64 protein-coding genes and 1 pseudogene (2 of these 65 cut by a window edge) are annotated in these 54,726 nt (G+C 62.1%); 15 read left to right on the top strand and 50 right to left on the bottom strand.

From position 1 onward, the window contains the following. Positions 1–285, top strand: the 3' end of a protein-coding gene (locus NKJ57_RS09765) for an aq_1923 C-terminal domain (RefSeq protein WP_023705086.1). It extends 906 nt beyond the left edge of the window; 285 of the gene's 1,191 nt are visible here — the last part of the coding sequence; its start codon lies off the left edge, out of view; the stop codon is at positions 283–285. Between the two features lie 230 nt (positions 286–515). Here NKJ57_RS09765 and aspS read toward each other — a convergent pair whose 3' ends face one another. Together aspS and NKJ57_RS09755 are read right to left on the bottom strand one after the other, a co-directional pair. Further along, a complete protein-coding gene (gene aspS, locus NKJ57_RS09760; RefSeq protein WP_023682421.1) occupies positions 516–2,303 on the bottom strand; it encodes an aspartate--tRNA ligase in 1,788 nt (595 codons plus the stop codon). Between the two features lie 130 nt (positions 2,304–2,433). Then, entirely contained in the window at positions 2,434–3,192 is a 759-nt protein-coding gene (locus NKJ57_RS09755) for a DeoR/GlpR family DNA-binding transcription regulator (protein WP_352513184.1), read from the bottom strand. 112 nt (positions 3,193–3,304) lie between these two features. Between NKJ57_RS09755 and NKJ57_RS09750 the strand changes: the two genes are divergently transcribed. The 3 genes from NKJ57_RS09750 to rnd all read left to right on the top strand — a co-directional run bounded on the left by NKJ57_RS09750 (position 3,305) and on the right by rnd (position 7,186). Beyond that, positions 3,305–4,510: an MFS transporter gene (locus NKJ57_RS09750; RefSeq protein ID WP_352513185.1), complete on the top strand. Its 1,206-nt coding sequence runs from the start codon at positions 3,305–3,307 to the stop codon at positions 4,508–4,510. 204 nt (positions 4,511–4,714) lie between these two features. Further along, positions 4,715–5,959, top strand: coding sequence for an MFS transporter (locus NKJ57_RS09745; protein WP_352513186.1), 1,245 nt, complete (start codon positions 4,715–4,717; stop codon positions 5,957–5,959). Positions 5,960–6,034: 75 nt separating this feature from the next. Next, on the top strand, positions 6,035–7,186 hold the full coding sequence (gene rnd / locus NKJ57_RS09740) for a ribonuclease D (RefSeq protein ID WP_023708785.1): 1,152 nt from the start codon (positions 6,035–6,037) through the stop codon (positions 7,184–7,186). Positions 7,187–7,249: 63 nt separating this feature from the next. Here the strand turns inward: rnd and NKJ57_RS09735 are convergent, their stop codons facing one another. The 5 genes from NKJ57_RS09735 to NKJ57_RS09715 all read right to left on the bottom strand — a co-directional run bounded on the left by NKJ57_RS09735 (position 7,250) and on the right by NKJ57_RS09715 (position 10,623). Beyond that, positions 7,250–7,669, bottom strand: a complete 420-nt coding sequence (locus NKJ57_RS09735) for an MAPEG family protein (RefSeq protein ID WP_023673032.1) — start codon at positions 7,667–7,669, stop codon at positions 7,250–7,252. 22 nt (positions 7,670–7,691) lie between these two features. Then, entirely contained in the window at positions 7,692–8,261 is a 570-nt protein-coding gene (locus tag NKJ57_RS09730; RefSeq protein WP_352513188.1) for a hypothetical protein, read from the bottom strand. 19 nt (positions 8,262–8,280) lie between these two features. After that, positions 8,281–9,783: an IMP dehydrogenase gene (guaB, locus tag NKJ57_RS09725; protein WP_023734161.1), complete on the bottom strand. Its 1,503-nt coding sequence runs from the start codon at positions 9,781–9,783 to the stop codon at positions 8,281–8,283. 142 nt (positions 9,784–9,925) lie between these two features. Beyond that, the gene (locus NKJ57_RS09720) at positions 9,926–10,381 is read right to left on the bottom strand and encodes a PIN domain-containing protein (RefSeq protein WP_023673035.1); all 456 of its coding nucleotides are present in this window, start codon (positions 10,379–10,381) and stop codon (positions 9,926–9,928) included. Beyond that, positions 10,378–10,623, bottom strand: coding sequence for a type II toxin-antitoxin system Phd/YefM family antitoxin (locus NKJ57_RS09715; RefSeq protein WP_023673036.1), 246 nt, complete (start codon positions 10,621–10,623; stop codon positions 10,378–10,380). The genes NKJ57_RS09720 and NKJ57_RS09715 overlap by 4 nt, the downstream gene beginning before the upstream one ends. Before the next feature lie 243 nt (positions 10,624–10,866). On the opposite strand from NKJ57_RS09715, the gene NKJ57_RS09710 reads away from it, so the two are divergent. Continuing rightward, positions 10,867–12,288 (top strand): MFS transporter, encoded by a 1,422-nt coding sequence (locus tag NKJ57_RS09710; protein WP_352513189.1) that lies wholly within the window; start codon positions 10,867–10,869, stop codon positions 12,286–12,288. A gap of 217 nt (positions 12,289–12,505) precedes the next feature. Here the strand turns inward: NKJ57_RS09710 and NKJ57_RS09705 are convergent, their stop codons facing one another. Then, a complete protein-coding gene (locus NKJ57_RS09705; RefSeq protein WP_352463589.1) occupies positions 12,506–13,216 on the bottom strand; it encodes an RlmE family RNA methyltransferase in 711 nt (236 codons plus the stop codon). Then, on the bottom strand, positions 13,213–14,556 hold the full coding sequence (locus NKJ57_RS09700) for a Ppx/GppA phosphatase family protein (protein ID WP_352513191.1): 1,344 nt from the start codon (positions 14,554–14,556) through the stop codon (positions 13,213–13,215). Before NKJ57_RS09700 ends, NKJ57_RS09705 begins: the two co-directional genes overlap by 4 nt. A 349-nt stretch (positions 14,557–14,905) precedes the next feature. On the opposite strand from NKJ57_RS09700, the gene NKJ57_RS09695 reads away from it, so the two are divergent. After that, positions 14,906–15,853 (top strand): lysylphosphatidylglycerol synthase domain-containing protein, encoded by a 948-nt coding sequence (locus NKJ57_RS09695; RefSeq protein ID WP_352513192.1) that lies wholly within the window; start codon positions 14,906–14,908, stop codon positions 15,851–15,853. A 742-nt stretch (positions 15,854–16,595) separates the two neighbouring features. Further along, on the top strand, positions 16,596–17,036 hold the full coding sequence (locus NKJ57_RS09690; protein WP_352513193.1) for a Ros/MucR family transcriptional regulator: 441 nt from the start codon (positions 16,596–16,598) through the stop codon (positions 17,034–17,036). 62 nt (positions 17,037–17,098) lie between these two features. Here the strand turns inward: NKJ57_RS09690 and NKJ57_RS09685 are convergent, their stop codons facing one another. Both NKJ57_RS09685 and NKJ57_RS09680 read right to left on the bottom strand, forming a co-directional pair. Continuing rightward, a complete protein-coding gene (locus NKJ57_RS09685; RefSeq protein ID WP_352513194.1) occupies positions 17,099–17,515 on the bottom strand; it encodes a hypothetical protein in 417 nt (138 codons plus the stop codon). Beyond that, the gene (locus NKJ57_RS09680) at positions 17,512–17,805 is read right to left on the bottom strand and encodes a hypothetical protein (RefSeq protein ID WP_352513196.1); all 294 of its coding nucleotides are present in this window, start codon (positions 17,803–17,805) and stop codon (positions 17,512–17,514) included. The genes NKJ57_RS09685 and NKJ57_RS09680 overlap by 4 nt, the downstream gene beginning before the upstream one ends. A 134-nt stretch (positions 17,806–17,939) precedes the next feature. Between NKJ57_RS09680 and NKJ57_RS09675 the strand changes: the two genes are divergently transcribed. From NKJ57_RS09675 to NKJ57_RS09665, 3 genes and pseudogenes are all read left to right on the top strand, one after another. Continuing rightward, complete coding sequence (locus NKJ57_RS09675; RefSeq protein WP_352513198.1) at positions 17,940–18,155, top strand: hypothetical protein; 216 nt, start codon at positions 17,940–17,942, stop codon at positions 18,153–18,155. 8 nt (positions 18,156–18,163) lie between these two features. After that, entirely contained in the window at positions 18,164–18,856 is a 693-nt protein-coding gene (locus NKJ57_RS09670; RefSeq protein WP_352513200.1) for an SOS response-associated peptidase, read from the top strand. Between the two features lie 194 nt (positions 18,857–19,050). After that, positions 19,051–19,311 (top strand): annotated as a pseudogene (locus NKJ57_RS09665) (hypothetical protein); the annotation flags it as partial. 671 nt (positions 19,312–19,982) lie between these two features. Here NKJ57_RS09665 and NKJ57_RS09660 read toward each other — a convergent pair. Next, the gene (locus NKJ57_RS09660; RefSeq protein ID WP_352513202.1) at positions 19,983–20,228 is read right to left on the bottom strand and encodes a hypothetical protein; all 246 of its coding nucleotides are present in this window, start codon (positions 20,226–20,228) and stop codon (positions 19,983–19,985) included. Continuing rightward, positions 20,215–21,093 carry an ATP-dependent DNA ligase gene (locus tag NKJ57_RS09655; protein WP_352513204.1) on the bottom strand — a complete coding sequence of 293 codons (879 nt, stop codon included), beginning with the start codon at positions 21,091–21,093 and terminating at the stop codon, positions 20,215–20,217. The genes NKJ57_RS09660 and NKJ57_RS09655 overlap by 14 nt, the downstream gene beginning before the upstream one ends. A 122-nt stretch (positions 21,094–21,215) precedes the next feature. Here NKJ57_RS09655 and NKJ57_RS09650 point away from each other — a divergent pair, with 122 nt between their 5' ends. Continuing rightward, on the top strand, positions 21,216–21,407 hold the full coding sequence (locus NKJ57_RS09650) for a DUF3606 domain-containing protein (RefSeq protein WP_352513206.1): 192 nt from the start codon (positions 21,216–21,218) through the stop codon (positions 21,405–21,407). 231 nt (positions 21,408–21,638) lie between these two features. Beyond that, complete coding sequence (locus tag NKJ57_RS09645) at positions 21,639–21,812, top strand: hypothetical protein (RefSeq protein WP_352513208.1); 174 nt, start codon at positions 21,639–21,641, stop codon at positions 21,810–21,812. An 869-nt stretch (positions 21,813–22,681) separates the two neighbouring features. Here NKJ57_RS09645 and NKJ57_RS09640 read toward each other — a convergent pair. From NKJ57_RS09640 to NKJ57_RS09620, 5 genes are all read right to left on the bottom strand, one after another. Further along, complete coding sequence (locus tag NKJ57_RS09640) at positions 22,682–23,008, bottom strand: DNA methyltransferase (protein ID WP_352513210.1); 327 nt, start codon at positions 23,006–23,008, stop codon at positions 22,682–22,684. Continuing rightward, a complete protein-coding gene (locus NKJ57_RS09635; protein ID WP_352513212.1) occupies positions 23,005–23,499 on the bottom strand; it encodes a hypothetical protein in 495 nt (164 codons plus the stop codon). Before NKJ57_RS09635 ends, NKJ57_RS09640 begins: the two co-directional genes overlap by 4 nt. 94 nt (positions 23,500–23,593) lie before the next feature. Continuing rightward, positions 23,594–23,755 carry a hypothetical protein gene (locus NKJ57_RS09630; protein WP_352513214.1) on the bottom strand — a complete coding sequence of 54 codons (162 nt, stop codon included), beginning with the start codon at positions 23,753–23,755 and terminating at the stop codon, positions 23,594–23,596. Positions 23,756–23,855: 100 nt separating this feature from the next. Further along, complete coding sequence (locus tag NKJ57_RS09625; RefSeq protein WP_352513216.1) at positions 23,856–24,155, bottom strand: hypothetical protein; 300 nt, start codon at positions 24,153–24,155, stop codon at positions 23,856–23,858. A 61-nt stretch (positions 24,156–24,216) separates the two neighbouring features. Then, positions 24,217–24,408, bottom strand: a complete 192-nt coding sequence (locus NKJ57_RS09620) for a hypothetical protein (protein ID WP_352513217.1) — start codon at positions 24,406–24,408, stop codon at positions 24,217–24,219. 717 nt (positions 24,409–25,125) lie between these two features. Here NKJ57_RS09620 and NKJ57_RS09615 point away from each other — a divergent pair. Together NKJ57_RS09615 and NKJ57_RS09610 are read left to right on the top strand one after the other, a co-directional pair. Continuing rightward, positions 25,126–25,326 carry a hypothetical protein gene (locus NKJ57_RS09615; RefSeq protein ID WP_352513219.1) on the top strand — a complete coding sequence of 67 codons (201 nt, stop codon included), beginning with the start codon at positions 25,126–25,128 and terminating at the stop codon, positions 25,324–25,326. 203 nt (positions 25,327–25,529) lie between these two features. Further along, positions 25,530–26,141 carry a class I SAM-dependent methyltransferase gene (locus NKJ57_RS09610; RefSeq protein WP_352513221.1) on the top strand — a complete coding sequence of 204 codons (612 nt, stop codon included), beginning with the start codon at positions 25,530–25,532 and terminating at the stop codon, positions 26,139–26,141. 125 nt (positions 26,142–26,266) lie between these two features. On the opposite strand, the gene NKJ57_RS09605 is transcribed toward NKJ57_RS09610, so the two are convergent. Further along, on the bottom strand, positions 26,267–26,551 hold the full coding sequence (locus NKJ57_RS09605) for a hypothetical protein (RefSeq protein ID WP_023673895.1): 285 nt from the start codon (positions 26,549–26,551) through the stop codon (positions 26,267–26,269). 312 nt (positions 26,552–26,863) lie between these two features. Between NKJ57_RS09605 and NKJ57_RS09600 the strand changes: the two genes are divergently transcribed. Then, complete coding sequence (locus NKJ57_RS09600; RefSeq protein WP_352513223.1) at positions 26,864–27,088, top strand: hypothetical protein; 225 nt, start codon at positions 26,864–26,866, stop codon at positions 27,086–27,088. Positions 27,089–27,511: 423 nt separating this feature from the next. Here the strand turns inward: NKJ57_RS09600 and NKJ57_RS09595 are convergent, their stop codons facing one another. From NKJ57_RS09595 to NKJ57_RS09445, 31 genes are all read right to left on the bottom strand, one after another. After that, a complete protein-coding gene (locus tag NKJ57_RS09595) occupies positions 27,512–28,633 on the bottom strand; it encodes a Fic family protein (RefSeq protein WP_352513225.1) in 1,122 nt (373 codons plus the stop codon). 207 nt (positions 28,634–28,840) lie between these two features. Continuing rightward, complete coding sequence (locus tag NKJ57_RS09590) at positions 28,841–29,242, bottom strand: DUF1515 family protein (protein ID WP_352513226.1); 402 nt, start codon at positions 29,240–29,242, stop codon at positions 28,841–28,843. Position 29,243: 1 nt separating this feature from the next. After that, the gene (locus tag NKJ57_RS09585) at positions 29,244–29,438 is read right to left on the bottom strand and encodes a hypothetical protein (protein ID WP_352513228.1); all 195 of its coding nucleotides are present in this window, start codon (positions 29,436–29,438) and stop codon (positions 29,244–29,246) included. Beyond that, a complete protein-coding gene (locus tag NKJ57_RS09580) occupies positions 29,420–29,662 on the bottom strand; it encodes an ABC transporter permease (protein WP_352513229.1) in 243 nt (80 codons plus the stop codon). The genes NKJ57_RS09585 and NKJ57_RS09580 overlap by 19 nt, the downstream gene beginning before the upstream one ends. A gap of 112 nt (positions 29,663–29,774) precedes the next feature. Beyond that, complete coding sequence (locus tag NKJ57_RS09575) at positions 29,775–30,572, bottom strand: glycoside hydrolase family 108 protein (RefSeq protein ID WP_352513231.1); 798 nt, start codon at positions 30,570–30,572, stop codon at positions 29,775–29,777. 59 nt (positions 30,573–30,631) lie between these two features. Continuing rightward, positions 30,632–31,651: a phage late control D family protein gene (locus NKJ57_RS09570; RefSeq protein WP_352513233.1), complete on the bottom strand. Its 1,020-nt coding sequence runs from the start codon at positions 31,649–31,651 to the stop codon at positions 30,632–30,634. Next, the gene (locus tag NKJ57_RS09565; protein WP_352513235.1) at positions 31,648–31,878 is read right to left on the bottom strand and encodes a tail protein X; all 231 of its coding nucleotides are present in this window, start codon (positions 31,876–31,878) and stop codon (positions 31,648–31,650) included. Before NKJ57_RS09565 ends, NKJ57_RS09570 begins: the two co-directional genes overlap by 4 nt. Before the next feature lie 11 nt (positions 31,879–31,889). Continuing rightward, positions 31,890–32,309 carry a phage tail protein gene (locus NKJ57_RS09560; RefSeq protein ID WP_352513237.1) on the bottom strand — a complete coding sequence of 140 codons (420 nt, stop codon included), beginning with the start codon at positions 32,307–32,309 and terminating at the stop codon, positions 31,890–31,892. Then, positions 32,309–34,216 carry a phage tail tape measure protein gene (locus tag NKJ57_RS09555; RefSeq protein WP_352513239.1) on the bottom strand — a complete coding sequence of 636 codons (1,908 nt, stop codon included), beginning with the start codon at positions 34,214–34,216 and terminating at the stop codon, positions 32,309–32,311. The genes NKJ57_RS09560 and NKJ57_RS09555 overlap by 1 nt, the downstream gene beginning before the upstream one ends. After that, positions 34,216–34,620, bottom strand: coding sequence for a phage tail assembly protein (locus tag NKJ57_RS09550; protein WP_352513241.1), 405 nt, complete (start codon positions 34,618–34,620; stop codon positions 34,216–34,218). Before NKJ57_RS09550 ends, NKJ57_RS09555 begins: the two co-directional genes overlap by 1 nt. After that, on the bottom strand, positions 34,620–35,153 hold the full coding sequence (locus NKJ57_RS09545) for a phage major tail tube protein (protein WP_352513242.1): 534 nt from the start codon (positions 35,151–35,153) through the stop codon (positions 34,620–34,622). The genes NKJ57_RS09550 and NKJ57_RS09545 overlap by 1 nt, the downstream gene beginning before the upstream one ends. A 66-nt stretch (positions 35,154–35,219) precedes the next feature. Continuing rightward, entirely contained in the window at positions 35,220–36,755 is a 1,536-nt protein-coding gene (locus NKJ57_RS09540; protein ID WP_352573688.1) for a phage tail protein, read from the bottom strand. An 85-nt stretch (positions 36,756–36,840) separates the two neighbouring features. Then, the gene (locus NKJ57_RS09535) at positions 36,841–37,785 is read right to left on the bottom strand and encodes a glycosyltransferase (protein WP_352513246.1); all 945 of its coding nucleotides are present in this window, start codon (positions 37,783–37,785) and stop codon (positions 36,841–36,843) included. A gap of 29 nt (positions 37,786–37,814) precedes the next feature. Next, complete coding sequence (locus NKJ57_RS09530; protein WP_352513247.1) at positions 37,815–38,270, bottom strand: hypothetical protein; 456 nt, start codon at positions 38,268–38,270, stop codon at positions 37,815–37,817. After that, positions 38,261–39,508 carry a pyocin knob domain-containing protein gene (locus NKJ57_RS09525; protein ID WP_352513249.1) on the bottom strand — a complete coding sequence of 416 codons (1,248 nt, stop codon included), beginning with the start codon at positions 39,506–39,508 and terminating at the stop codon, positions 38,261–38,263. The genes NKJ57_RS09530 and NKJ57_RS09525 overlap by 10 nt, the downstream gene beginning before the upstream one ends. Positions 39,509–39,517: 9 nt before the next feature. Further along, positions 39,518–42,721, bottom strand: coding sequence for a DUF4815 domain-containing protein (locus tag NKJ57_RS09520; protein ID WP_352513251.1), 3,204 nt, complete (start codon positions 42,719–42,721; stop codon positions 39,518–39,520). Between the two features lie 4 nt (positions 42,722–42,725). Next, entirely contained in the window at positions 42,726–43,844 is a 1,119-nt protein-coding gene (locus NKJ57_RS09515; RefSeq protein WP_352513252.1) for a phage tail protein, read from the bottom strand. A 34-nt stretch (positions 43,845–43,878) separates the two neighbouring features. Beyond that, complete coding sequence (locus NKJ57_RS09510; protein WP_352513254.1) at positions 43,879–44,742, bottom strand: baseplate assembly protein; 864 nt, start codon at positions 44,740–44,742, stop codon at positions 43,879–43,881. Positions 44,743–44,748: 6 nt separating this feature from the next. Beyond that, entirely contained in the window at positions 44,749–45,117 is a 369-nt protein-coding gene (locus tag NKJ57_RS09505) for a GPW/gp25 family protein (protein WP_352513256.1), read from the bottom strand. A gap of 196 nt (positions 45,118–45,313) precedes the next feature. After that, a complete protein-coding gene (locus NKJ57_RS09500) occupies positions 45,314–45,856 on the bottom strand; it encodes a phage baseplate assembly protein V (protein WP_352513333.1) in 543 nt (180 codons plus the stop codon). After that, positions 45,856–46,671 carry a hypothetical protein gene (locus tag NKJ57_RS09495; RefSeq protein ID WP_352513257.1) on the bottom strand — a complete coding sequence of 272 codons (816 nt, stop codon included), beginning with the start codon at positions 46,669–46,671 and terminating at the stop codon, positions 45,856–45,858. Before NKJ57_RS09495 ends, NKJ57_RS09500 begins: the two co-directional genes overlap by 1 nt. Continuing rightward, entirely contained in the window at positions 46,668–47,063 is a 396-nt protein-coding gene (locus NKJ57_RS09490; protein WP_352513259.1) for a hypothetical protein, read from the bottom strand. The genes NKJ57_RS09495 and NKJ57_RS09490 overlap by 4 nt, the downstream gene beginning before the upstream one ends. Positions 47,064–47,109: 46 nt before the next feature. Beyond that, a complete protein-coding gene (locus NKJ57_RS09485; protein WP_352513260.1) occupies positions 47,110–47,346 on the bottom strand; it encodes a hypothetical protein in 237 nt (78 codons plus the stop codon). Between the two features lie 49 nt (positions 47,347–47,395). Next, a complete protein-coding gene (locus NKJ57_RS09480; RefSeq protein WP_352513262.1) occupies positions 47,396–48,451 on the bottom strand; it encodes a major capsid protein in 1,056 nt (351 codons plus the stop codon). Between the two features lie 62 nt (positions 48,452–48,513). After that, complete coding sequence (locus NKJ57_RS09475; RefSeq protein ID WP_352513264.1) at positions 48,514–49,293, bottom strand: hypothetical protein; 780 nt, start codon at positions 49,291–49,293, stop codon at positions 48,514–48,516. Positions 49,294–49,337: 44 nt separating this feature from the next. Beyond that, positions 49,338–49,895 carry a hypothetical protein gene (locus NKJ57_RS09470; protein ID WP_352513265.1) on the bottom strand — a complete coding sequence of 186 codons (558 nt, stop codon included), beginning with the start codon at positions 49,893–49,895 and terminating at the stop codon, positions 49,338–49,340. Positions 49,896–49,898: 3 nt separating this feature from the next. After that, entirely contained in the window at positions 49,899–50,822 is a 924-nt protein-coding gene (locus NKJ57_RS09465; RefSeq protein WP_352513267.1) for a S49 family peptidase, read from the bottom strand. Then, positions 50,813–51,103 (bottom strand): hypothetical protein, encoded by a 291-nt coding sequence (locus NKJ57_RS09460; protein ID WP_352513269.1) that lies wholly within the window; start codon positions 51,101–51,103, stop codon positions 50,813–50,815. The genes NKJ57_RS09465 and NKJ57_RS09460 overlap by 10 nt, the downstream gene beginning before the upstream one ends. Continuing rightward, positions 51,103–52,710: a phage portal protein gene (locus NKJ57_RS09455; protein ID WP_352513271.1), complete on the bottom strand. Its 1,608-nt coding sequence runs from the start codon at positions 52,708–52,710 to the stop codon at positions 51,103–51,105. Before NKJ57_RS09455 ends, NKJ57_RS09460 begins: the two co-directional genes overlap by 1 nt. Next, positions 52,707–54,710 (bottom strand): terminase gpA endonuclease subunit, encoded by a 2,004-nt coding sequence (locus NKJ57_RS09450; protein WP_352513273.1) that lies wholly within the window; start codon positions 54,708–54,710, stop codon positions 52,707–52,709. The genes NKJ57_RS09455 and NKJ57_RS09450 overlap by 4 nt, the downstream gene beginning before the upstream one ends. Next, positions 54,707–54,726: the 3' portion of a hypothetical protein gene (locus tag NKJ57_RS09445; protein WP_352513275.1), read on the bottom strand. Its footprint extends 568 nt past the window's final position; 20 of the gene's 588 nt are visible here — the last part of the coding sequence; the start codon falls outside the window, past its right edge; it ends in the stop codon at positions 54,707–54,709. The genes NKJ57_RS09450 and NKJ57_RS09445 overlap by 4 nt, the downstream gene beginning before the upstream one ends.

The raw sequence follows: 54,726 nt of genomic DNA, 5'->3' as shown, positions 1-54,726 counted from the left end.
AAAGTGCTTGAGTATGTCGGCAAGCAGCAGGGCATGTCGGGCAAGGACATCGCCAACCAGGCCAAGGCGATCGTGCCGTTCGGCATGGCGCAGCTCAACAATCCCGAACTGACCGCCGAAGTGACGGCCGCGGTGAGCAAGTATCTCGACGATCCGAAGAGCCTCGAGATTTCGGCCGAGCCGCCCGCAGCGGTGCCGTTCGCGCTGATCATGGCCGGCGCCATGTCCAACCCGGCCGACCTGACCAAGACGCTGGGCGTCCACGTCAAGGCCAACGAAGACTGATCGAAGTTCGCCCCCTTCTCCCCGTCACTATACGGGGAGAAGGTGCCGGCAGGCGGATGAGGGGCGGCGCCAACGCCTGCAAATTGTAGTTCGATGCTGAACCGATTGTCAGAAGGCGCCAACTGCTAAGGCCGTTCGCCAATCGCCTGCATGCGTGCTGCCCCTCATTGTCCTGCCGGACATTTCTCCCCGTATAGAGACGGGGAGAAAGGGCAGCTTCAACGCTGCCGTCAGTCCTTCTTCACTGCCGCGACACGCAGCGACAGATCACGCAACTGCTGCGGCGAGGCTTCCGAAGGCGCGTTCATCAACAAATCGTAGGCCTGCTGGTTCATCGGGAACATGGTGATCTCTCGCAGGTTCTTGGCGCCGACCAGCAGCATGACGACACGGTCGACGCCGGCCGCCATGCCGCCATGCGGCGGGGCGCCATACTGGAAGGCGCGGTAAAGGCCACCAAAGCGTTCTTCCACCGTGGCGCGGTCGAGGCCAACCGTCTCGAACGCCTTGACCATGGTTTCCGGCAAATGGTTGCGGATACCGCCAGAGGCGATCTCGAAGCCGTTGCAGACCATGTCGTACTGGAAGGCCTTGATGCCGAGCAGGTCGTCGCCGTTGAGCGCGTCGATACCGCCTTGCGGCATCGAGAACGGGTTGTGGGCGAAGTCGATCTTCTTCTCCTCCTCGCTCCATTCGAAGAACGGGAAGTCGACGATCCAGCACAATTCGAAGCGCTCGCGGTCGACAAGGTTCAGTTCTTCGCCGGCACGCGTACGCGCGGCACCGGCGAAGGTGACGAACTTCTTCGGATCGCCGGCGACGAAGAAGGCGGCGTCGCCATCGGCAAGGCCGAGCTGCTGACGGATCGCCTCGGTGCGCTCCTCGCCGATGTTCTTGGCCAGCGGACCGGCGCCTTCAAGCTTGTCGCCTTCCTTGCGCCAGAAGATGTAACCCAGTCCCGGCTGGCCCTCGCCCTGCGCCCACGAGTTCATGCGGTCGCAGAAGGCGCGGCTGCCGCCGGTCTTGGCCGGAATGCCCCATACTTCGGCCTTCGGATCGTTGGCCAGGATGTTGGCGAAGACCTTGAAGCCGGAATCGCGGAAATGGTCGGAGACGGCCTGCATCTCGATCGGGTTGCGCAGGTCCGGCTTGTCGGAGCCGTATTTGCGCATCGCGACATCGTACGGGATGCGCTGGAATGTCTGCGTCACCGGCTTGCCGTTGGCGAAAGTCTCGAAGACGCCCCGCATCACCGGTTCCATGGTCGACAGCACGTCGTCCTGCTCGACGAAGCTCATTTCGAGGTCGAGTTGGTAGAATTCGCCGGGCAGACGGTCGGCGCGCGGGTCCTCGTCGCGGAAGCAGGGCGCGATCTGGAAATAGCGGTCGAAGCCCGAAACCATGATCAGCTGCTTGTACTGCTGCGGCGCCTGCGGCAGCGCGTAAAAGGTGCCGGGATGGATGCGCGACGGCACCAGGAAGTCGCGCGCACCTTCCGGCGACGAGGCCGTCAGGATCGGCGTCGAGAATTCGGTGAAGCCGACATCGGTCATACGCTTGCGCATCTCGGCGATGATTTTCGTGCGCGCCACGATGTTCCTGTGCAGCGTCTCGCGGCGCAGGTCCAGGAAACGGTACTTCAGGCGGATGTCTTCGGGATAGTCGGGCTCGCCGAACACCGGCAGCGGCAATTCCTTGGCTGCCGACAGCACCTCGATCTCGCGCGCAAAAATCTCGATCTCGCCGGTCGGCAGGTTGGCGTTGGTGGTGTCCGGCAGGCGCGCCTTGACCTCGCCGTCGACGCGGATCACCCATTCGCCACGCAGCGTCTCGGCCACCTTGAAGGCGGGCGAATCCGGATCGGCGACGATCTGGGTCAGGCCGTAATGGTCGCGCAGATCGATGAACAGCAGGCCGCCATGATCGCGCACGCGATGCACCCAGCCCGACAGGCGAACCGAAGAGCCGACATCGCTCTTTCTCAACTGGGCACAGGTGTGGCTGCGGTAACGATGCATTGTCATGTCAAAATTCCGGGGTGCTGGGTTGTGGCCCGAGCATCAAAGCACGGTCCAAAATTTGCGCGAAAAGCGCATGGGAGGCCGGATTTGTCAAGGCAAGCCGGGCGATCGGGCGCAGGCCCATTGTTCAAGCGAAGTGGATTTCGGCGCCCTGACGCTCGAAGTCGGCGAGGATTGCGGCCGGCGCGGTCTTTTCGACCACGAGATGGCGGATCGCCTCTGGCCTGGCGACCCGGTAGGGTGCGGCTGTGGCTAGCTTGTCGTTGGTTACAGCGATGACGATGCCTGCGCTGTTCTTGGCCATCGCCCGCTTTACCTCGGCCTCAGCCGAATCGAAGGCCGTGACGCCGCGCGACGCATCGAGGCCGCAGGAGCCGAGAACAAACAGGTCCGCGCCAAGTTGCGCGACAGCGGCAAGCGTGTCGGCGCCGACGCAGGCGCCGAGATGGCGGTCGAACCGCCCGCCCAGCACAATCAGTTCGACCAAAGCGTTGTCTGACAGGACGGAGGCAATTTCGAGCGAATTGGTGGCGACGGTCAGATCGATGTCGCGCGGGATGGCCCTGGCGATCGCGGCATTGGTCGAGCCGCTGTCGATGAACAGGGTCTGTCCGCGCGAAAGCAGTGCCACGGTCGCGCGGGCCAGCCGCGTCTTTTCTTCGACCGCATGGCCGGCGCGCAGGCCGACCGGCGTGGCCGCGAAGGGTGCGGCCGCGACCGCGCCGCCATAGACGCGGCGGCACTGCCCGGCCTTGGCCAACTCCCTGAGGTCGCGGCGAACCGTGTCTTCCGAAACGCCGAAGCGGCCTGCCAGCTCGCCGGCCAGCACCCTTCCCTCGACGGCCAGGCGATCGCGAATAATTTGATGCCGCTCATCGGTCAGCATTGCATGATCCTGTTTTCTTCATGCACGTTCTTGCACGATTTGCATGTTTGTGCAAGATGTAGGGATATCAAACAGTGACAACCGTCGACTCTCTTGCCTTGAAAGCATCGTCATGACCTTTGGCCTCCGCCTCGCTCCGCAACACCGGGTCTACGCCGGCTTTGCGATCTATTCGTTCGCCATGGGCCAAATCTTCCCGCGGCTGCCCGACATCAAGCACGCCATGGGCATCGGGGACGGCACGCTCGGGTTAAGCCTGATCGGGACGCCAATCGGCACCTTGACCGCGCTGACGCTGGCGGCGCCGATCCTGGAGCGCATCGGCTTCCGCCGCGCGCTGCTCGGGCTGGTGCCGCTTTTGTCGGTTGTCTTTGCCATTGCCGTGCATGCGCCTGGGCCGCTTGCGCTGTTCCTGATGCTGTTTCCGGTCGGCCTGATGATCGGCAGCGTCGAGATCATTCTCAATGTCGAGGCCGACAGAACCGAATTCCTGCTCAAGCGCCGGATCATGAACCGGGCGCATTCGTTCTGGAGCATCGGCTTTTTCGGCGCCGGCCTGTTCGGCGCCGCGCTTGCGCATCTCGGCATTTCGCCGCAACTGCACCTGGCGATTGTCGTACCGATGGTGGCGACAGGAATCGCGCTGTTTCTCGGCGGTTACGAACCGGCGCCGAGCCGCTTCGCCGGCAATGACGAGACGGCGCCAAGGCTGGCGCGGCCGACGCTGCCGATCCTCGTCCTCGTCGCGGTGACACTGTCGGCGATGCTGATGGAAGGCGCCAGCATCGACTGGTCGGCAATCTACATGCGCACCGTGTTCGATGCGGGCCCTTTCGTCGCCGGCTTCACCGTGGCGCTGTTTGCATTCTCGCAAGCGAGCACGCGCTTCTTTGCCGACTACTTTGTCGACCGCCACTCGCCGAGCGTCGTGGCGCGGGTGCTGCTGGCGACGATGGCGGTGGGCGTGCTGCTCGTCTTCTTCTCGCCTGCCCCGCTCGTATCGATGCTGGGCTTTGCGCTACTTGGCATCGGCAGCAGCGCGATCTTTCCGCTGGCGATCTCGGCGGCGGCCCAACGCACGGACCGCTCCGCGGCAATCAATGTCGCGGCGCTGTCGCAGATCTCCTTCGTCGCCTTCCTGCTCGGCCCGCCGTTGCTCGGCTTCGTCTCCGACCATTGGGGCATCCGCTCGGCCTTCGGTATCGGCATCCCGTTCATCATGCTCAGCCTGCTGACCGCCGGCTCGCTTGGCCGAAGGGTTGCCCGGGGCAAGCCTGCGCCGGCGAGCGAAGCTTTGGCGAGGGCCGACGGAGCTTGAACGGCCGCACTTGAAGCCACACACCTGTTGGCGGCGGGACAAGCCACTGGCATTGGCCACACCGATGGTTCAGAACTGTGGAGCCACCTGGACGAGTATGACGTTTCGTCGATCGTCACACTCATCCAACTCTTTCTCGAAGCATGATCTTTTCCGAAAACCGGTTCCCACTTTTCGGGATCATGCTCTAAGCAACGGTTCCGTATGTCCTCCATCCGCCCGCTGATCCCGCTCCTCATCGCCGCCGGCATCCTGCTTGGCGGCAACGGGCTGCAGGGCACGCTGATCGCGTTGCGCGGCGCGCAGGAAGGGTTTTCGGCCTCCGACATCGGCCTGATGGGCACGTTCTATTTCGCCGGCTTCCTGCTTGGTTGCCTCGCAGTCACCCGCATCCTCAAGGCAGTCGGCCATGTCCGGACGTTTTCAGCGCTCGCCGCCATCGCCGCGGCCAGTACGCTGCTCCTGGTGCTGATCATCGATCCGGTGATGTGGTGCGCGGTGCGCTTTGCCGGCGGTTTCTGCTTTGCCGGCCTGTTCACCGTCATGGAAGCCTGGCTGAACTCCGGCGTCGAAAACAAGGATCGTGCGCGGGTGCTCGCCGTCTACCGCATGGTCGATATCGGCTCGGTAACCGGCGCGCAGTTCCTGATCCCGATCTTCGGCCCCGGCGGCTTTGCCATCTTCGCCATCATGTCGATGATGATCACGCTGTCGCTGGTTCCGGTGTCGCTCGGCGACCGCTCCAACCCGACGCCGCCGGAAGACGTCAAGCTCGATCTCGCCCGCGTCTGGCGGATTTCGCCGCTCGGCTGCTTCGGCTGCATCTGCGTCGGCGTCACCAACAGCGCGTTCCGCACGCTGTCGCCAGTCTATGCCGAGCAGATCGGCATGTCGGTGGCCGATGTCGTCACCTTCGTCAGCGTCGGCATTTTCGGCGGCGCCCTCATCCAGTATCCGCTGGGCTACCTCTCCGACCGCTGGGATCGGCGCGCGGTGCTTTTGGCCACGACATGCGGCGCCATGTTCGCCGCGCTGGCGCTGGTCTTCGTCGCCGGCGCCGATCCGACCCTCAATTTGATCATCGTCTTCATCTTCGGCAGCTTCGCCATGCCGCTCTATTCGCTGTCGGCGGCGCATTCCAACGACCGCGCCGACAAGGGCGAGTTCGTGCTGATCAACGCCGCCTTGATGCTGTTCTATTCCTTCGGCGCCATTGGTGGCCCCTTCGCGGCGTCCGCAGTGATGCAACATTTCGGACCGGGCGCCCTGTTTGTCTTCAGCGCAGTCGTCTACGCCACCCTCATCGCCGTCATTCTCTACCGCATGCAGGTGCGCGGCAGCGTGCCGGCGGGCAAGCGCAGCCGCTTCACGGCGCTGCTGCGCACATCAACCGTCTTCGCGCGGCTGGCGCGCAGAAATGGCGATTCCGACGGATCGGCTGATACTTGACCGAAGGGCGGCTTGACGAAAGCGCCCATGGCTGAAATTGAAAGAGAACCTTACCCGTTACTAAAAAGCGATTTGATGCACGTCATCACCACCCAAAATGAGCTCGAGTCCGTTCTCGCCGCTTTTGAAAAGTCGGATTTCGTCACCGTCGACACCGAATTCATCCGCGAAACGACATTCTGGCCGATTCTGTGCCTGATCCAGATGGCGGCGCCCGGCGTCACCGCGCTGATCGATCCGCTGGCGCCCGACATCAACCTCGCCCCGTTCTTCCGGCTGATGGCCAATGAGGCGGTGGTCAAGGTTTTCCATGCCGCGCGCCAGGACATTGAAATCATCGTCCATCTCGGCGATCTGGTGCCGCATCCGGTGTTCGACACCCAGGTCGCGGCCATGGTCTGCGGCTTCGGCGACAGCGTCTCCTACGATCAGCTGGTGCAGCGCATCACCGGCGCACGGCTCGACAAATCCTCGCGTTTCACCGACTGGCGCCACCGGCCGCTGTCGGACAAGCAGCTCGACTATGCCTTGGCCGACGTCACCCATCTGATCGACGTCTACAAGCATCTCAGCGCCGAACTGGAGCGGGAAAACCGCGCCCATTGGCTAAACGAGGAAATGGAGGTGCTGACTTCGCGCGAGACCTACGATCCGCACCCCGAAGACGCCTGGAAGCGGCTGAAGATGCGGCTGCGCAAGCCGCAGGAGCTGGCGATCGTGCAGACGGTGGCGGCATGGCGCGAACGAGAGGCGCGCGAGCGTGACGTGCCGCGCGGCCGGGTGCTCAAGGACGACGCCATATACGAGGTCGCCCAGCAGGCGCCGCGCGATGCGGCAGCGTTGGGCAAGCTGCGCACGACGCCGAAAGGCTGGGAGCGTTCGTCGACGGCTACCGCATTGCTTGGCGCGGTCAACACGGCGCTCGCTTTGCCCCGCGAAGAGATGCCGAAGCTGCCCAAGAGCTTTCAGCCGCCCGAAGGCTCCAATGCCGCCTCCGAGCTGTTGAAAGTGCTGTTGAGGATCGTCGCCGAGAAGGAAGGCGTCGCCTCGAAAGTGCTTGCGTCCAGCGATGACATCGACCGCATTGCCGCCGAAGGCGAAGCCGCAGACGTGCCGGCGCTGCAGGGATGGCGGCGTACGGTGTTCGGCGAAGCCGCACTGAAGCTGGTGCGCGGCGAAATCGGCATCAAGTTCGACAAGCGCAAGATCGCGGTGTTCGATTTGTAGACCCCCACCCCGCTCCGCTGCGCGGAGCGACCCTCCCCACAAGGGGGAGGGTAAACAACTGCCTTACACCGCTCCGAGCAGGTGCAGCGCGAACCAGATCCATGCCAGCAAGAGAATGATCGCGCCGACGTAGAAGGCGCGGCTGCGAAACCGCAGATTGTTGCTGGTGAGGTGGACCCAGGCGTGGCCATAGCGGGAAATCACGAAAATCCACATCAAGGCCAGGGTCAGATAATTGACGCCATTGGTCGCGTGCAGCGCCAGACACAGCACATAGAACAGCACCGGCAGTTCGAACTGGTTGATGAGATTGTTGGCAACCGTGACGCTCGACCCGGGCTCGGTCGTGCGCACCTTGTATTGACCGACCTTGGCCTCGCCCGATTTGACCGCGCCGTAGCGGCGCCGGCCCATCACGACATAGACGATATAGACGAGCAACACCTGCGCCAGCATCGGCCAGAAAATCGCGGTCTGGCTCATGGCGTTGCCCCTGCTCTGTGGTTCATGCCTGTGGACGCCGCTGGGCGGCAAGGATCAAGACCGCGATGACGGCGACAGGTATCGCCAGAAACGCGAATTTGGTGACGATTAGCGACGAGGCCAAGGAGAGCGAATCCGGATTGGCCGACAGCGCATCGGACAGAAGCCGCGCCACCGCAATGTTCTGGGCGTAGTCGGCGCACGTGTAGGGCAGCACGATGACCAGCGCGAACAGCGCCTGAAGCTGCACCGGCATGGCACGAAAAATCTTCAGCCGCCGCCCGGTTGCCAGGATCAGGCTGACCATGGTCAGCGACAGCAGCGCCGGGAAGAGAAGGTCGAAAGTCAAATAGTGCCAGACCAGGATGATCTCGCTGCCGCGTCGGCCGAGTGCCGTCAGCCAGGCCATGCCCTCGTCGGGCGTGAACCCGCCAAGGCGCACGTCGAGCGACGGCAGGCCACCGCTCAGCCGGCGGAAATAGAAGAATTCCAGCAGCGTCATGATGATGAAAACCGCCGCGGCGGCAAAGCACAGCGCGCCGGCATGGCGCGCCAGCCGCAGCACGATCGTCGCCTGGTGGCGCCAGAGCATGTACCGCTCTGGCTGCCGGTCAGGCTCCGCCAGGATAGTTCGGGCTTTCGCGGGTAATCGTGACGTCATGGGCGTGGCTTTCACGAAGTCCGGCGTTGGATATGCGCACAAAGGTGGCGCGTTCGCGAAAATCGGCAAGGTCGCGGCCACCGACATAACCCATAGCGGCTTTTAGCCCGCCCGCAAGCTGGTGCAGCACGCCAGACACAGGTCCCTTGTAGGGCACCTGCCCTTCAATGCCTTCCGGGACCAGTTTCAGCGTGTCGCGAACCTCGGCCTGGAAGTAGCGATCGGCCGAGCCGCGCGCCATTGCGCCGACAGAGCCCATGCCGCGATAGGCCTTGAAGGAGCGGCCCTGGTGCAGATAGACCTCGCCCGGGCTTTCATCGGTCCCGGCGAGCAGCGAGCCGATCATGGCCGCACTGGCGCCGGCGGCAAGCGCCTTGGCCAGATCGCCCGAATATTTGATGCCGCCGTCGGCGATGACCGACACGCCGGATCTATGCGCCGTCTCGACCGCCGACATGATCGCCGAAAGCTGCGGCACGCCGACGCCGGCGACGATGCGCGTGGTGCAGATCGAGCCCGGGCCGATGCCGACCTTGACGGCATCGGCGCCGGCGTCGATCAGCGCCTGCGTGCCTTCGGCGGTGGCGACGTTGCCGGCCAGGATGCGGACGGAATTGGAAAGCTTCTTGGCCCGCGTCACCGCATCGAGCACGCGCTGCGAATGGCCATGCGCGGTGTCGATGACCAGGAGGTCGACACCGGCATCGATCAACCGCTCGGCGCGCTCGAAGCCGTCATCGCCGACGCTGGTGGCGGCCGCCGCCCGCAGGCGCCCCTGGGCATCCTTGGTGGCGTGCGGGTTGAGCTGCGACTTCTCGATGTCCTTGACGGTGATCAGGCCGACGCAATTGCCGGACTTGTCCACGACGACGAGCTTTTCGATGCGGTGCTGGTGCAGCAGCCGCTTGGCCTCGTCCTGGTCGACATTCTCCTTGACCGTGATCAGGTTCTCACGGGTCATCAATTCGTAGACTTTCTGCCCCGGATCGGAGGCGAAGCGCACGTCGCGGTTGGTCAGGATGCCGACCAGGCGGCCGATCTTCTGGCCGCCGGTGCCGCCATTCTCGACCACCGGAATGCCCGAGATGGAATAGGTGCGCATCAGCGCCAGCGCGTCGGCGAGCGTGGCGTCGGGGCCGATGGTGACCGGATTGATGACCATGCCCGATTCGAACTTCTTGACCTGACGCACCTGCTCGGCCTGTTCGGCCGGCGAGAAATTGCGGTGGATGACGCCGATGCCGCCGGCCTGCGCCATGGCGATGGCAAGCCTCGCCTCGGTGACGGTGTCCATGGCGGCCGACAGGATCGGCACGTTGAGGTCGATGTCGGTGGCGATGCGGGTGCGGATGTCGGTCTCACCGGGCATGACCTCGGAATGACCGGGCTGCAACAGCACGTCGTCAAAGGTCAGCGCCAGCGCGCCGGTGGACGTTTCGATGATTTTTGCCATGGCCAGTCCTCGGATACGAAAAGCGCCGGGAGAATACAAAAAAGCGCTGGACCGAAATGGACAGCGCCGACTCGTTTCTTCCCTTTCAGGATTGGCGCTGGCTGGTAACACGTCGCGGCGTGGTTGAAAAGCCGGTCGTGGCCTATTCGGCGGACTTGCCCAACAGGGCATCGAGCAAGACATGGCGCGGTGACGCGAAAGGATTGACGACCGTTACGCCGCCCCAGGTGAAGCCGTCCTGCAGATCTTCCGACAGCAGCAGCCGGCAACCGGTTTGCGAGGCAACAGACAGGATGGTCGCATCCCAGATGCCGAAATGGTGATCGGTCGCAAGATCAGCCGCGACCGTCATCACCTCCGGCGTCGTGCCGACAACCGGAAACGCGTCGCGCCAGCTCAACAGGGCGTCGCGCGCTTGTGCACGTGATCGTCCGGCCTTGCGTGTGAGAACCGTGAACAATTCGCCGAGCACTTGGACTGGAATGACGGCTGCCTCTTGCGCAATGTCGTGCAGCAGGCCGAAAACGATGTCGCGCTTCTCGGCTCCGTTGATCCCCTCGGCATAAACAAGGATGTTGGTATCGAGCGCGACCTTCACCGCTCGTCCTCGTAAAGCTCGTCGCGGCTCCAGCGCCCGGCTTCTACAACAGGCTGGCGTTCAAGGCGCGACAGCAGCGCTGTGCGCGAACGAGACGCCGCAGGGTCGGGCTGCCCTGCAGGCACGATCCGCGCCACGGGGCGCCCATGGCTGGTCACGACATAGCTCTGTCCTTCGCGGACACCGCGCAGGAGGAGCGAGAATTTGCGGTTGGCGTCGGCTGCGGAAACGGCTTCTTCCATGGCATTGTCCATATAGTAGTTATATTCACTACAGCATAGTGAACCCGGTCAATTTTCGCAAGTTCATTCAATGTGGCGAAACGCAGCGACGCCTCTTGTCCGCCCACGGTCGCACAAAAGTGACAGCGAATTAATGCGACATCGCGCCTGAGGCGTGATAACCGACCGTTTGTATCGGCTTGCCCGCCTTTTCATTGTTTGGATTGGCCGGCAGGCACATTTGGACCAGTTCGGACGCGTTCGTTGAACCGCATCATTCCGCTCATTCTGGCGGTCGCCTTGTTCATGGAAAACATGGATTCGACCGTCATCGCGACATCGCTGCCGGCGATTGCCGTCGACATCCACACCAGCCCGATCGCGCTCAAGCTGGCGCTGACCGCCTATCTGGTGGCGCTGGCGATCTTCATTCCGATCAGCGGCTGGATGGCCGACCGGTTCGGCGCCAAGACCATTTTTCGCGCCGCGATCGGCGTCTTCATCGTCGGCTCGGTCTGCTGCGCCGTCTCCAACTCGCTGCCGGCCTTTGTCGTCTCGCGCTTCCTGCAAGGCATAGGCGGCGCCATGATGACGCCGGTCGGTCGGCTGGTCCTGGTGCGCGCGACGCCGAAGAGCGAGCTGGTCGCGGCCATGTCGTGGCTGACGGTGCCGGCGCTGGTCGGCCCGCTTGTGGGACCACCGATCGGCGGCTTCATCACCACCTATTTCACCTGGCATTGGATCTTTCTGATCAACGTGCCGATCGGCCTGGTCGGCATCTGGCTGGCGACGCGCTTCCTGCCGCAAACCGACTCGATGGAGACGCCGCCGCTCGATTTCGTCGGTTTCGTACTGAGCGGGCTGGCGGCCTCCGGCGTCATCTTCGGCCTGTCGGTGGTCAGCCTGCCCTATCTGCCGCCGGCGACCGGCCTCATCACCGTGGCGGTCGGGCTGATTTCCGGCGTGCTCTATCTCCTGCATGCGCGGCGCGCCAAGAACCCGCTGCTGGCGCTGGAACTGTTCCGCAACCCGGTGTTCCGCTCCTCGGTGCTCGGCGGCTCGCTGTTTCGCATCGGCATCGGGGCGGTGCCGTTCCTGTTGCCCCTCATGTTCCAGATCGGCTTCGGGCTGACGCCGTTCCAGTCGGGCATGATCACCTTCGTCTCGGCCATCGGCGCCATTGGCATGAAGTTCGTCACCGCGCTGATCTTCCGGCTCGCCGCCTTCCGCCGGGTGCTGATCTGGGGCTCGCTGATCGCCGCCGCATCGATCGCCATCTACGGCCTGTTCACGCCGGAGACGCCTTACGCGCTGATGCTGGCCATATTGCTGGTCGGCGGCTTCATCCGCTCGATGTTCTTCACCGGCGTCAATGCGCTCTCCTACGCCGAAGTGTCGGCTGAAGACACCAGCAAGGCAACGCCGATCACGGCGGTGTTCCAGCAGTTGTCGATCGCGCTCGGCGTGGCGCTGGCCGGCGGCATCCTGGAAGTCTCGACCTCGATCCATGGCGGCCCGCTGATGCTCGGCGATTTCCACATTGCCTTCTTCATCGTGGCGGCAGTGTCAGCGGCGGCGTCCGTATCGTTCATGCGGCTGGCGCCGGATGCCGGCAACGCCGTGTCGGGTCATGGCCGAATGACGACGCCGAAGACACTGGAGCCGGTGAGCACGGCTGGGAAGTAAGGGGCGGCGCGACGAAAATCGTCGACGTCGGCGATCCTTCACACCCCCCCTCTGGCCTGCCGGCCATCTCCCCCGCAAGGGGGGAGATCGGATATCACGCGGCTTTCGCCAATCTTGCAACTTTGAAGGAATGGCGAGGCGGTCGCACCTGCCAATCTCCCCCCTTGCGGGCGAGATGTCCGGCAGGACAGAGGGACGGAACGCTACGAAGCGTCTTTCACGCCGTGCCGTCTCTGCCCTTAAAATCCTTCGCCAGCAGATACAACTCCACCGACTCATCGCGCGACGCCGGCGGCTTGACGTGATGCACTGAGCGGAAGTTCTTCTTGAGCATCGACAGCAGCTCGTTCTCCGCGCCGCCCTGAAACGTCTTGGCCAGAAAGTGCCCGCCCGGCTTCAGCACCGACAGCGCGAAATCGGCGGCCACTTCGCACAGATGCATGGTGCGGATGTGGTCGGTTCGCTTGTGGCCGGTGGTCGGCGCCGCCATGTCGGACAGCACGACATCGGGGTCGCCGCCCAGCGCTTCGGCGAGCTTTTGCGGCGCCTCGGGGTTAAGGAAGTCCATCAGCAGCACCGGCGCGCCGGGCACGGCGGGCATTTCGATATAGTCGATGCCGATGACGTGCGGATTTTCTGCCGTCGACTTGGTCCTCGCGGCCGCCACCTGGCACCAGCCGCCGGGGGCCGCACCGAGGTCGATGACCTTCATGCCGGGTTTCAGCAGATGATGCTTGTCGTCGATCTCGATCAGCTTGTAGGCCGCGCGCGACCGGTAGCCGTCGGCTTTTGACCTCTGGACATAGGGATCGTTAATGTGGCGCTGCAGCCAGCGGCGCGACGATTCTTTGAGGCCCGACTTCTTCTTGATTCGTGTTTTGAGGACGCGAATGCTGGCGGAGCCCGGCTTTTCCGGCTTCTTGGTCACTGTCGGCCTCGCCCACTGTTGCGCCAGACGCCGTCATCGGCCATCAGCTCGCTCAAAATGCCTTCGCGTAAGCCCCGGTCGGCAACGCGCAGCCGCTCCGACGGCCACACCGCTCGGATCGCTTCAAGAATAGCACAGCCAGCCAGCACAAGATCGGCACGGTCGGCGCCGATGCACGGGTTGGCGCAGCGCTGCTGGAAATCCCAGCCGACCAGTTTTTCGACCATGCGGTCGACGCTGTCGCGGTCCATCCACAGCCCGTCGACGCGGCGCCGGTCGTAGCGTTCGAGATCGAGATGGACGCCGGCCAGCGTCGTCACCGTGCCGGATGTGCCCAGCAGATGGAATTTCGGACTGGCCAGCACATGGCTCAGCCGGTCGCGGCCGTCGAAGGACTTTAGCCGCACCGCGACATCATCGACCATGGCGGCAAAGATCTCGCGCGTCACCGTGCGGCCGCCAAAGCGCTCGGCCAGCGAGACAACGCCGACCGGCAGCGACGTCCACGACACGATGTGGTTGGCCAGCCGCGGCGAGCGCTGGCCGGTGAGGTCGATCAGCGCGATTTCGGACGAGCCACCGCCAATGTCGAACAGCACCACGCCTTGCGTGTCGCGCTCGATCAGCGAGCCGCAGCCGGATACAGCCAGACGCGCCTCGGTCTGGCGATCGATGATTTCCAGCTTCAACCCCGCCTCTCGTTCGACGCGCTGCAGGAATTCGACGCCATTGTCGGCGGTGCGGCAGGCTTCAGTGGCGATCAGCCGGGCTTTCCTGATCTTGCGGTTGCGCAATTTGTCGCCGCAGATTTTCAGCGCCTCGACGGCGCGGTCCATCGCCGCCTGGCTCAGGTGCCCATTGGCGGTCAGCCCCTCGCCCAGCCTGACGATGCGCGAGAAGGCGTCGATGACGCGGAACTGGCCGTGGCGTTGCGGCACCGCGACCAGCAGCCGGCAATTGTTGGTGCCGAGATCGAGCGCGGCAAACACCGGCAGTTCCTGCATCGGCGGCCGATGCATGGGCTGTTCCGGTCGGGGTTGTGGGGCCGAGGGCAAAGGCACCGGCGCTGGAGCGGCCGGGCCGACGGAGGCCGGCGCACCGACCGCTGCGGCCGTTGCGAGAGGGCTGTCGTCGCGCGCAAAAACCTTGCGCCCACGCCGGCGCTTGCGCCGCTTTCTCGCCTTGCCGCGCTGATGCTGGGCGTCGCCGGCCTGTCCGTTGCCGGACTGGGGCCCCGCCTGGCGGGGCCGCCCGGCGGATGGGCTTGGCCCGCCTGATGGCGGCGAAGCCCTGGACACGCCCACTTCCGGCGCGCCAGCGCCGGTGTCGTGGTCTTCCACTTCAGTTCCTTCCGGCGCCGCGCGAACCGGAAAACCGGACGCAGCAGGCGCTTCAATCTTTTAAGTTGCCGCCAGAGTAGCAGCGCCGGACCGGATCACCAAGAGCAAGGACTCAAATTTTGCCGGTTGCGTCCTGCCAGATCCCCGCTGCTTTGCAGCGTCCCGGCGTTCGCTAGCCTTTCATCTTGCCACTGGCACGACGAATTCGCCGTTGGCGAACCGGCTGCTCACCCTTGCCGGTTGAATAGCCGGCTTCAATGAGGCATTTCTGAAATGAGGGGGAATTGGTGAATCGCGGACGTTTTAACGCCCGCCTGGGCGATGGGCAGCAACACATGACGACAACTCCATGAATTGGGGGGCCACGAATTGGAAGCGCTATCTGTGGCCGGTCATCGGTGTCGCGGCGGTCATCGGGTCGCTGTTGTTGCTGTGGCATGAACAGCGCGGCATCTCGATCGACGATGTCTGGGACGGCATATCCGCCATCCCGACGCGCGGCTGGATGCTTGCGGCACTGAGCTCGGTGGTCGCCTATGCCTCGCTCGCCGGCTATGACCACATCGCGCTCTTGCATATCGGCAGACGAGTGTCGTGGCTGTTCGTCACCTTCTGCTCCTTCACCACCTACGCGCTGTCGCACAATATCGGCGGCTCGGTGTTTTCGGGCGCCGTGATCCGCTACCGCGCCTACGGCACCAGGGGGCTGACCGGCCAGGATGTCGGCATTCTGGTGGCGATCTGCTGGATCACCTTCGTGCTCTCCAGCATTCTGGTCGGCGGCCTGGTGCTGGTTTTCGAGCCTGCAATCATCGACCGCTTTTCCGGCGCCCCGCACCACGGCCTGGCGATCGCCGCCGGCATCGCTTTGCTGATCCTGGTCGGCGCCTACATCTTCGGCAGTTGGCTGCATCTGAAGCCGCTGAAAATCGCCGGCTTCCAGCTGCACTATCCGGCGCTGCCGATCGTGGCGCGGCAATTGCTGATCGGCCCGATCGAGCTTCTGGCAGCAGCGGCGATCATCTTCTTTGCCCTGCCCGTTGCCGGCAATCCCGGCTATTTCGCTATCCTCGGCGTGTTCCTGGTGTCGTTCTCGGTAGCGCAGATCTCGCACGCGCCGGGCGGGCTCGGCGTGTTCGAGGTCGTGTTCCTCGCCGGCCTGTCTGATATGGACCCGGTCGGCGTGCTGGCGGCACTTCTGGTGTTCCGGCTGTTCTACCTGATCATCCCGTTGCTGATCGCGCTCGGCGTGGTGCTGTTCTTCGAACATTCGCAATACAGCCGGACGGAGAGCTGAGGATCATTGGGTGCGGCGCGCCACCCGGGCGTAATTGCCCCTATGAAACGCTGTGATTGAAACGCAGCTTAGGCTTGACTATTTTCCGGCGCCGGCTACAAGGCACGCGCGGCTGCTTCGCGGCCCACCAGCGCGACAGCGCCTGCTGGGGAATAGGTTAACGGTAGACCCACGGACTCTGACTCCTGCGTTATCGTTTTACTTTCAATGCCTTAGAAGACCCTCTCGTGTCTAACTGACCTTTGGACACCAATGACTTAGCGCGGCAATTGTCTAACTTTTTCGATAGTTAAGCTGATCCTGCTCGCTGCCCTCTTATCCTCTCCCCCTTGCGTCGCGGCATATGGAGCGATCGAGCGTGAGCTCATTCTGCCTTCCAGCCAAACCGTCTTCTCGTTTTAGGCTTTCCGACACCACAGTGTCGGATTGTTTGCACACACACGACTTTGGCGGCGCTATGTGTCCGGCTTGGTGTCGACACGGGAGGACAAGACCGTTACCCAACCGGAGCATGCCGTCGAAATCGTCAGAGGAACCAAGTGGACCGTGCGCGTAACCGTTCATGGGAACACACTTACTTTTCCCTTCGAAGCGGAAAGCTACGCGCGTTCTTATGCCGATGGCCAAGCATTTCGGCTGGGAGTTTCAGTCGTCGAGCTGAGAAAGTCGGCTTGAGATCACCAAAGGCCGCGCAACCGGCAAACCTGCTTTCAATCGTGCTCTCATCAAAAGGGACCAACAGATGAACGACGAAATCGGCGACCGCTCAGCCGAACTCATTGAACTGATGGCCGATATCGTGGCAGCATTCGTGAGCAACAACTCGGTTCCGGTTGCCGGGATTCCAGAGCTTATTGCCTCGGTGCATTCATCACTTACAGGCTTGGCAAGCGGCAGTACTGCAGCACCTGTCGAGACAAAAGCCCCCGCCGTAAACCCAAAAAAATCGGTCCACGCGGATCACATCGTCTGCCTCGAGGATGGCATGAAGTTCAAGTCGCTGAGACGTCACCTTGCAACGTCCCATAACCTGATGCCTGATGCATACCGCACCAAATGGAACCTGCCTTCGGATTATCCGATGGTGGCGCCGAGCTACGCAGCTCAGCGATCGGCATTGGCGAAGGAGTCCGGCTTGGGCCGCAAGGCCGCAGCACCTGCGAAACGGAAAGCTAAGGGCTAGCTCGCTCGCGTTCGGCGCGGTCCGGGGTGTCGGCGAGCAGTTTCGCCAAGGCTGCCATGCTGTCAGCCATTCTTCAACTGGCGTCCAAATTTGTCGGCATTGGCAATAAATTCGGTGTAGGCCGTCTCCAACTCCTCGACGGCCTTGTCCTTTAACAGCTCACGACCGGAAACGCTGCCCCCCCGCCCCGTGTCCGGATCGACGCCGTTGACGAACCACGCCCAGCCACCTGCATTGTCGCCGCTGATGATTGGCAAAATGCGCCCTGCGCGATGACCACCATGGCTTGCCGTGAAGTCTCGCGGAACCGCGGCGCCACCGATAATCGTCCGCTCCCATACTAGATGGACGCGCGCGCCTCGATCTCGGGCGAAAGCAAAAGCCTCGAAGCGCCGGACCAGATGACCCAGCTCAATGCCCACTTGATCGAGCACCCGGTATCCCTCATCGGTAACTTCGACTTCCAATCGTTCTGTCATCCCCGGAACCTCTCGGTGTGCCACACAATCTTACCGTCGATCTTCATCGGCTTATGGATCACCAGGCGCTTCGGCAGATGCTCGGGATGCACCTCTAGCAAGGTGATTTTGATCTGGGGCTTACAGCGGCTGCAGTCGAACTTTAGCCGAAACGGATCGACCCCCCCACCAAAGACCATCATCAGGTCGGCGGAGCGGCAGTAGCGAACGTTGCCGCAGTTGCACTCTGCCTTCACAAGCATGTTGTGCCGGGTCGCCTTCCCCAGCGTGTCAATCGGATCGTGCGCCATGCGTCAAAATGAGGAACATATTCCTGCTCCGTCAAGAGGGATTGACTCGAATGTTCTGATTTTGTTCACTGTTGGCAGATAACCACAGGAGCGAGCCATGCAGCTCAGTTTAGAGATCAAGGGCGCCCTGCCCGATGCGAATATCGCCCGAACAGGCGGCGGATGGGATGTTCGCGTTAGAAGGCAGGGATGATGCCAGCTTCGCGGCCGACGAAGAGCCTACTGATGAGGAAGACGATGCGGCGAGCGTCTGGATGGATGCGAATAAAGCGGCAATCGCAGCATGCTGCACCAATTGGCCGGTGGACGCCATACCGGAGAACTTCCTCTTTCTTGAACTGGTAGACTGAGAGGCTTCATGTGCGGACGCTACACCAAATATCTGTCGTGGTCGGAAATCCACCGCCTCTACAGACTGACGGCGCCGGCGGAGACGGGCCGCAACGACGAGCCGCGCTATAACATTGCGCCTACGCAGGATGTGCCGTTCGTGACTGCCGGTGAGGATGGCAACCATAAGCTCCGCGAAGGGCGCTGGTGGCTGGTTCCTTTCTGGGCGAAGGAGATGCCCAAGGCGGCGATGTTCAATGCGAGAATTGAGGGTATCGATACAGCCCCTGCCTTCCGCGACGCCTTCAAGTCAAAGCGCTGCCTGATTCCTGCCGATGGCTTCTACGAGTGGACGATATCGCCGGCGGACGGCAAGAAGGACCCTTGGCACATCTACCAGCCAGGCCACGCGCCTTTCTCGTTCGCCGGCCTTTGGGCTTACAATTCCAATCTCGACATAACCAGCTGCACCATCATCACAGAGCCTGCCGCAGACCCGATGAAGCAGCTGCATGATCGGCAGCCTCTCATTCTCGACCAGGCATACTATGACGCCTGGCTGGACCCGGCGACGCCCAAGGACAGCCTCAAGGACATTCTGAGCCACGACATCAATGGTCAGCTGCAGTTCAACCGCGTCGGGCGTGAGGTGAACACCAGCGCCGTCAACAAGCTGCCCAACGACCATCCCGGCCTGGTCGGGCCGATCAACCCGTTATGAGCGACGAACCGAGCCGGCTTGCCGAAGGGATGACAGCGCCCCCGCGCGATCGACGACGCGTCGACAATCATGCGTGCGAGCACCCCGGCTGCGGCAAGGATGCTGGGTTTGGCTTTGCTAAGCCGCGTCAGCCTTCGCACTGGTTCTGTTTCGGACATAGGAGCGAAGGCGAGCTATTTCTCTAGGAGGTTTAAATGTCGGACAACGTGCTGCCCATTCAGGCCAAGCCGAAACTGATTGTGGTCGTTGCATTTGATCGAGGCGACGACGGCGAGCTCTTCACCGCTTTCGGCCCGACTGATCAACAAACCGAGGAGCGCGCGGTCCGCACGGCCAAGGCTCTTTCGTCAGGCCATGTTGGTGTCATAGCCTGGAGCCGCGATGCAGACCCAGCGCTAGGGGACTATGGGCCACCGACGACGCTGTTCGTCAGCGGCGACGTCCCGGACATGGAACGAGACTTAGCCCGTTGTCCCGCCTTCGCGGCTCTGCATCGCCTCGAGGATGATCTCAAAGACGCTGCCCACCTCTTCGCTGATCTCGTCGGCTGAAATGCCTTCCTTGTCGGCCGCTCGCATTGCCTGGTCAGCGAGATCGGTGACGGCGCCGGGATCATCGGTGACTGCATCCGGCAGGTGCTCCGCCATCCACTCGTCAAGAAAATTTATGCCGCGTGTGCTCATCAGCAGATAAGCCGGACGGGTTTATTATGTTCCGCCCGGCTGCGCGTCACGACACCAAAACGCCTAAGACTCTATTGTCGCTTTTCACCCATCGTGCCAATGAGTTGCTATGTGGTGGTGGAGGAGACGCAAGTTGAAGTGCACCGGAACATTAACTGTTGCGATAGCCTTGCTGCTCGCTGGCTGCCAAAGTGATAGCAGAGCGCAATTTGAAGCACGACGAGCGCAACTTCAGACCCCGCAACAAAGGGTCGCCGCAATTCAGTGGTGCTTGAAAGGCGTGACACCGAGACATTGGGGAAACCGACCAGCACCTCCTGGCGCCGTGAAATGGTGCACCATGTACGTGAATAATACGGCTAGCGGTCGGTGGGGTCTCAACGAAAATCCGAAACTCGGCTACGACTACCGGAGAGATAGGATCGTAAAGCTTCCTTGATAGCCTATGAAGGGTCGGCGCTGGGTCGCCGGTCAACAGCGGCTTCGTCGACCTCGGCTTCCATCTCGTCGTTGACGGTCTTGATCTTGCCAAAACCAGCCATCGCCACACCGTCAAAGCCCTGCAGCCACGCGTCGGCATGTTCCTGCCAGTAAGCTGGCACCTCGCGCTCCTTGCCATCCTTGCGCGCTTGGGCGCCGTACATCCAAGCGTAGGTGGCGCGCTCCTGATCTTTCTTAGGCACGGCCATTTGCATCATCCTCCCAGAAATCGAGCAGCCTTGCGTGCCGCAGCTTCTCTTCGCCTTTGAGGGTCTTGACCCGGCCGACCAGTCCGGGCTTCAGCCACTCGGCCTTGTCCTTCTTATGCCCCTTCGGGACGGGGCCGCCAACCTTGCCCTGCACGCGATCCCAAAGCGCTTGCCGCTTGTCGGCAGTGAACGAGACGAATGCACCGCCTTTGTAGTGGCCCTTTTCAGCCATGATCACCTGGGCAGCTTTGCCGCGCTCGCGTTGCGCGCCGATGATCTCCATTTCCTTTTCCTCAAAGCACTTGATCTTCCGCCAAGCGCTCGTTTTGCCGCTGCGATATGGACTGCCTTTGAGCTTGGACACGATCCCTTCCAGCCCGGCCTTGTCTGCTAGGTGATAAACGGCGTCACCGGTGCCAGGCATCGCTTCGCTGAATTGTATGTGCCCGGCAGTCGGGATCATCTCTTGCAGGATCTCGCGCCGGTCTTCGGTCGGCATCCCGCGCAGGTCATGGCCGTTCAGGAACAGGAGATCGAACGCGACCAGATAGATATCCGGTGAAGGCCGACGCAGCCCGATCACCGCCTGCATCGCGTGAAAGTCCGACAGGCCGGCATCGTCGATCATGATCGCTTCGCCTTCGAGGATGAAGCTTTCGGCGTCGATCGCCGCCGCCTCTTCGGCGAGATAGCGATATCGAGCCGTCCAGTCGAAGCCGTTCTTTGTGAAGAAGCGGATTCCGTCTTCGTCCTTGACGACCTGGGTGCGGTAGCCATCGAACTTGATTTCGTGGCTCCAATCGGCGCCGGCCGGCGGCACATCGAACAACTCGGGCTCCATTGGCCGGATGAATCTTGAACGCATGAACACACCCACACCCCGCCATTCAATAAGCTTAAGCTAAAATGGTTCCGAAACCGCAAAACGGCTTTGGTGCAACAAAACACGCAAACCGGCGTTGCTGGATGTTCGCAGGAGGAATCGATATGGCCGACGACAAGAGCAAGCGGGATTTTCGCGATCGCGATCGTGTTTCAGCCGATGAGGATTATGAGGTCGAGTATTTCGCCGCCAAGGCCGGCATCACGCCGCAGCAGGTTAAGGAATTAATCGCGAAGCACGGCAATCAACGCGAGACACTGGAGCGAGAGGCCAAGGCTCTGAGAGGCAACGGGTAGGCCAGGCATGCCAGAGTACCATGTGGAAGAGTGGCGCGGAGAGGAGTGTGTCTCGTCTCAGGCCACGAGCGCGGATGATCCTTTGTCCGCAGTGGAGAAGGTCACCGGCCAACGAGTGTCGCCCAGAGCCCTTCGGGAGCATTGGTTTCGTGTGGTCGACGAGGACGCGCGAAGCACGCATGAATTCAGCCTTGATGACGGCGGCGCTGCTGGAGATTTCGCGAAGTAGCCATGACCAGAATAGCCGACCTCGGACCGCCTAAGCCCGGCAAGCCACATAATCCTGACTTGCAAGAGCATTTCCATGTCTGCCCCATCTGCGGCCAGCAGGTGAACCGGCGCGACTTCCGCCAGGTCATGTGGCACGAGCAACCAGATCACGAGCCGCTGGAGCTCGATCAGTGAGGACCAGCTTGCTTCCTTTCGCTATCGAACCAGCGTTTGCGCGCGGCCACTTCTAGGCGCATGGTGCATAATGACTCCTATCGACCGGAAGCTGGCGGAATTGAATCGCATTCAGGAGGCCTTGACTGAAGAGGCTACAATCCTGCGCTATCTCTGCGAGAGTTCCCGCCAAGACGCGAGAGAAATATGCGAAGAGCTCCGCCAAATGGTAGGTGTGGCTCGCAGCAGCAACAAATTCGCGTCCACCATCGTCGGCGGCTCACGCGCTATGCCATGGTGGCCCGCGCCACACTAAGAAGGAAGCCCGGGCCGACCGTTGGCAGCGGTGACGTATCCACACCGATCGCTGGGATGGACCATCTTTTCCATTTACGTTGTTCCCAAAGCAAACGAAAAAGCCCGCCGATCGAAGCCAGCGGGCTTGTGTTGCAGGGCGCTCTTTTGGTTAGAGCGGCTCAGGTGGCAAGACAACAACACTAGGTGATCCTCCCGCCGTCACCGCGCTGAGACGCCCACGTTTGATCAGTACTGGCTTCCTGTATTCTTTCTTCATGCAGTCCCCTCCAGGCGCATTTACAGCCAAACGTTGTCAATCAGCCCGCGCCTTGTCAATCCAAAAGGTGCCCGCCGCCCTTGCGTCCGGCGGACGAGCGATGTCACGCCGCAAGGTCACCAGTATGGAACAATCAGACTCAGCGCGAGTTTGAATGTGACGATGAGCAAAGATTACGCATTAGAATCATCGGTTTGTATCGAAATGGCACGGTCGCTCCGATCATGTCTGGCGGAAGAGCGAGCGCTTATGCAGCATTTCCGGGAGGAACTCGCCTTTGTACGGAGTGATAGTGTTTACTCCCGCCAGGAGCGCATCAGATCCGAGCAGGAGAAAGCCCAAGCACCACGTCCCCGGGATTTGATGAAGCGGTAAGAATTCGATTGAGGAGCGCAATTGGTTTTTGTGTCGGGTACCCAATGCGCCCGCGTGAACTGGCATGTATCGGCGGCAGATCGTCCCAAACATCGGTTATTGGTACACCATCGCTTTCGTCGAGATAGAGCTTCTTTCGGAGCCGCGCGTCATCCTTCGCTGGAAAGAATGGCCGATTTTCACGATCAAGTTGCTTCGTCACTTCAAGGGACACTTTCCAGCCGTTTCGGTGAGGTTTGTAGAGCGGGAACGAAGCGAAAACATTCAAAGGTTTCTGTGCCGTTTCTGTGCCAGACGACGTAAAAAAGCCCGTCGCCGTTTGAATTCCTCGCCGAGATCAGCGCCCTGCTTGATGAGGCCTATCCCGACTACGATTTCACGATCACCACCATAAGCAAGTTTCGGGATGACAGCTTCGTGTTGATCCCGATCCTCGGCAGCGTCGGTGGTGAAGGCTCCGTTTTGGCGGCTTACCCGGATATGACGGCAATGCAGGAGATCGGCCTTCTCGTGTTCAAGCACATTCATCGGCCATCGCCGTCGCGACATGAGTCGCCGCACGTCGGCCCCAATCACCATTAATTGGCTTCGCATCAAAATCCTTGTGTGAGATGTAAAGGCATTAGCCGCGATGAGGGGCCGGCGATGCCGTTGGAACGTTACCGTGGGGTATTCGAACCCGAGGATCTCGGCTTGCTTCAGCGGGTGATCGACAAACTGTGCGGCGAGCGCGGGATCGCCGGAGACGACGGCGAACAAAGGGAAGCCCTGGCTTGGGGAGTCATCCTCCTTTTTCAGAATGGGATTAAGGACGAGGCGGAACTGCTGCAGGCGTGCCGGTTGCGCTGACCGGCTAATGCGCGTCCTTAAGAAGCCGCGCCTCACGAAGTAGGGAATTCCAGTCGGTGCCGATCAGTTCGATGAGCTGACGTGATTGCTCTACGGAAACACCTGTCTCTTTCGCCAATCGTGCGGCGAGTGCTTCCACTTCCATTCCCTGACGCTGTTTTTCCATGAGCCTGCTCCGCAACCCAAACCGGTTTGCGGCAACAAGGTTCCCGGACCTCCAGCTCACCGTCTGCCCTGGCGGCTAATCCTTTGACGCTTCCGCGACGCTATTGTCCTCGTGCTGACGTTGCCGAAGGCGCTTCAACAGTTCGCGTGAGGCTTGGATCGCCCTGCGCGATTGATCCATGTTCTGGCGAAAAGTGGCGCGTTTCTCCATGGACTTCTGCCACTTCAGCAAGGTGGCCGTCGTAGTGGCAGCGGCCGCGCGAGCGATATCTATGGGCGTTGTAACCATCACATCCTCCCAAAAAGGCAATGGTAAACGCCACATTAATAAGCCGGCCGACGCCCTCGCTGCAATAAAGAATGTTATACGAGTTTTCCTCAATGGCGAGGCACATTGCCATGCGACAGCCTCATCGCCGGCCCCTTCCACACCTCAAACAAAAAGCCGCTGATCGAAGTAAGCTAAAGCCGCACAACCGTATCGAGATGCAGGCGTATCCGCTGGCCTTCCGCGAAGGACAGGGCTAACGATTCCAAGCCAAATGATCGTGTAATTTCCTGGTCAGTTTCAATGATGCGAACGACCCATTCGCCACTGGTTCCGACCACTTCCACGCCAGGCAACGCCTTTCGGATTGGCACCACGTTGTCCACCGCATCCTCCCTACAAAAAGCAATTGCAAGCCGATTTAAGACGGTCGTAGTCGGGAGTTAATAACAAATGCTTGCTCGGAATCGGACGAGGCATCCTGGAAGGGCAGTACGAAGGCTGGCGAATGGCTATCTTGTCATGCCACCTCAGTCAGGCGAACTCTCCGGGGGAACCTCCCGATAGTCTCTGCTACAGGTCGTTGGCATTCAGGATGGCCGCCAGCTCTTCGGCATACTCCATGTCGGGAAGGTCGACAGATGGGTGGCCCGCTAAAATAGCCGGCAGCCCGGTGAACACGTCGAACACCGTCCACGTCCCATCCGCTTCCCGCCTTACGCCGTACCGCAGAGTTGCCATGAGAGGATGCTAATGGAAGTCGGGAATAGATGGTACGAAAATGCGAGCGGGCGATCGGACAACAGGCACGCCTTTCCGGAAACTTTTGCCGCTGCGGCGGGTTCGGTCGGGCATGACCAGAATGGCCGACCTCGGACCGCCCATCCCCGGCAAGCCACATGACCTGACTGGGAAGAGCATTTCTATGCGCGCCACACTGCGCGCAACAGGGAGACCGTCCCGAGTTCCGCCAAGTGATGTGGCAGGAGCTACCGGGGCACCAGCCGCTGGAATTCGACGCCTAAGAGCGCAGCACAACCTAACTGGGCATCGCTATCGAACCAGCGTTTGCGCGCGGCCACTTCTAGGCACATGATACCTAGATGAGTTCTATCGAACGGAAGCTGGCCGAATTGAACGACATTCAGCAGGACTTGACTGAAAAGGCTACAATCCTGCGCTATCGCTGCGAGTGTTCGCGCCAAGACGCGAGAGAGCTATGCGAAGAGCTCCGCCAACTGGTAGGTCTGCCCCGCAGCAGCAACAAATTCGCGTCTATCATGACCGGCTCGCGCAAAGGCTGAGCGACGGCGGCCCGCGTCACCCCAGGAAGGAAAGCACGGGCCCGACCGTTGCTGTCTTCAGCTTCGACAGGCGGAACCGATGGGCGCACGACTTGATAATCTCGGGGTTTTCATCGGATAATGAGGTGCAATAGAGGGGGCTGATCCGATGCGGGCGAGTTGTCCACCCGAGGAGCGCCTTTTGCCAACAAGGGTTGGATCGGATGGCGCCAAGGTTCATAGCTAAACAACTGTCTTGGCCGACCGGAATCGGCGGCTGGCTGGTCCGGGCTGGCATGAACCGAGGGAATGCTCGGCTCAATGGCTACGCTATCAATGAATTGCAACTGGTCCCGGAAGATCGTGCCGTGGAGGTCGGTTTCGGCGGCGCAGTTTTACTGCCGCAACTTCTCCGTGGGGCAGCATTCGTTTGCGGTGTGGATCGCTCGCAGGATGTCGTGAACGCTGCCTCCCACCGGTTCGCCGATGCAGTGCGTGCCGGACGAGCCGAGTTCCGGGTCGGGCTAGTCGAGGACTTGCCCTTGCCAGATAGCACATTCGACAAGGCTCTCAGCGTCCACACAGTGTACTTCTGGCAAAGCCTTAGAGCTGGATCCGCAGAGCTCGCTCGCGTCCTCAAACCAGGCGGTCGCGTCGTGTTGGGCTTCCTCCCGAAGGCACATATGGACCGGATGAACATGCCGGCCGATATTTTTACACCTCGCGAGCCGGATGAGGTCATTGCTGCCTTGCGAGATGCAGGGTTCAACGACCCTGAAGTGCGGCGACCGAGCACGGAAACCGCATGGCTCGTTGTGACAGGCATGCGAAGATAAGTTTCGGCGCCAGATGCAAAAAACCCGCCGACCAAGGCCAGCGGGCTCGTTTTGCCGCGAGAGCGAGGCTGTTCCTGGGCCGCACAAAAAAGCCCGCCGGCCGGGGAGCCAGCGGGCTCACGGGCCTATTTTCCCATCATCATCGCAGCTTTGCAGAAATTTTCATGGGCCTTCGCAATATCTGCGTCAGCGCAGTCCTTCATCACCGCGTCCTTGTCCTCCTGAGACATAGCCGACCAAGCGGTTTTCGCTTCGGCCTCAGACTTCATGGTCTTCATGCTGCTGTCCGTGAAGAAAGGAGACATTTTTGCAGGATCGTCGAGCGCAGACGTGCCAGTGGAACTGCCGGCAAAGGCCGATCCGGTCATAAGGGCAAATGTCGCGCCGAGAATGAGCATTTTCGAATTCATCAAAATTCCTCCGAATGCAACTGCTTGAATGCAGCCGTGCTAATTCAACGCTGGCGGGTAGAAAGGGTTTCCAGCCAAATTGAAAATTGTAAAAATTGCTACCGATAGTCCGTCGTCAACCTAGGAGGAATTGGCCCGCAAGTTCGGTCAAGGCGGCCGGCGGCCACCATCGATGCTGCAATTGGCCTGGCCGGTTGCCATTGCCTGCTAACGAGCGCACACTGTTGCGGTCGCCTCGAAAAACCAAAAACAAACAGGCACGAGGCGCTTGGGAGCGATCATCAGGCTTTCGCCCGACCAGGGAGAAGGCCCATGCCGACACCGGCAGAAATCCGGCTCATTTATTTGATGGGCCAACTCGCTCACAACCAGAGCATCGTTTCCAAGCAAGATATAGTCGTTGGTTTGCTGAATCACGAAGGCAGTCCAACGACCGACGCCATTAGCCTTTTGGCGAGCATGCACCACACCCTGCAAGGGACCCGCCAGAGCTTACACGAGGCGGAAGCGGCATATCGAGGCAGAAATGCGGAGTAGTGAAAAAGCCCAACGCGCGTACACAGCCGCAGAGTTCGCCGAGAAACACGGTTTGACAGTGAAGGCAGCCGAAATCATCTTGTCCGTGAACGGCTCGTCGCGTGTCGCTTGCGATGCAGCAGCACGCGCATTCAAAGAAGCGGTAGCGCACCGACGACACAGCAGTGACGTGGAACGATGAAAGCCCGCTGACATCGGGGGAGGCCCGGGCTTGTGTGCAGGGATGGCCCGCGCTTGCTTCCGAGCGCGGGCCGACCATGATGAGTGAGGGGCCATCTTGGTCACCGGCAGGGACCGCTGCAGAACGAGCCGGGTGCGACCGAACAGCCTCAGAGTGAGGATGTTCCCCGACTGACGCAAAAAAGCCCGCCAGCGTGAGCCGGCGGGCAATCGGTCAGGAGTTGCTGGGTGGGAATGGTCGCCTCAAATATCTTCTTCTGCAATTTCTTGCGCAGTTCGCTCGTTTTTCCAAGGGAGAAACGCTCTGAGTTGCTGAGTAGAGGCGCGGACTCGACGTCCCGGCCGTCTTTCAACAAGCCCCATGCTGATGAGTGAGTTCAAATCGCGGGTAAGCGTTTTGTCCGTCTTTTCGGAATACTCGCGTGCTAACGTGTGGGTGAGGACGGTGACCTCATGGATCTTGACCGGGCGGTTAATTTGCCCGAGGCAAAGGACTAACTCACGTTTTCGCTGGTCAGCGGCGGTTTTCTTTCCTTGAAATTGATCGTGTACGTAATTGACCCAAGCCACAGCAAATTGCTCTTTTCTGATGTGGTTTATTTCTTCTTTAAGCCCATCGATAAATCCCTCTAGCGCGTATCGCACGAAGGAGTGGGTCTCGCCCCCTGACTTACTAATTTGGTCCAACTCGCGATAGTAAGCCGTGCGGGTTTTATTATAATGATTGCTCAACAGCTGCCCAGTCGGCATCGGAAATCCAGCGCTAAGCAAAATGTATACTTCGAGTAAACGCGCCGTTCTTCCGTTACCATCACCAAATGGATGGATGAGCGCCATATAAATATGTGAAAAAAGAGCCGCCAAGATTGCCATATACTCGTTCTTAGCCTGCCCATAGGGCATTTCCTCAAGGTGCCGGCACATTTCGTCCAGCAGGTATTTACAGTCTTCTGGAGGGGCCCCGCGGTAGACGCTTCCCACTACGACGGAGTGGCGCCGAATTTCGCCTGCATTTCCCGCATCATCGTCAAGCTTCAGGCCTTTAAGAACCATCGCATTCAAGAGACAGCAAAATTCGGTTGTGATTGGTGTGGGCCCATTACGCTGCAAATCTGCAACGAGGAAGTTGCAGGCATCGATGATGTTTTGCACCTCTTGTTGAAGGTACTGCTGCGAAGGAGGCAATTTCAGTTTCCCCTGAACCTGCTTTACAACCTGTTCCTCAGTGAGTGTATTCCCCTCGATCGCTGCTGTGGCCAAAACACCCTTTGCCAAAAAAACGTCATATAGCTTCTTCGCCTTCTCGGGTGCCAGCGGAACGCCGCCGATATGATTAGCTTTCGAGGTTGCCTCGCCAAGCATCATCCACATATCGTGCGTGAACCCTCTCGTATCGAGTTCGAATTTTATCCAAGGATGTGTCTTCGCATATGTCCGTTTTGATAGCACGCTTTCTCCTCCTAGAACCCTTGTCATTCAAGGGACTTCGGCATTAGAGCCGAATTATACAGGTTCCATAGGTTAATTTTATGTCCGGTACAAATCAATTAATTTGAAATAGGTATTACTCCTTCAATCTCCCCGCAGGATGCGCCAGATATCCGACCAATAGACCGTAACCAACGACGCCAGCGCTGCCGCTGCCACGCCAGTCACCCCCAAAGCGCCGAGCCCCATCAGCTTCCAACGGGTGACCTCGGCCGTTACGGCTTTTACCTCCGCCATATCGTCGCTGAGTGATCGCACAGCGCCTTCAGTCTCGGCAAGACGCTCCACCAGCTCGTCGGTCTTGGCGTACATCTTCGATCGGCTTGCGGCGGCGCGCTGCTCGGATTGCTCGTAGGAGAGCGCGGCGCGCGCATCGCTGTCTTTGATATCTCGCCGGATTTCTGTGATGTCGCGTTGCATGTTCTGGGTGGCTTCCAACAGCCCGCCGATCATCATCTCAAGGCTCTTCGTCGCCGATGTGGTCATCTCAGGCTTTCCACCCACAGAGCTTGGCGCCCTTTTCGTTGTGGGCCAAAACCTGGCTCACCTCGCCGTCCGAAAGTGCCGCGATGGCTTCGGCGGACAGGCGGATCGGGTGCTCCACCGAGCAAAACGACCCGCCTGTCGTCGCGCAGCCGGCAATCGCGAAGAGCACCGCAAGGGCTATTGCTTTGGTGACCATTTGCCCAGCCTCTCCCGGTTGACGCCCGGCGCCCGGCCAGCGACGGCGTCGTCGATCTTGTCGGCTTCGGTTGCGGCGACGGCATTGTCTGCCGCCTGCTTGTTGCGCTCGGCCTTTGCGCCAGCAAGCCGCTGTTGAAAGCCGAAGCCAAGGGCGCCGATGATTGCCGCGCCAAAGGCAAGGACGGTCGGGTTGCTCAGGAGCCATGCAATGACCGCGCTCATAGCGGCCACCAGAACCAGACAGCAAACGCGGCGATGATTGCCAGGCTGACGGTACCGACAATGCGCAGCAGGCGGTCTACGGCGGGGATGAGTAGTTCGCGGAAGCCTTCCATCACTCGGCCACCTCCGCCTTGATCTGACGCACCGCGGCGACGATCTGGGAGCGCAGCAGAAGCAGGATCAGGAGGAACACCAGCAGCACGACGCCGCCGGCCAGGACCGCCTGCCAATCCATGCCGCCGACCCAGCCGAGCCCGATGGCACCGGAACCGAAGAGACCGGTGAGCCAGGACAGAAAGCCGGATTTCTCCTTGACCTTCTGCTCCACCTTTTCGGGGACAACAGGCTTGGGGACTTCGACTGGCACTTCCACACGGATAGGCGGCGGCGCATCGGGCAGAGCGGCCATCTTCATGGCCTCATCCCGCACTGAGGATACGCGGGATGACCAGCCCTTGCCGAAAGTCTTCGATGTCGGCAGACGCTTCAGGAAGGCCATACGCTGGTCGCAGACCTCGTCCACCACCGTCGCGCGCATCATGCTCTTCAGCTTGACCAGCGTGTCAGGGCCGATCTTCCCATCCTGCTTGGCGCCTACGACCGCCTGAAGGCACTTTGCAGCACGTCCCGGCCCGGAGTTAACCGCATAGTCAAACAGCGCGTAATCGACGCCGCCTGGCAACTGAGCGCCGGCCACGGCATCCCAGTAGAAGCGGCGATAGACCGTCGCCACCTGAGCATCGGTGATATGGCGCAGATCGTCCTTCGTCGCGTCCGCCTTCACGTAGCGGCGGAAATTGGCGATGGTGACGCCCTTCATAGTAGCGCCGCCGGGATCCTTGGGATTGTCCGACCAGCCGCTTTCCGATTTGAGGACGAGCGAAAGCGCGCGCGCAAAGTTGCGGTCCATTTGATCTCCTTCCTGCCCGTGCAGAGCAGTGTTTTCGTGTTGGATTTGTATTGTCGCGATTATCGAGTATCGGAACCGGCTGATCCCTGCGGATTGCCGAGCGAAATGCTGGTCGTGTAGCCGCTGCCGCGGTCGAGCGTGTCGGTGATGCTGGCGATGGTGTAGATGCCGTCAACGCCGGCGCGTAGCTGGATGATTGCCGTGCCCTCCGGCTCGGCCGTCGGCTCGCCCTCGATCAGGACTGTGCCGGAGCCTTTCTGCCTGGCGCTGTCGACCTTGTCCGAATCAGCCCGCGCCCGCGCGGCCTCGGCGTCCGGCTGCATCAGGCGCAACACGTCTTCCGGTTCCACATCCTCGCCGGTCTCGACTTCTTCGATGACCTGCTTGGCCTTCTTGATGTCGTACCAGCGACCCTTTTTCTTCTTAAACCTCGGCCTGTCGGTGATGGGCGTCAGGCCGCTAGCCGAGATGAAGTTGCCTCGCGACACCACGATCGTCGGCAATGGCTGGCCAGTCGCCGATACGCCCTGGTTGCGTGGCACGAAGCCGGCCTGCTGGCCCTTGATGGCGAAGGTCGCGCCGTGCTCGCGAGCCAGCCGGTCGGCGAAGGCAAAGAAACTTTCATTGTCCTGCGCCTCATATTCGAGCTGGCGTTGGGCAAGGTCCACATGAACCTTGATCGACAGTCCGGCATCGCCGGCCGCGTCCTCGAGGATGGTGCCGAGTGTCTTGTTCTCCCAGTGCCGGTCGGTCGGCTGCTTGACCTTGCCCCTCAGGCTGGCCGAGCGCGCGGTGATCGACAGCACGCTGCCGGAGCCGCGGTCCGTCGACCAGTCGACCGTGTCGACCTCACCCTCGAAGCGGCGCGTGGCGCCGCCTTCCCAGCCAAGTTCGATCGAAACCGGCGTGCCCGTCTTAGGAAAACGCACTGACGCATCGCTGTCGTCCAGGGTGAACGTCGCCGATTGCGTCGCCTCGGTGCTCGACTTGGTGATCGACAGCGAGATGAGGCGCGGCGCGAAACGGGGTGTGACGTCCTGCCCTCCAACGATGACCTTGAACCGGCCCTTCCGCGTCATGAGAACAGGTCGACGACCGGCTGCAGAGCGCCGCTGACAGCGGCCATCTCGGCCGGGGTCAGTACCGTCACCACGCGGCCGACCGGCAGATACGCCCCGCTGCGCGCGAGATCCTGGTTGAGCGGGTAGGTCTTGGCGACCATGCCGGAAAACACCTTGCGATAGTGCCGCGCCAGAAGCGCGGACAGCGTGGTGCCTTCCGTCTTGACGGTGACGGTCTCGGTCATGGTCGGGCCCTTCAGGCGAGCAGGGAGAACAGTGAGGCGAAGAAGTCGGTCGGCGTCGGCGCCGAGGCCTTCTGCATCTTGACGGTGATGTCAACGACCTGGCCGACGCCGTCGCGGTCGAGGAATGTGTGTTCATCGTTGACAGACAGAACGTTGTAGAAACCGAACACGCTGCCGTCGCCGCGGGTCACCAGTTGCGGCGCGCCGGTGAGCTGTGCACGCCGCAGGATTTCCAGCGTGCCGAGGCCGCCGAGCTTCGACGGGATCAGCCGGCCGGAAACCGAGAGGGTCTCGGCGCCGACGCCGACATCCTCAAGCGGCGGCATGGCGCCGACAACCGGCTTTTCGGCATAGTCGTGCGTCGTCTCGCGCGAATGCGTGTCAATGTTGAAGGCGAGATCGCACTCGACCAGACCGATTTTCATCAGCATCAGCGCTCGCCTCTTCCATCGATCGCCTGACCGTTGCTTTCGACCTTCACCTGCTGCCCGGTCGTTCTACCGAGCGACCCCACCGGCCGCATCAGATCGGCTTTGGCGGAAGACAGGAAGCCGGTGATCCCGGCGATGAACGCGGCGGCGGCGCTGGATCCGAACGATTCGCCAGCACCGGCAACACCAGAGGTGAAGGTCGAGGCCGCGTTCTGGCCAGCCTGCGTGCCGCCGTCGGCGATCTTTGCGCCGGCGCTGAAGCCGCCCGCCTGCATCTTGGCGTCGAACTCGTCCAGATTGAAGATCGGCATGGCGCCGGCTTCCTTCTGGCCACCCCTCGCCGGTTCGTGGCGACCATCGATCATCGCTTGGCGCTGCCGTTCCTCGACGCTCATTTCCTCCCAGCGCTTCGGACGGGAGGATGGCAGCGGAATGCTGCTCGGCGGCATGGCGGCATTCGGCACGCGCGTAAGCCTGTCTTCAATAACGGCGGCCTGCTTGCGCAGCGGGTCAAAGATGTTTTTGATCTGCCCGCGGCCGAGCTGCGCCAGCGCGGCATTGTAGGCGCGGTTGAGTTCCCAGAACCCTGCATCAGGGTTTTGCTGGCGATAGTCTTGGCGCCATTGGTCGGCCGTGGTTCCTTCATCGCGGCCGCTATCGCGCAGCCGCTTGCCGCCTTCGATGATCGACATTGATTCCGACAGCTGGTCATTGAATGCCGAAAGCGTCGGATTGAGCGCCCGGCCGGTGAGGTCGCCAAGCGCGGTGCCGGCTTTCTGGATGTTGTTGATCAGCTGTTGCCAGTTGCCTTCGGGATCGCCGGTGATCTGCGCAAAGTCCTTGGCCACCGTGCCGGCCGCGCCGCCCAGCGCGTCCAGATGCGCCTTCAGTTCGGGCATCTGAGTGAGCAGCGCGCGCATGCCGTTCTGCATCTGCACGTCGGTGAAGATCAGCGGCAGCTTCGATAGGTCGCCCTTGAGCGCCTTTTGCGTCTGCTCGACCAGCGTCTGGATGACGTCGCCGCCGGCCTTGCGGGTCTTGTCCAGCTCCTTGCGGATGTCGATGTTGTACTTCTTGAAGTTCTTGGCGACCTCGTTGCCGTACGCCTTTTGCAGCACGTTGCCGAAATTGGTGGCGGCTTCCGACGATGATCCCGTCTGGTTGCGCACGATCTCCAGCATGGCGGCCAATTTCTTGAGGCCTTCGGTTCCCTTGTAGCCGAGCGCGGCGAAGGCCGGCGCCAGAGCCGGCAGCTCGGCCGCCATATCCTTCAATTCGAATTTGCCGGCCTTGCCCTCGAAAGCGAGGATGTCGAAGGCCTCCTGCATCTTGTCGGCGGTGATGCCGAGCGAACTGGCCATAGCGTCGGCCGTCAGCGCGATGTCTGACATCTCGGCGCCGGACGCCTGCGCCGTGCGAGCGACGGTGGGCAGGAACGACAGCCCCTCTTCCAGCGAGCGGCCGGACGCGATCAGCGTTTCCAGCCCCTGCACGACCTGGTCGAAAGGCAGCTTTGCCGTATCGGCCAGTTGCTGCAGGACGGCGATGGTCGGCTTGATGGCGGTTGCCGGCTTGTCGGCATTGATGATGATGCGGCCGATGGTGCGCTCGAGCTGGGCATAATCGCGCGCCGTGCGGATCGCGACATAGCCGGCCGCGGCGGTGGCGATGCCTGCGGTGCGGCCGAGGGTGGTCCATTGCGCGATACGCTTCTGCCGCGCAGCCTCCTGCGCATCGAGCAGGCGTTCTTCGGCGATCTGCGAGCGCGACAGCCGCGTGTTGTTGCGGGCCAGGTAGACGTCGCGCTCGGCCCGTTGGAGGGCCGTCAGGCTGGTGCGCGCCTTGGCCGCCGGGCCCGACACGTGGTCGAGCAGACTGACGACCAGCTCGGCCGACATCCTTGCCATCAGACATCACCCTTGGGCGTATTGAAGATGAAGTCGGGAACAAGGCCCTGGAAGATCGCCATCACCTTCTCGGCATCCTCCCAGGCCAGCGCCTTCAGCGTAGCCGCAGAGCAGCCGGATAGCCGCACCAGCAGGTCGCGATTGCTGATGCCGGCGGCCGACCAGTCGTCGATATCGCGAAGAGTCGGCGGGCGCATCTTGATGACGGTCACACGCTCGCCATTGCGCGTCAGCGTGGTCCGCAGCCTGTGCACGCGGCAGTCCGCGTCATCGAACTCGGTGACGACGGTCTCGTCTTCGGATGCCTCGACCGCCGCCTCATCTATAGCCCCAGCAGCATCGTCGACCGGCTGCGCGTCATCCCCGCCGGTCATGAAGTCCTCGATCGCGTTCTTGGGCGGCATTATTCAATGCCCAGTAGGACGCGAGCCTTGGTCAGCTCGTCGACGCCGAACTGCCTGCGACGCGTGGTGAAATAGTCCCAGTAGAACCATTCCTCATTGTCGACCGTCAGCTCGTAGTGCGTGACCTCGCCGATCGTGTGATCGTGGCCGAAGGCCGAGGCGCGGTCGAAGGCATCGGGCGCGACACGGCTGACGATGCCGCGAGCCACGGTCTTGGCCTGGAAGGCGGCGCCCGTCTGCTTGTTCTTCAGCACGCCATAGCCGGTAAAGTTCATCGGCTGATTGGTGCCGACGCCCATGGCGCGATAGGAGGATTTGGAAAAGCCGGCCAGCTTGAAGGTAGGCTGCAGCGCCTTCAGCGCATTCATGCCCCACTCGACCTCGCCCGGCGCGCCGCCGCCGAGATGCGAGACGGTGACCTGCTCGAGCGTCGGCAGGCCCATGGACTGCAGTTTGATGTGGTTCGAATCTTCCGGGTCGTGGTCGCCGGCGAAGAGGTTGACCTGTTCGAGCAGCAGCAGTTTCTCGGCCATGATGAAAGTCCTTCTTGAGGGCGTCGGTTAAAGGGTGTGGGCCGGCAGCGCCCGGGCCAATGCAGGTCAGCCGGTGATCAGGTTCTGCCGAGCGAGGATTTCGTCGATCGTAGCCTGCAGCGCCGGCGCATAAGGCCGACTGGTCATGGTCAGGCGGCGGAAGACCGGGGCTTCCTCGAATTGCGCGTCGATGTAGATGTGCCCGGCCCGCAGATCTTGCGCATTGTTGAGGTCGGGGTCGAACTTCACCTTGAAGCCGAGGATGTCGCCCTGCGCCTCGGCCTTGGCCAGGATATCGTGCACGGTGTTGATGACGGATTGGATGGTCTGCGTCGTCAGGTTGAAGCGCCCAAGGAACTGGCGCAGCGTACGCAGACAGGTCAGCTCGATGAAATCGCGGCCGCGCACCTTGTGATACTGCTGCCAGATCGTCTCGGCCGACAGATTGTCAGTGCCGATATAGACGAAGCCCCCCTCGGCGATGGCGAAGTCGTCGCCGCTATCGCCCCGCACGATGATGCCTCCCTGGGCAGCGAGTATCTCCTGGCCTTCGGTCGATCCATCGGTCAGAGAGAAGCGGTAGTTCTGCTCCGGCCCGACAATGCCGTAAAGCGCCTGGTTTGCCCATGAGCGGAACGGCCGGCCATCGGCCTGATAGTCACGGCGTACGGCGACGCCGATGACGCGGGGCGCCGCCGGCCGGGTGACGACATCACCGGAAGCATCAAGCCGCTTGATGCCGGGCGTGACCGGGATCAGCCGGTCGGACGACAGCGTCTCGCGCCACTGGGTGAAGGCGGCAAGCCCGTTTGGCCCATCTACTATGGCGACGGCAAGGATCTTGTTCAGCACTTCGGGCAGCGCGGCGCAGACGCCGTTCGCCAGTTCCTCGATCGTGCCGGCCGCGGTCGGCAGAACCTTGCCGCCATCGACGCCGCCGCCGGTGAAGGTCACGGCGATCGTGCCGGAGAGATAGGCGCCGGCAGTGTCGATGACCAGCGAGGCCACCTTCTGCGCGTCGGGCCCGGTGCCCATCACTGCATGGGCAGTCGGCAGCACCTTGTTCGGATCGCTGCCGCCGCCGGTGAAGCCGATGGTCGGCGCAACGGTTATGGCGGAGCCTTGCGTCGACAGCGTCAGATGGGTCAGCGCGCCGAACTGCTGCGTGGTGTAGCCAGGCGTCATGATCAGGCGAGGATAGACGCCAAGGTCGGCGCCGGCATTGACGAAGGAATGGATGCCGGTGCCGTCGACCGAAGAGCCGATGATGTTGGCGATGGTTTCTCCGATATCGTCGTCTTCGGCGACGCGGTTTACGACCAGCTGCGCGGCGACCTGGAATGGGCCGAGCTGGGCGTTGACCCCCTCGACGGCGTCGATGAACAGCGAATCTTTATCGCAGAGCGCCAGCAAGGCCGTGTCGTTCGAATTCAGCCGCACGGCGATGCCTAAGGGGAAGGCAGCGTCGAAAGCCTCCTGCGTGGCCGTTGCCGCTTTGTCGAACGGCATGCAGATGCCGACGACGCTCATCAGCGCGTTCGACGGCATGGCCGACTCGTTGGCGTCACGACGGATTGTGATCCCGAAGACGGGGTCGGTCATGGCACTCTCTCCTGTGAGGGGGTTGAGAAAAGATAAACCCGCCAAGGTGGCGGGCTGAAAATTCAGTCAATGACGCAGACGATGCCTACGGAAGGACTTGGCCGTCGAGAATGCGGCCGTACAGTTCAAGATAGCCTTGCGCTGTTTTCTGGATCGGAAATCTGTCTGCCGCCGACTCACGGCACCGTTGCGGTGAAAGGCTTCCGATCTCACTAAACGCCAAGGCGAATTCCTGATCGGTTTCGAAGAAACGCCCGGTTTCGGCGTCTACTGTTTCCGGCAACGCCCCTCGGGGCGTGGTGAGTACAGGCGTACCGCAAAGCATAGCCTCGACCGGGGCCATGCCGAACGGCTCTTCCCAGGAAATCGGGTTAAGGAACGCCCTAGCCTCGCCGAGGTAGCGGAGCTTTTCAGCGCCGTCGATCACGCCGGCGTATCGGAACCGGCCGGAAAGGCTCTTGAAGAATACCCCTTCTTTGCGGGTCTGGCTTCGCCCTAGCAATTTCCAACGGGAGCCGCCGGCAATATCGAGTCCAAAGTTGAATTTTTTCGCCAGGTCGACAGCCAGGTTTAGGCCCTTTCCGGCCCGAGCGATGCCGCCGAGGAATAACAGCCGGTCATTTTTCGAGCCGGCGATCCGGTAGGCGTCTACGGGGAAACCGTTGTGGACGAAGGTTGCCCGATTGTGCAGGCGGGCGTGACTGGCGCTTACAAAGCTGAAATTCTGGCCTTCCCTTGGCGTGTTCGGGAAGTATCCATGTAGAGTGTAGAGCGCTCGATGTGGGCCGCTTAGCTCATACCATCCGTTAAAATGAACGATGTCGGCGTCGCCAGGAATCGCGGCTGCGCATTCCGCAGGTGTTGAGGCCTGCCGCACGGCGCAAAGCGGGTGACTTGATCCCGGTCCCGCAATTAGCGTGACCTCATGGCCTAGGGAGACAAGTTCGCTTGCGAGCCAGTCTATTTGGCGCTGAGTACCGCCGTAGCCTTCACAGGGGATCTTGCCTTGCACAACTATAGTTATACGCATCGGCTACTCAATAACCCAAGTAGAGGGAATTACAAGGTCGACGCTGAGATCCAAAAGTTATCAATTTGCTGTTCGGTCCACCCAAACCCGGCGCCGAATGCGGAAGTTAGCGGGTGAGCCCGCTTGAATTCGGTCGCCCCGGAAAGTAGCATTTCAGCGCCAAACCGTGCCGCCTCGGGCAGGCCTGTGATAAGCGCAACCATGCCGCTCGGAATCGCGCCTGTCTTAACCGCCGCCAACGCTTCGGCGTTGGTGATTACTCCTGCCACCGCGAGACCTTGAAAGAACTGCCGGTCGGAAATCACAGCAGGCATCGGCGGCGGTAGCGCTTCCACCTCGGACCAAGCCTCGCCAAGCCATACCTGGCGGGCGTCATGCGGCGCCTCTGGCACCTCAATGCCGTCGGGCGGCGTTTCTACGCCTTCACCGTCAAAGGCGCCGAGATAGTTCCCCTCGGAATCGATAAAGTACTGCGTCACAGCCATGCCCTCATAACGAGTTTCCAGCTTGCGTTTGTGATACCGCCCACGCCGCCGGTATCTTTTCGAATGATCGTGTAGGCGAAGCTATCGTTGCCGATGCGGACCAAGAGAGAGGTCGCGGTCGGCACAATAGAGAGGCCGCGCCCGCTCGGGTCTGTAGCACTGAAGTTCGGATTAACGGCCAACTCGTCGCCAATCGCGTAACCTTGATCGGCCGTGGTACACTGAAGGAACGGCAGATAAAGCTTTGGCTTCGCGGCCAGGCCATGCGCCAGCGTCAGAAGGCCGCCCGCCGTGATCGTCTGTTGCGGGCTTTCGTAGAAACCTTGCAACTTCGCGTTAGCGAGTTGGAGGAAACGGGCGTCTGACTCCGCTTGGCTAAGAATAAGCTTGTACCAAGCGCCCCAAACACCGGCCTGTTGGTGCCGGCGCCACGCTAGCGTGTTTCCAGAGTTGGCAACGGTGAAGTTGTGAACCGTCTGCGTCCGGTAGAGCGACCCCGCCGTTGTGCTATGGGATTCGACGGTCCCGAGATACCAATCAACGGTCGGGCCATTGGCGCCCGAGGCATTCATGTACCATCCGTTTTCAAGGGCGTTATTCCAGTCTGTGACCAACTGCGCCGCCGCACCGACGAGACTCGCGCGGTAGTCAAGCTTGAGGTCGAGGCCGGCTTTGACGTGCGCCGTGGTGGCAAGCTGCGTCGTGTTGGTGCCTTGAGCGGCCGTGGGCGCCGTCGGGACGCCGGTGAAGGCAGGGCTCGCCTTTGGTGCCATGCTGGATACCGCGACGCCGCTGTCCTTCGCGATCTTGCCGGTCGTGCCGTTGAAAGTGGCAATATTATCCGCCACCGCTACCGCTGGCCCGGTGATCTTGTTCCCGACCAAAGTCGTCAGATTGGTAATCACGCTCGGGTCGTTTTGCAGCGCTGCGGCAAGCTCGGCGATGGTATCGAGCGCGGCGGGGGCGGCGCCAACGAAATCGGCGAAGTAGAGCCGTGCCCATGCCGTCGTCGCGATGCGGGTCGAGTTGTCGCCGACGCTAGGAGTTGGCGCCGTCGGCGCGCCGGACAGCGGAGCGTTGAGCAGCGGCGCCTTCTGAACGATGGCGGTGAGAATTGCCGCGACATCGATGTCGATGGCCTGCAGGGCAGCGATCAGCCTCAGGACGTCGTGGCTAAGGTCATTCGCGCCTTCGGGAAGCGGATAGTTCCGGTTTGGCGTGACCAGGTCGATGGGCATCGGTAATCCTCAAATCGAGAAGGAGCGCAGGTCGGCGACGGCGGGCCGCGCCGCCGGCGTGCCGGTAAGCGTCAGCCGGATGCGGCCCTGCACGGCGGTGTAGCTGTTGTCGGAATAGGTCCGCTCGAAAGTGCCATCGGCCAGCGCTTCGGCCGACACTTGCGGCAGCGACTGCCAGACATCGTTGGCGGCGTCGTTCTCAACGACAAGGGTGGAGCCGGCGGGCAGCTTTGTCTTCATGACGGCGTCCAGCCGGATCGCGGTGCCCATCTCGAAGGCGCGACTGACGTAGACGCCGTTCGCCTGCATCGTGCCTTTGATCGCCAGCACGTCGCGTCCCATGATTGGTGAGACCTTCTCAGTGCCTGTCAGGATAGCTCGCAGCGCGGCATTGCCGGTGAAGAAGCTCTGCCGCTCCCAGACCTGGCCGGGCTCGATGCGCACGGCCGCCTCGCCTGTCGGCTCGATCTCCAACTGCAGCCGCGTCTCGCCGGTCGGCAGGAATACCTGCGCCTGGGCGATGAAGTCCGACAGGCTGTTGGCCGCCACCGTGCCGAGCGGGATGACCTTGGTGGCAGGCGAGAACTTCGCCGCATTGATGCGAAAGGTCAGGTCCTCGTCCTGGTGTGCGGTCCAGGTCGTTGCATTCGAAGACGAAAACCGCACGCCGACCGTGTAGGGCTGGGCCCCGATGTATCCCTGCCTGGCGGCATCGAAGCCGCCGCGGGATGCAAACGACACCGAATGGTCGGGGTCGTTCGTCTTCAGCACGAAAGCCGTCTCCTGCCCAACAGGCACGAAGACCGGCGGATCGAAGTGGAACTTGTGCCAAGCTCCGACAAGCGCCAGGTTCATGTCGGTCTCGGTCTGGGCGATGACATCGGTCGTCGGATAGCCGTTGTCCATCGACACCAGCTCGCAGAGCACTACCTGGTCGCGATCGCCGATCGCGCAGAACTTGACCTCGATCGAGGCGATATGCCGTCCTTCTGTGAATTGGAAGGATTGCGCCACCGGATCTGGGTTGCCGCGCCCACCGGCCGAGCCATTGGCACCGCCACCGCCACTGGAGCGGGGCGGGGCGACTTGGAACCGCTGGACAGTCGTCACCTGCTGGCTGGTGTTGATCTCGACCTGGCCTTGCCCGGAGAATTCCGTGTTGGCCGTCGATGCGCCGCCGCCGATGGCGCCGACATGCTTGGTGCCGGATGCGACGTTGCCCGGTATGGTGAAAGTGCCGGTGATGCGCCCATTCGCGTCACCGACCAGCGGCCCCGCCGGCGTCACATCGATCGCATCGAAGGTAAGCTCATCGAGCGTTTCGCCCACGCCGAAGCCGTCGATGGTGAAGGCCACGTTGATCTGCCGCAGGAAGCGCGCCGTGATCTCACGCGTCGAGGTGATGATCTCGACATTGGTGACGCGGCTGGCATTGCCCTGCCCGAAAACTTGGGTGACCGGCGAGAGTGACACGTCTTGCGTGTCGGTCCAGAAGTCCTGGCATGGCACCAGGCTCATCTTCGCCGGCAGCGGCGCGAACGACTGGTAGGGATTGATCCGGGTGCAGCCCGTCACCGCCTCCTGCGCGACGAACACCTCTTCGGTGAAGTTGAGATATTGCGGGCCGGCTAGCGAGAATTCCTGAAAGGCGGGAATGATCGGCATCTGAAAACTGCCGTTGAACACGGCGCCGTTCTGGCCCGCGCCGGCATCGCGGTAGCGGTCATCGTTGAACGGATCGACGAAGACGCCTTTTTTTGCGACCGGCTCGCGCGACGAGATGTCGAGCTGCAGCCGCGATAGCGCGATCAAATCGAGTTCGTCGACGAGGCGGTTGTACATGCGGTCGATCAGCCAGAACGGGTAGGCCCGCACCCCATTGTTGATGACCACGGGTGTGCCGAACCAGTCGTTCTGCACAACGCACAGCGACAGCAGCGTTGCCGGCGTCGCCGGCGGCTGCGGCTGCTCGACGGTAGAAATGCCCTTGAGGTAGACGACCAGGCCATTGCTATCGAGGCAGATGCGATCATGCCGCGGCAAGCGGTAGGAATAGGTCACGAAGGCCGAGCCGCCGGAGACGCCCCCGGCAACCGTGACCGAGGTCTGATTAACGGCGCTCGGCACGACGGCGTCGAGGTAGCGGTATTTCACCGTATATGAAGACGCGCTCGCCGGTTTGGCGCCGCCCGGCGACCAATCGATACGATCGCCGTTGCGGAGATAGCTTGCCGGCGATGCATAGGTCGTGCCGCCCTGTTTGACCTCGACAATCGACGTCACGCTGGCGTGTCCCAGAAGATCCATCGTGTTGGCGGCGCCGCCGCGCACGATGGTCTCGGTCACTTCTTTGGTGACGATGACTGTCGTCACCGAATTGATCGGCGTGCGGTTGAGCGCGATGACCGCCGTGCCGGTGCCGCCGTCGTCGAATGTGTGCGGCTCCGAAGCGATGTTGAGAATGTCGGGCTCTTCGGTCTGGCCGTAGCGCGTGGCCGTGTTGCGGGTGCGCTTGAAGCCGAGGATGTTGGCCGTGCCTTCCTCGATCGAAAACCATTGCTTTCCACCGGCGAGCCCAAGCGGCGTCACCGAGCAGCCGCGGGCGATATAGTTCTCGTGCGCGTCATAGTCGTAGACGGCGATGGCCTGGTTGATGCCCGACAGGCTGGGCGGCGGCGTCTGGTCGACGACGCCGCCGTCGCGCAGTTGGTAGACTCGGTAGAGGTCGCCCTCCTCGCCGTCGCCGGCCCAGCCCCAGCACAGCGACAGGGTCTCGCGCATGGCGCCATCCTCGCCGAAAGACGCGGTGCCTTCGTGCAGGCCCAGTAGCGTCGGGTCTTCCTCGAAGGTGGTGATCGTCGAGATCACTCGGACGCCGACGACGACGTCGCCGGTCATCGCTACATCCTCGAGGATCGCTTCCGGCACGTCGCGCACATCACCACGCAGGTAGATTTGACCGGCGGCCAGCGTGACGGTATCGGCGCCGATGTCGACGATGATATCGGCACCTTTCACCCGGTCGCCATCGCGCGCGATCAAATTGCCGACATTGGTGCGCTTGCGTTCCTCGATCGACAGCGCCTCATTGACTTCCGAGCCTTGGGCAAACTTGCTTTCGCGGATGTAGACACGGTCGCGCCGCGGCGCGGCGCGCGCGCGGTCGTAGACATCGGGGAAATCCGGCAGCGGGCGATAGTCGTCAATCGGCATGGGATCAGATTTCCAGCGTGAAGGTGACGTGCTGCCGCACGGTGCGGCGGAACAGAAAGTCGACGGGCAGCGAACCGATGGTCATGTCGGCCTGGCCAAACCCGTCCTCGAATTCGATTTCGTCGGGCTGCAGCCACAGCTTGCCGGGCTTGTTGGGATCGGCGGGCCGGGCGCGGAACACGAGGGCGCAGCTTGCCGCCGCCCTGCCCTCACCATCGCCGAAGCCGGTTCGGCATTCGACCTCGATAAAGATCGCTTCGCCGGACCCCGGATGGTCCGACGTCACGTCGCGAACGGCGATCGGCCGGCGATAGCCGATGGCGTCGCCCCCTTCGTCGTAGAAGCCGACGTAGACAGGCAGACGCAGCATAAGAAATCTTTTGAACGCTGCGACATCTGTCACGCCATTCCAGCTCAGGCCGGGCGCCGTCCACGGCACGTCATCCCAGCCGATCGGGTCACCACGGTGCACGTCGACGTCGAGCGCGACGCGCTCGCTTGGGCCGGCAACAACCGACCCCGCCAAATCCTCGCCATGGCTCCATTTGACGGTGCCGCCATCGATCCGGACGCCGCTGTCGTCACCCCAGATCGCGTTGCCCCACCGCCCTTGCGACCATTCGAGCGTGCGAAAATCGTAGCCATGCCAGCCGCGGAACAGCACCGAGCGGGCCGGGTCGGAGAGACCGGCGAGGTATTCGGCGTCGCGCAGCACCGGCAGCTCGGCCAGCGGCACCTTGCCCATGCCGAGCTGGTATCGGTTCCACTTCAGCCGGCGGTTGTTCTGGTCTTCCAGCGCGATCGCATCATAGCCGATCCAGCCCAGCCCTTGGCTGATCGCCAGCGGGGTTCCGCGCAGGCGCTGCCAGTCGATGCCGGCGTCGATCAGCGCGTCGATGCCGCCGAAGTAGGCCGAGATCGGCCCGAGCCCGTATTCGGCGACAAGCCAGGGCGCGACGCTCGGATTGAGCGGCGTCGCGAATTTGAAGCCGCGAATGGAGTCGGCTGCCGCGCCCATCTGCTCGAGATAATCGGTGCTTTCCGACAGAGCGCGTTCGAAGCTTGTGGCGTTGCCGGGCAGCAGATGGATCGGATGGCCGCGATAGATGGTTCCGACGGCCATATGAGTGAAGCCTCTGGTTGGAGTTAGCCTGTAGTCAGCGCTGGCGACCAGCGAAGGTAAGCGTGACCGTGCCGAGTGCGATGGCTGTGTTCTGGTCGACCACGACTGGCGCCGACGGCGTTGTCACCAGAACGCGCTTGACGCCGGTGACGTGCAGGCGGGCCTCGATCCAAGAAGGCTCAAGGTCGAAGCCTATTCCCGCTTCCGCCGACCAGGCAGCGCGCAATACCGCCTCGAGACCGTTGAAGACTTCCATCGGCGTGTCCGGCAGCAGCCAGACCGCCGCGACGACATTTGACGTCATCTGTGTCGCCGCCAGCACTTCGAGAACGTCGCTCACGACGCGCACGCCAGGCGCGGTGACGGCAGCGGTAACCGCTGTCAGCATGGCGCTGTCCGGCACGCCGCCATCAACGGAAGAAAGTAGCGCAATGCGGATCATCGGCCCGCCGTTGACGCGGTAAACACGCACTTCCTTGACGCGGACATCAGCCGATCGCGCCACGAACATGTAGCGCTCTTCCGGTCCGGCCGGCGAGCGCCCCCGGATCGCCAAGACAACGCGCGAACGCAGCGCAGTGTCCGTTTCACCGGTGAGCCGCGCCACGTCATAGAACGCCGCCAGATGGTCGAGATCGGCCCCGGCAGCGAAGGCCAGCAGGTTGGCCTTCACCGCATCGTTAATCATGGCGCGGATGTTGACCTCGCGGAAAGCGTCGACCTGCAGCAGGATGTTGGCCGGCTCGCCCTCGAGGTCGATGATGCCGGTGACATCAAGGCCGTATTTTTCCGCCAGCGTGACGAAGACGGCCTTGATGTCCGCCAGGACGTCCGCCTCCGGAACGACCATGATCGCCTGCGGCGGCGGCAGGGCGTCGAGATAGGACTGTTCGGCCATGACGTCCTACCCCGTGACGATCAGATTGCCGCCGGCCTGTGCCAGGCGCAGCGATACGGTTGCAGCGGGCGTCAGGTCGCCGAGATGGGCGCGCGGCCGATAGATGCCTTCGATGACCCAATCGGATGCGCCGGTGCGGTCCAGCGTCAGCGGCGAGATGCGGGTCGGCGAGAAGCGTGGTTCGAACAACAGGATCACGGCAGCGACCGACCACTGGAAGCGGATGACCGTCTGCACATTGGCAAGTTCGCCGAGCAGTGCTGGCACCGGGCTGCCGACATATTCGCGCAGTACGCGCTCGAAGTAGCGCGTTGTCAGCAGGATCTCGATCGCCTGGATGATGTTGTCCCAGCCGCTCTGACGAAGACCCGTCAAGCGATCCATCCCGAATTGCGTCACGTCCGCTTCCTGCCTTTGCCAGGCTTGGGGCTTTCCATCGCCGCCCCAGGTTTCGCCACCGCCGGCTGCACAATGTGGCCGCGCAGTTGCTCGTAGGCGACTTGTGAGCGCGTCATCTCCGGCGCCGAGATGCGGCGCACGCCCTGTCAGAACAAATTTCATTGGAAGCCTCCTAGTCGGCGGCGAAAACTTTTGAGGACCCCTCGACGATCGGCCAGAAGCCGGTGGACGACCCCGACATGACGTGGACCTTGTCGCCAATGCGGGCGACCTTCTTGCCTTCGGCCGCGCCCAGATCGACGCGGCTGGCCGAGAGTTCGGCCCGATCGCCGCCACCGTCGAACAGCATCGAAGCGCCGCCGAACTTCGACAGGATGCGGGTGTTTGCGTCCGATGACGGGGATGGGTTTTTATCCGAGAACGTCATCGGCATGGCGATCGCCTGGCGCATGTCACCATGCGGCGCCACCAACATCATCTGCTGGCCAGCGGTCGGCGGCCGCCAGGACTTCTCGTCGCCGGCGATCTCGCCCCATGGCCGGTGCGGGGACAGGAACTGCCGGCCATTGGCATCGGAGAGCAGCAGCTGCACCCGATTGGCGTCATGGTCGACGGCCTTGACAGTGCCGAAGCGCATCGAGCCGGCCACCATCCGCTTCAGCGCGGCGATGTCGGCCTGCAGGCCGAGGATGACGCGGACCAGGTCGCGATCCATCACGCGGACCCGCCAAGATCGGGGTTCGGCAGTATATCGTCCGTCAGCTCGGTCTCGGTCCCGTTGATCACTGTTCCAATGTTTTCGAAGCCGACGACCTCGACCGTCTCGGCGTCCGGCGGCGCGACGCCTAGCATTCCCGGCACTTTGGCCGCGGCCATCAGGGTCGACTGCACCTTCTGCCAGCTCAACAGGTCGGCGCCCTTGGTCAGTTCGGCGCGCATGATGGTCACTGCCGCCTGATAGTCGGCGACCGTCGCCAGTCTCGTCAACACAACATCGATAAGGGCTGGCAAGGCACCGCCTGGCGCCGGGTCGCAGATTGGTTCGATGTCGACCTCGACCATGCGGATCGCATGCTTGCGGCCACCTTCCGGATCGACGCCGCGGGTTTCCTTGACCGGCCCAATCGTCGAGACCAGCGAACGGAAACACTCGGCGAATGCGTTTGTCGGGTCGGACAGCACCCGCCGCCACTGCCTATCGAGCATATCGAGCGAGAATTCGAGACCGGCATCGGTTGGCTGGATGACAATCTCCGTCACCATTTGGCCTTCGGTAGTCTGGTAAGTGACCGCGCTGGCAACAATCAGGTCGAGCGAGAGTTTCACTATGCCGGAGGTGGCAAAGAAGCCTTCATTTTGGCCTGAGTATTCGGCCTGATCGATGCGCACCAGGATGACGGGCGCCTGTTGATCGCCCATGACCGATGACAGCGCCTCGATCGAGGAATCTGTTACGCCTCCCCCGGCGATGGTGTTGCCGCGCAACGCCTGCACCGCGGTCATGCGCAGCATTGCATTGACCAGGCTCATGCGTGGGCGGCCTTGAGATTGGACAGATAGAACACGATGACCTCCGGCAAGTCATCGACGACACGCACGATCGAATAGATCGGCTCGGCCGGACGGCTGGTCACTTCGCACTGGTCGCCATCTTTGGGCACCCAGGCCATGTCCATACGCGGGATCGAGATCGTGCAAAGCCGGCCGGCATAGCGCGTTGGGGCCATGCCACGATCACGACCGCCAAGGAATTCGAGATCCGGGTTGATGTCGAAACGGCCTTTCAGATCGACCATCGGCGCCCGCGTCGCATCGTCCGATATCGACATCTCGCCCCGCACCTTGGCGCGGATGGTGATCAACTCGCCCGTCCGGGCACGGGTCTCATGGACAAGGCGCGAGCGCGCTGCACGAATGTCCATGAGAAGCTCCGGAAAGGTAACAGCGGCGAAGTTCGCCGGACCCAGATCAGGCTTGAGCGAGGTCCGTCTGGTTGGCTTCGTCGGCGCGCGCCAGATCTACCTTGGTGGCGGGGCGAGCGGCACCCTTCGCGATGAAATCGTCGAGTTGCTTTTTGTCGACATCGAAGATCGAGCCCGGTGCCTTGGCCTCGATTTCCGCCCGCCTGATGGTCTTGCCATCGGGGCTTTTTTCACCCGGCGTCTTGCACAGGTGTACAGTGCTCAAAGCCACAGCCTTGACCATGATGTGTCTCCAATCGTGTTCTGATGAATAAGAAGGACGCCAAGCAGCCCTAGGCCAGCACGGTCGCTTTCAGTGTCGCGTTCGGATTGACCGGCACCATGATCGGAGCCGACTGGGTGACGATCTGCTCGATCGCGACGTCGCCTTCCGGAATGTAGTCCCGCGGAAAGATCGGCAGCGGCTGGAACTGCGCGTGGACGTCGACGATGGCGCCGAAACAGCGATAGCCCTGCACGTTCGGCCCGGTCAGCACCACATCCTTGGGCGACATGAACGGCGTGACCGAACCATTGACGGTGTAGTAGTCTTTGTAGACCCACACCTCGATACCGCCGCCAAGCGTGCCGCCGTAGCGAACCTCGCCCGTCGTCATCAGTCCGGTCTTGATCGTCAGATCGGCGTTGCCGCGCCGCGTCAGGTCCATTTCGGCGAGTATTTCCTCGTCCCGCCGCATGACACCCCAAGCGTCGATGCCCACCGTGATGCGGTTCGGCGCACCGCCAAATTCGGCCGAGTGCATTGTGTCGGCCCAGCCCTGAATGTCATCAAGGATGGACACGCCAGCGTCGCCCCAGCGCGCGCCGACGCCCAGAACGACCGTGTGGCCGGCGGCTCTGCCGAAATCCACCAGTCGCTGTGGCATATCTTTGCCCTCTATAACGACCTTCCCGTCGATGATGGCCTTTGCCGCCATCCATTCCCACAGCCGTTCGACTGCAACGCGGTGGTACTGCAGAATGTCGGCCTTCACCGCATCGTAGCGAGCGGCGGGGCTTTGGGCCTCGAGGCCGAGCAACGTGCCCGGGCGCCGCGTGAGAGCCCGCAATGGCGACACGGGATCGCTCGGCTTGACGTAGCCAGGCTTGAAGCGCTCGACGCGCGAGCCTTCCTCGTAGATGGCGCGCCCCTGCGCCATCGGCGCGACGAAGGGCGCGAGCTTGCGGCCAGCGCGCGGGATCTTCTCCATATCGACATACTCGTCGGTAAACGACATCTCGTTGGGAAACAGAAGATCGAGCCAATAGCTTGGCACGCTGTCGAGTTCGCGGAAGACGCCGAGCAGAGTGTGCGTGTCCCAGAGTTCATAGTGGTCGAAGTCCGCCATGGTGGTGGCCCTTGTGCAAGAGGCGGCCGGAGGCCGCGATTGAGTTCAGCGAGGCTCGTGCTTCAGAGCCGCTTGCGGATGAGGATGTTTGTCGGCGTGGGCGCATCCCGGAAAGCCGCCTCGCGCTTGCTGTCCGTATCGAACGAAGCATCCCAATTCAGGGCGTCCGGATTGAAATTGCCGGCGCGGTAGATCGCGACACGCTGGGCGGCGTCAGTGTCGACCACCGGCGCCGTGGTGACACCGATCGCCTGAGCGCCGATCTGATCCACGCCACCGACCAGCGTGGTGTTGGCGAATGCTGTGGCCGAACCCGTTTCAGTGGTGGCGACGGCGTTGCCGGCGGCGCCGGCCACCTTGGCGAAGATGCCGACGATGCCGGCAGCATCGGACTGAGCGCTGACGTCCGGATGCGGTGGCGTCAACGAGCCATAGGCTGTTCCTGCACCAACGCTGCCGTTGATGGCCGCGATCAGGTTGCTGGCGGTCTCTGCCGCCGTCGCGCCGATCTTCACCTGGCCCGCGACGGTGGTTGGCGCCGCCTTCAGCGTATACACCGTTGCGCCAATGGTAATGATATCGTCGGCGGCGCCACTGCCGGAGAACACAAGCCGGCCACTGGCTTTGCTGCCCGGCGCAAAATTCCGCGTCGCCATAGCGAGGCTCGAGGCCGCCGCATTGAGCCCCACGACAGACAAGGCTGGGAGCACCAGGTCCGCCGCGACCGGAAAGTCTTCGGTGACGGGGTGTGGAATGGCAGAATTGAAAATCTCGGCGGAAGTGAACGTGTCGGACACGTCCCGGCCTGCCATACCCGGCTGTGCAAAAGGAATGCTGGTCATGATCAACCCTTTTCGTGGCGAGTTGTAGTTGAATGGTTTGAACGTCAGCCCTGCTTGGCCGACGCGCCCGTCGAGGCGCGATAGTTTGCAAGGATCCTGCTGGCCGCCTCTTTCGACGAGTCCGCATTCTTGCCCACGCCCGGCTGTGCGAGGCCCGCTGCGGCAAGCCGCGACTCTTCATAGGCATCAGAGTGCGCAGCCGCTGCCCTGGCTTGAGAGACGTTTGCGACGACGAAGGCGGCAACGTCCTCGCCCGACATGGCGGGCGACTTGGAGGCCAGGTCGAGTGCCGCAGCCATGCGGCCGCCATCGCCCTTGACGCCCTCTGCTCCCAGTGCCGTGGACAGGCGCTTGCTTTCGGCTGCCACGCCGGCCGTATGGCCCTTGGTCTCGGCAGCGGCGACTGCAGCGTTATGGTCGGCTGGTAAAATGGTGTCCGCAGCGGCGGGCGCGTTCTGTCCGGACATCCCGGTCTCCTTTGCCCGCAGGGGGCTGCTGGTTTCGGTAGACGCTTGCGCGCCGGGTGCATTCCCCTCGATCAGGGAATCGTCATCGGTCGGCGCGCGAACTGCTTCGCGCACCGCCGCAAGGAGGCTCGACATGGCTCAATCCTTTCGGCTGACTTCCGAGATGAAGGCAGAAAACGCCTCGTGGCTGTTGCCGACGGCATCGACCAGGCCGAGGCGCAAAGCATCCGCTGCGTTGAAGCACTCGGCTTCGGTCTTAAGCGCGGCAGCCTTGCTAAAACGCTTGCCTCTGCCGGCTGCGACGGTGCCGGCGAAGCGGTCGCGCATGGTTTCACATTCGGCCAGCCAGCGCGCAGCCAGCTCGTCCGGCAATGCCTGATAGGGATTGCCGTCAACCTTGTGCTTGCCAGCATGGATCATAGTGACCTTGATGCCTGCCTGCTCGAGATTGCCCGAGAAGTCGGCATGCAGCATGACGACGCCGATCGAGCCCGCGCCACCGAATTCAGGCATCACGACCTGGCGCGCCTGGCTGGCGAGCAAGAAGCCGGCGGAATAGGCGAAGTCGGTCAGGATGGCGATCGTCGGCTTCGACTTCGAGAGATCGCGCATAGCATCGGCAGTATCGAAAGCACCGTTGCCCTGACCGCCGAAACTGTCGACCTCGAAAACGACCCCCTTGATGTCCTCACGCCTCTTCGCCCGGGCGATCTGCGTCTGCAGGCCTTGGTAGGAGGTCTCGCCGGATGACGCGCCGACGAAGGCGCCTTTGTAGACCAGAGTGCCTTCGATCGGGATAATCGCGACTTTGTCGACCACATAGAAGGGCGACAGATTGTTCCGATCATAGGCAATTCCAAGACGATCCCCGATGACCCCGGCGGACGGACGGCCATTGCCGAAGGCGGTATGGTCGACCATGCCCTCGCCGTTGACAACCGAGATCGGATAGCCCGTCAACCGGGGTCCGAGCAGACGCGCCACGGTCTCCGCCTTACGCGGATGATAGAGCAGCGGCTGGTCAAAGACCTGGCCGCAGATTCTATCCAACGCTACAGGCATTGGTGGCGTCCTCCGGCGAAACGCATGGTCTTGGCGTAGCGCAGGCGTTTTCCGTCCTTGGCCGAACAGGCCGACGCGAGGCGCATCAATTCGGCGTCGAGCGACTTGCTGTTCGTCGTCGAAAAGCGCATCAGTTCGCGTGTCACCGGCGACTGGATCTGCAACTCCTCGACATGCTCGCCGGCGAGGATGCGCAGCTTGACCGAATAGAGCGCCTGATAGAGCGCGCAGGGGTCTTCCTGGTCGACGTCAGCGCCGTTGATGCTGATGAACGTCGGCATCAGGCATCTTCCTTTCTCTTCGACACTTTTTCCGCTGGAATGACATCGTCCCTCGGGTCGCCCGCATTGCGGATAAACGGCGATGCCATACCCGCTTCGACGTAGCGATTGTGCCAGAACAGGCGACGCTCGAAGACTTCCTCCGCGTCGACGCCGATCTCCGCGCATTCCATGTCCAGCGTCGACGTGCCGTTGACCAACCGCTCGGTCGCGGCCTTGGCGCTCTTCTGGTCGTCTGCGGTCGCCTTGGCGGGACCTTGCCACACCGCCCAAAGCACCTTGTCGCGGTTCGCTGCGAACGCCTCGTAGCCGCCCTTGAACGGCAGACGGCCGGTGCCGATCAATTCATCGACACGGTGTTCGAAAGCGAGTTGCATGATGGGCGACGCGATCCGGTCACGGCGGCGGGTCACCACCGGGTGCAGGGATGCGCCCTCCATGCGGGTCGAGGAATAGGTCGCGCCCTCATAGTTCATGGTGTAGCTGGCGACGCTGATTCCGATGGCCCGGGCCATGCCGCGCTGCAGCTCGTTGGAAACCGGCAGGAATTGCGGTCCCGGAATGCCGGTCGCCATCAGGTCGAGTCTCTCGCCCGGCGCCAGATGCGAGATCTTCGGATCGCTACCGACCGAGATTTCGCTTTCAGCTGCCTTGTCCATCACGGCGAGGAAATAGTCGCGGAACTGGGCGCGCAATTCCTTGCCGTCCTGGCTTTCGCCGAGCGCTTCCAGCGCCTCGAAGGCCTCCGCCGACGGCTTTTCGCTGGTCAGCACCTGGGCAAAGACGGTCTGCAGGATGCCGGCCTGGATCGTGACATCGACCAGGGTTTCCCATTGCAAATATTCACGAAACGCCGCGACCAGCCGCGAAATGCCGCGGACATCGTTGCTGTCCATCGGATCGAAGACGTGGGCGACCATCTGGCGTCCCGATGCGTCATAGGCGAGGTGATCGCGCTTGACTTGGATGCCCGTCTCTTTCTCGCTCAGGCGGTAGGCCACCGGCCGGCCATTCGCGTCATGGACAACGCCCTGATAGAGCCCTTCCATCACGTTTGTGTCGTGCACCAAAGCGGTCGGCGTGGTCAGGCACATCTTGGTGCCGGACGTTATGCCATAGCGACGCCGCTCGGCGACTGGCATGTAATCCATCAGCAGCAACGCCTCGCCATAAACGACATCGTGGCGCAGGGCGATATCGGCTTTCTGAGGCGCGCTGAACTTGCCCTTGAGGTCGCACTCGCGCGCGTTCCACGCCCAGTGCTTCCACTCCGTTTTCAGGAGTTTGATGAAGTGATCGGTCTCCTTGCGGTCATAGCCCAGAGTGGACAGGTCCGGCATCGGGTTAAGGACAAGCTCTACGCCGACGGTGTCGGCGATGACCTGGTCGACCGCGCCGCGCAGGCGACCGGAATTCTGGATAATGTCCATGGCTAGCCCGGCCGCGCGCCGCCAGGCGATGCGCACCTCGTCGCGATGATCGCGCAGCGTGCTCCCGCGCGTCGAAAGAATCCGCGAACGGCTGTCGCGCAGATAGCCGGCTTGGGGAGCCGGCCGCCGTTGTGCGGCCGCGCCTCCTTTGCCGAATATCCTGTCGAGCAGCTTCATGTCCGACTTTTCCACTTGTGGCGACGGGCGTTCGAGGCCTCGTCTGCCGTCATTTCCGCTGGCGCCGCCGGAACCGGCGTCGCCGTCGCCGGTCTCCGCGCATCGAGCAGATCTGGTTCCGAGGCCGGCCTCAGCATCTGACGTAGAGCAGCCCAGTCGTCCGCCTTCTTGGTCGAGAGACCAAGCATCTCAGCCATGGCCATGGCGTAAACCTGGGCATCCAGGCAGTGATTGTCCGGCCGAAGGCGCTTCCATTCCTCCTGGAACTTTCCGCGCACGACCTCAGCGACAAACGCCTCGGCCGTGAGTTGGAGGAAATATTCCTTCGGCAGGAAATCGCCGAAATGCACGTAGCCCGGCGGATCGGATGGTTCGCCCGAGCGCAGCCCGAGCTTGTGCAGGTTGCCGAACAGTTCTGACTTCAGACCCCATGTGCCGACCGGCCACAGCATGGCGCTGCCAAAGCGCTTGCGCTTGCCGCGCCTGGTGACCGACTTCTTGGCCGGCACGCTGATCGCTGGGACACCACGGCCGCCGACACCCTTGACGGCGTAAGCATTGGCGCGGCGCCGGCACCACTCCAGCACTTGGTTGGTGCGGCCGCCGTCACCGCCGTCGACCGCCAGCGCCTCAATCTTCCGTTGACCGCCGTATGCGTCCTGAAGCGGCCTGGCGAAGAACTCGTCGAGTTGCTTCCAGGCGCCGGCGCCGGCATTGTCCGTCGCACCCTCGAAGAAGCGGATGCCGAGCACCCAGCTCTGCCGATCATCGCCGAAAGCGATGACGACGGCCCAGATGCCGTTGTGCTGGACGTCGGCGCCGGCGACAAGGATGAGCCCGTCCGCTGGAACCTTCATTTCGGCGAAGGGCTCCCGGCGCTCCATCAGCCGTTCGTATTCTGGCGCGTTGCCCTTCACCTTTGCGGGAAGGCCGTACACCAGATTGAAGATGCCCTTTTCGCCGAGGCCGCCGGGCTTGGCGTGGTTCAGCAGATCTTCCGCGATCGCCTCGTAGCTCATCATCAGCGAGATGAAGGCGTCGACATGGAAGCCGGGGTGCCGATCCGGCCCCGTCACAGATGGGACATAGCGCCCGTTGCGAACGCCGATGACGCGCTCCGTCTCGCTGACGATATGGCCGCAATGCGGGCAGACGTAGAAGCTCTTGTGCGGGTGGGCACGATCGAGGTGAAATCCCTCGTGCGCCTGCACGAATTCTCCGCCGCATTCGACGCAGGTGATATTCCAGAAGCGCTGGTCTGAGCGCTTGAATGAACGATCTATGCGGCAGTGTCCGGGCGCGTCGCCAAGTTCGTCCCCGGTGTCGATTTCGGGAGTCGACAGCTCGAAGATCTTGAACGATTTCGTTCGGCGGAATGCGGTGAAGCGGCCGAAAAACAGCGTCTCAGGATCGTCGCCATTGATGTGGGTCTGCCACTTGGAGACCTCGTCCTTGACGCCGTAGCGCGTTGTCTTGCCCGACAGGTCCGTTGCCACATTGGCGTTGGCCAGCATCAGAGATCCGCCGGCAAAGCGCTTCTCGTACATGGTCGATCCGGCGCCGGAGCGGCTCACCACCGGGAAGATGACTTGCTTGTCAGTTTCCTTCTGCCACGCCTCGATCAGCGGCTGCAGCTTCTGGCTGTTCATGTCTTGCAGGAAATCGATCGAAGGCAGACCGTAGAGCGTGTTGTCCGGCGCCGTGTCGGCGATGTAGAGCGCCCAGGCAAGTGCGAGGATCGACACGCCGGTCTGCTGCGACTTGCGCACGGTCACTAGGTTGCACTGATGGTCGATGCTCAGACAGTCGGCGATCTCGCCAAGGTAAGGCGCATCGTCGAGCGCCCATCTCTCTCCTTTTTTTGGCCCGTCGACCAGGACGATATTCTGCGGAAGCCAGTCGCGGAACCGCGCTGGCGGGCGTGGCCGGATGGCATCCGCCAAGGCAATGCCAGCGAGGCGAAGCGCTGCCGGGTGGCCGGCTCCAACGTGGATGCTCAAAGCTCTTCGTCCTCGA

Origin of the sequence: Mesorhizobium sp. M0077, assembly GCF_040322955.1 — a bacterium.
Lineage (GTDB): Bacteria > Pseudomonadota > Alphaproteobacteria > Rhizobiales > Rhizobiaceae > Mesorhizobium.
This window is presented reverse-complemented; position numbering and strand designations above follow the sequence as displayed.

Coding starts and splice junctions, on each gene's coding strand:
- NKJ57_RS09750 (WP_352513185.1), top strand. CDS start 3,305: ATGACCTTTGGCCTCCGCCTCGCTCCGCAACACCGGGTCTACGCCGGC.
- NKJ57_RS09535 (WP_352513246.1), bottom strand. CDS start 37,785: ATGCGTATAACTATAGTTGTGCAAGGCAAGATCCCCTGTGAAGGCTAC.
- NKJ57_RS09585 (WP_352513228.1), bottom strand. CDS start 29,438: ATGGTCACCAAAGCAATAGCCCTTGCGGTGCTCTTCGCGATTGCCGGC.
- guaB (WP_023734161.1), bottom strand. CDS start 9,783: ATGGCAAAAATCATCGAAACGTCCACCGGCGCGCTGGCGCTGACCTTT.
- NKJ57_RS09630 (WP_352513214.1), bottom strand. CDS start 23,755: ATGGAAAAACAGCGTCAGGGAATGGAAGTGGAAGCACTCGCCGCACGA.
- rnd (WP_023708785.1), top strand. CDS start 6,035: ATGCACGTCATCACCACCCAAAATGAGCTCGAGTCCGTTCTCGCCGCT.
- NKJ57_RS09500 (WP_352513333.1), bottom strand. CDS start 45,856: ATGGATCGCGACCTGGTCCGCGTCATCCTCGGCCTGCAGGCCGACATC.
- NKJ57_RS09485 (WP_352513260.1), bottom strand. CDS start 47,346: ATGGTCAAGGCTGTGGCTTTGAGCACTGTACACCTGTGCAAGACGCCG.
- NKJ57_RS09600 (WP_352513223.1), top strand. CDS start 26,864: ATGCCGACACCGGCAGAAATCCGGCTCATTTATTTGATGGGCCAACTC.
- NKJ57_RS09545 (WP_352513242.1), bottom strand. CDS start 35,153: ATGGCCGAGAAACTGCTGCTGCTCGAACAGGTCAACCTCTTCGCCGGC.
- NKJ57_RS09670 (WP_352513200.1), top strand. CDS start 18,164: ATGTGCGGACGCTACACCAAATATCTGTCGTGGTCGGAAATCCACCGC.
- NKJ57_RS09715 (WP_023673036.1), bottom strand. CDS start 10,623: ATGGAAGAAGCCGTTTCCGCAGCCGACGCCAACCGCAAATTCTCGCTC.
- NKJ57_RS09570 (WP_352513233.1), bottom strand. CDS start 31,651: ATGACGCGGAAGGGCCGGTTCAAGGTCATCGTTGGAGGGCAGGACGTC.
- NKJ57_RS09580 (WP_352513229.1), bottom strand. CDS start 29,662: ATGAGCGCGGTCATTGCATGGCTCCTGAGCAACCCGACCGTCCTTGCC.
- NKJ57_RS09745 (WP_352513186.1), top strand. CDS start 4,715: ATGTCCTCCATCCGCCCGCTGATCCCGCTCCTCATCGCCGCCGGCATC.
- NKJ57_RS09695 (WP_352513192.1), top strand. CDS start 14,906: ATGAATTGGGGGGCCACGAATTGGAAGCGCTATCTGTGGCCGGTCATC.
- NKJ57_RS09685 (WP_352513194.1), bottom strand. CDS start 17,515: ATGACAGAACGATTGGAAGTCGAAGTTACCGATGAGGGATACCGGGTG.
- NKJ57_RS09475 (WP_352513264.1), bottom strand. CDS start 49,293: ATGACCAGCATTCCTTTTGCACAGCCGGGTATGGCAGGCCGGGACGTG.
- NKJ57_RS09625 (WP_352513216.1), bottom strand. CDS start 24,155: ATGGCAATGTGCCTCGCCATTGAGGAAAACTCGTATAACATTCTTTAT.
- NKJ57_RS09575 (WP_352513231.1), bottom strand. CDS start 30,572: ATGGACCGCAACTTTGCGCGCGCGCTTTCGCTCGTCCTCAAATCGGAA.
- NKJ57_RS09675 (WP_352513198.1), top strand. CDS start 17,940: ATGCGAATATCGCCCGAACAGGCGGCGGATGGGATGTTCGCGTTAGAA.
- NKJ57_RS09655 (WP_352513204.1), bottom strand. CDS start 21,093: ATGCGTTCAAGATTCATCCGGCCAATGGAGCCCGAGTTGTTCGATGTG.
- NKJ57_RS09530 (WP_352513247.1), bottom strand. CDS start 38,270: ATGGCTGTGACGCAGTACTTTATCGATTCCGAGGGGAACTATCTCGGC.
- NKJ57_RS09460 (WP_352513269.1), bottom strand. CDS start 51,103: ATGCCGACGTTCATCAGCATCAACGGCGCTGACGTCGACCAGGAAGAC.
- NKJ57_RS09465 (WP_352513267.1), bottom strand. CDS start 50,822: ATGCCTGTAGCGTTGGATAGAATCTGCGGCCAGGTCTTTGACCAGCCG.
- NKJ57_RS09735 (WP_023673032.1), bottom strand. CDS start 7,669: ATGAGCCAGACCGCGATTTTCTGGCCGATGCTGGCGCAGGTGTTGCTC.
- NKJ57_RS09590 (WP_352513226.1), bottom strand. CDS start 29,242: ATGACCACATCGGCGACGAAGAGCCTTGAGATGATGATCGGCGGGCTG.
- NKJ57_RS09605 (WP_023673895.1), bottom strand. CDS start 26,551: ATGAATTCGAAAATGCTCATTCTCGGCGCGACATTTGCCCTTATGACC.
- NKJ57_RS09515 (WP_352513252.1), bottom strand. CDS start 43,844: ATGGCCGTCGGAACCATCTATCGCGGCCATCCGATCCATCTGCTGCCC.
- NKJ57_RS09490 (WP_352513259.1), bottom strand. CDS start 47,063: ATGGACATTCGTGCAGCGCGCTCGCGCCTTGTCCATGAGACCCGTGCC.
- aspS (WP_023682421.1), bottom strand. CDS start 2,303: ATGCATCGTTACCGCAGCCACACCTGTGCCCAGTTGAGAAAGAGCGAT.
- NKJ57_RS09730 (WP_352513188.1), bottom strand. CDS start 8,261: ATGCTCTGGCGCCACCAGGCGACGATCGTGCTGCGGCTGGCGCGCCAT.
- NKJ57_RS09455 (WP_352513271.1), bottom strand. CDS start 52,710: ATGAAGCTGCTCGACAGGATATTCGGCAAAGGAGGCGCGGCCGCACAA.
- NKJ57_RS09540 (WP_352573688.1), bottom strand. CDS start 36,755: ATGACCGACCCCGTCTTCGGGATCACAATCCGTCGTGACGCCAACGAG.
- NKJ57_RS09565 (WP_352513235.1), bottom strand. CDS start 31,878: ATGACCGAGACCGTCACCGTCAAGACGGAAGGCACCACGCTGTCCGCG.
- NKJ57_RS09495 (WP_352513257.1), bottom strand. CDS start 46,671: ATGAGCCTGGTCAATGCAATGCTGCGCATGACCGCGGTGCAGGCGTTG.
- NKJ57_RS09645 (WP_352513208.1), top strand. CDS start 21,639: ATGACCAGAATAGCCGACCTCGGACCGCCTAAGCCCGGCAAGCCACAT.
- NKJ57_RS09520 (WP_352513251.1), bottom strand. CDS start 42,721: ATGCCGATTGACGACTATCGCCCGCTGCCGGATTTCCCCGATGTCTAC.
- NKJ57_RS09680 (WP_352513196.1), bottom strand. CDS start 17,805: ATGGCGCACGATCCGATTGACACGCTGGGGAAGGCGACCCGGCACAAC.
- NKJ57_RS09595 (WP_352513225.1), bottom strand. CDS start 28,633: ATGATGCTTGGCGAGGCAACCTCGAAAGCTAATCATATCGGCGGCGTT.
- NKJ57_RS09555 (WP_352513239.1), bottom strand. CDS start 34,216: ATGGCAAGGATGTCGGCCGAGCTGGTCGTCAGTCTGCTCGACCACGTG.
- NKJ57_RS09690 (WP_352513193.1), top strand. CDS start 16,596: ATGAACGACGAAATCGGCGACCGCTCAGCCGAACTCATTGAACTGATG.
- NKJ57_RS09480 (WP_352513262.1), bottom strand. CDS start 48,451: ATGGCGGACTTCGACCACTATGAACTCTGGGACACGCACACTCTGCTC.
- NKJ57_RS09650 (WP_352513206.1), top strand. CDS start 21,216: ATGGCCGACGACAAGAGCAAGCGGGATTTTCGCGATCGCGATCGTGTT.
- NKJ57_RS09510 (WP_352513254.1), bottom strand. CDS start 44,742: ATGGCCGAACAGTCCTATCTCGACGCCCTGCCGCCGCCGCAGGCGATC.
- NKJ57_RS09660 (WP_352513202.1), bottom strand. CDS start 20,228: ATGGCCGTGCCTAAGAAAGATCAGGAGCGCGCCACCTACGCTTGGATG.
- NKJ57_RS09610 (WP_352513221.1), top strand. CDS start 25,530: ATGGCGCCAAGGTTCATAGCTAAACAACTGTCTTGGCCGACCGGAATC.
- NKJ57_RS09470 (WP_352513265.1), bottom strand. CDS start 49,895: ATGTCGAGCCTCCTTGCGGCGGTGCGCGAAGCAGTTCGCGCGCCGACC.
- NKJ57_RS09525 (WP_352513249.1), bottom strand. CDS start 39,508: ATGCCCATCGACCTGGTCACGCCAAACCGGAACTATCCGCTTCCCGAA.
- NKJ57_RS09550 (WP_352513241.1), bottom strand. CDS start 34,620: ATGCCGCCCAAGAACGCGATCGAGGACTTCATGACCGGCGGGGATGAC.
- NKJ57_RS09560 (WP_352513237.1), bottom strand. CDS start 32,309: ATGCTGATGAAAATCGGTCTGGTCGAGTGCGATCTCGCCTTCAACATT.
- NKJ57_RS09755 (WP_352513184.1), bottom strand. CDS start 3,192: ATGCTGACCGATGAGCGGCATCAAATTATTCGCGATCGCCTGGCCGTC.
- NKJ57_RS09615 (WP_352513219.1), top strand. CDS start 25,126: ATGAGTTCTATCGAACGGAAGCTGGCCGAATTGAACGACATTCAGCAG.